The organism is Frigoribacterium sp. CFBP9030 (assembly GCF_034045195.1).
Classification (GTDB): Bacteria; Actinomycetota; Actinomycetes; order Actinomycetales; family Microbacteriaceae; genus Frigoribacterium.
The window spans coordinates 68,439-125,375 of sequence record NZ_JAXCWG010000007.1 but is presented as its reverse complement, the minus strand read 5'-3'; the positions used below and the strand labels follow the sequence as shown (position 1 = coordinate 125,375).

Below are 56,937 nucleotides of genomic sequence, written 5' to 3'. Positions count from 1 at the left end.
GCACCGTGACGCCAAGGAGGCGCGGGTCCCGTCGATCACGGCCACCCGCAGGTGGTTCCCGGCTTCCGCGTCCGCCACCAGCGCCTCCTCGGTGGCCGTGCACCCGGTCGGCGCCTCCGTGCCTGCCCCGTCCTCTTCCGGCCGGTCCTCCTCCGCGGCGACCCGTCGGGCCGTCCGCCGCCGCGAGCGTCGTCTCCGCCGACTGCGCGGTGCCGCCGGTGCGCTCGCCGTCGTGGGTGCGGCCTCGGGTCTCGCCCTCACCCTCGTGATCGGCGGCGGCGCCGGTGCCGCGTACTCGGCGCCCGTCGCGAACCCGACCTCGAGCTACACCGCGGGCAGCAGCTACGACTGCCTCAAGGAGTCGTACAGCAGCGAGACCTCGTACGGGTTCCCGTACAACGAGCTCTCGGGCACGACCACCACCGACGGCAGCGCCTTCGCCCGAGTCGGCACGCTGACCTCGGGTGCCTCGTTCGTGACCGGCTCGTGCGCGAGGAACGACAGCCCCTCGCTGCTGCTCGACGGATCGACCGGCCAGGTCACCACGGCCGTGAACCTCACCGGTCAGGCGTCGTTCACCGTCGAGACCTGGTTCAAGACGACCTCGACCCGTGGCGGTGCGCTCGTCTCGTTCACGCCCAACCAGACCGGCACGGCCACCAGCGCCGACCGCGCGCTGTTCGTGACGAACGCGGGCAGGATCGCCTTCGGCGTCCGCCCCACGACCTCGACGGTCAAGACGCTGACGACCCCCGCCGCGTACAACGACGGCGCCTGGCACCACGTCGTCGCCACCCTCTCGAGCAGCACGGGTGCGGTCGTGTACGTCGACGGCACCGCCGTCGCCAGCGACTCGACGTCGCGCACGGCGCAGAGCGCGACGGGTTTCTGGCGTGTCGGCTACGGCCCGCTCGGCAACTACACCGGAGCCCCGACCAGCGCGTTCTTCGCAGGGCAGGTCGACGGCACCACGATCTACAACAACTCGGCCCAGACGGCCGCGACCGTGCAGTCCCGGTTCGCCGCCGGGCACTGACGCGCCGCCTCGCCCCACCCTGCGAGACTCGACGCATGCCCCTTCAGATCAACGACGTCTACGTCGACGGCCGCCTGCACGTCTCGCCCGAGACGCTCGACGACACGTACGCCGCACTCGCCGACACCGGCGGCACGGCGTGGGTCGTGCTCTCGGAGCCGGACGCCGCCGAGCTCGACTCGCTGGCCCGCCAGTTCGACCTGCACGAGCTCGCCATCGAGGACGCCGGGTCAGGGCATCAGCGCGCCAAGCTCGAGCGGTACGGCGCGACGCTCTTCGTCGTCGTCCGCCCGGCGGTCTACCTCGACGACGAGGAGACCGTGGCGTTCGGCGAGATCCACGGCTTCGTCGGCGAGAACTTCTTCGTCGGCATCAACCACGTGTCGCACATCGACGCCCGCCACGTCAGCCGCGGGGTCGCCCGCCTGCGATCGAAGCCCGACCTGCTCGGCGCCGGGCCGCAGGCCATGCTGTGGGCACTGCTCGACGCCGTCGTCGACGCCTACAAGCCCGTCATCGACGGCCTCGAGAACGACATCGACGAGATCGAGCAGCAGCTGTTCGCCGGCGAGCCGGGCGTCTCGCGGCGCATCTACGAGCTGTTCGGCGAGGTCGCCGACTTCCAGAAGGCGTCGCGTCCGCTGATCGCGATGCTCGACGGTCTGCTGCGCGGCGGCGAGAAGTACCGGGTCGGCACCGAGCTCGAGCGCCGACTGCGCGACGTGCAGGACCACGTGATCCGCGTCGTCGACCGCGCCGACACGTTCCGCGCCGTGCTGCAGAACGCGCTGGCGCTGAACGCCACCCTCGTCGCCCAGGACTCGAACGAGGTCACGAAGCGCATCTCGGCCTGGGCCGCGATCCTGTTCGCCCCGACCCTGGTCGGCGCGATCTACGGCATGAACTTCGACGTCATGCCCGAGCTGCACTGGGCCTGGGGGTACCCGTTCGCGTTGGGTCTCATGGTCGCCATCGCGGGCGGGCTGTTCGGGGCGTTCCGCTGGAAGCGCTGGCTCTAGCGCTCTCGCGCCCCGTCGCGCGATCGAGTGGTCGGAAGATGCTCTTCGACGCGAGCGGAAGAGCATGTTCTGACCACTCGATCCCGTGGTGGGCGAGAGTGGACGGGCGAGCGCATCCGCTCTCTCAGCGGGCGGCGTCGAGCACCTCGTCGAGTCGGGGCCCGAGCACTCGCGCGAAGCCGTCGGTGAGGTGGTTCGTGTCGCGGAAGGCGAGCGAGTTCCAGACCACGGGCGAGCACGTCTCGGTGCACATCCAGTCGAGCGTCGGGACGTAGCGAACCCGCGACCGCTCGGCCGCACCCCGGTCCGCCGCCGTCGCCGGCGCGTCGACGAGCGCCTCCACCGGTGCCGAACAGGCGGCGACGTCGTCGAGATGGGACGAGAGGCAGAGCGGGGGGCGATCGGGCCACCGCGGGACGTCGCCCAGCACGACGACGCGCGTCGAGTCGGGGAGGGCGTCGACGAACCGTTCGAGCCCCGTCGCCCACTCGCGTTCGAAGTCGTCGGGCGACCGCGCGACCAGCCGGTACCCGCTGACGGCGTGCGAGACCACGACCGTGTCGACGGGCTCTTCGACGAGCGTCGCCACGACGTCGTCCCGCCAGCTCGCGCACTCGGTGTAGTCGCGGGCGGCGTGCGGATGCTCGAGCACGAGCTCGACCACCGGGCACGCCAGCTTCGTGTGCACGATCAGCTCTTCGCCCCGTCGCTCGACCCGGTCGCGCAGCGGCGTGAACCACTGCGCGGCGTGCGAGTCGCCGACCAGGGCCGTCGTCGGCCCGTCGGGGTCGCCGAACGAGCAGCCGAGCGCCGCGACGACCTGGTAGTCGGCGTGGCAGCCGTCGGCGTAGATCGTCGGGATCGATTCGTCGACGTCCGCGAGCCCGGGGGAGAGATCGGCGGGCACGACCGTCGCCGCGACCGGCCCGGCCCGGACGTCGTCGGCCGTCGGGGAGGCCAGCACGACGTCCGTGGACAGCACCGGGTCTGCCAGAGCCGCACCGGAGGTTCCGACGACCAGGGCGGCGGTGGTCAGGCCCGCGACGGCGATGGTCCGTGGGCGGCGGGTCGCCAGGCGGGGAGTCAGACGGTTCTCGAGGGTGACGTGGGTGAGCGCCGCCAGGACGACGGAGCAGACCGCGGCCGCGACGAACTCGCCCGGGCGGATGTCGCGTCCGAGCGCGAGAGTCGGGACGACGAGCAGCGGCCAGTGCCACAGATAGAGCGGATAGGAGATGTCGCCGACCCTGGTCAGCGGCCGCCACGAGAGCACGCTCGAGACCATCGGCAGACGATCCGCCCCGACCGAGTCCGCCGCGTCCGAGTCCGCGGCGGCGTCCGAGCCCGCCCCGACCGAGCCCGCGGCGATCACCGCGGCCGTGCCCAGCACCGGCAGCAGCGCCGCCGCCCCGGGGAACACCGTCGACTCGTCGAGCAGCACGACGGCCGAGGCGATCGCGGCGAGCCCGAGCCACCCCGTGACCGTCGCGAGCAACCGGGGCACCCCGCCCAACCGGGGTACCGCGCCCAGTCGGGGCACCCCGCCCAACCGGGGCACCCCGCCCAGCCGTCCGGCGCCGACGGCGAGCAGCGCCCCGGCCCCGAGCTCCCACGCGCGCGACGGCAGCGCGAAGAAGGCCCAGGGCTGCGACACCGTGACCAGCCAGAGGCAGAGCACGAAGGAGGCGGCGGTCGCCACCCCCAGGACGACGGCGAGCAGGCGCCGCCCCGCCACCGCGAGCACGGCGACGAGCGCCAGGGGCCAGACCAGGTAGAACTGCTCTTCGACGCCGAGCGACCAGAAGTGCTGGAAGACCGAGGGCTCGCTCGCGCTCAGGTACCGGGTGCCCGAGCGGGCGAAGTCGATGTTCGCGACCCCGACGGTCGCCAGGAGCGCCTCGCGGGCGGTCGACCGCCAGAGCAGCGGCGGCATCCAGACGACGCACGCGGCGACCGTGGCCGCGACCACCAGCAGAGCCGGCGGCGCGAGCCGGGCCACCCGCCGCGACCAGAACCGCGCGAGCGACACCCGGCCCGTCCGGGCGTGCTCGCGCAGCAGATTGCCGGTGATGAGGAACCCCGAGACGACGAAGAACACGTCGACCCCCGCGTACCCGCCCGAGAGTCCGGGCACCCCGAAGTGGTACAGGAGCACCGCGATGACGGCCACCGCCCGGAGCCCCTGGATGTCGGCGCGACGAGGGTGTGCGGCGGAGACGTGCATCCCGTCAGGCTATAACATCACGACCCCTATGCGTCGACCCGGGCGCCGCCCCCCACCTCACCGCGCCCCGCCTCCGCACCCGCCCCGCCTCACCGAGCGATCGGGTTCGCCAGCGTGCCCGCGTAGATCAGCGACGACGACTGCGCCGCCAGATCGACCATCTGCCGGGCGTCGCGCAGCTGCAGCCGGTTGAGGCACGAGTGGTCGAACCGGTCGACGCGCAGGTCGAGCGCGTCGGTCAGCGCCGGGTGCTCGTCGGCGTGCCGGTCGACGCACTCCGCGACGAGCCGCCAGAACTCGCGGGCCGGCAGCACCCCGTCGTCGTCGAGGGCCGCCGCGAGGTAGCGGAACACCCCGTCGAAGACGTCGGTGAACACGGCCAGCGCCTTCTCGCGGTCGTCGACGGGCTGCACGATGCGCTCTACCAGGGGCGGCACGTCGCGGGGAGCCAGCAGCACGACCTCCTCGCCGATGTCCTTCATGAACACCGCCGTCGGCACGTGCCCCTCGAGCACCAGGATGAGGTTCTCGCCGTGCGGCATGAACGCCAGCTCGTGGGCGCGGAGGCAGTGCACGACCGGTCGCAGGTAGGCGTGCAGGTACGAGCGCACCCAGTCCGCGGCGCGCATCCCCGACGCCCGGACGAGCGCCGACGCCAGCAGCCCGCCGGCCGCATCGCGGTGCAGCAGCCCCGCCATGGTCATGAGCCTCTCGCCCGGGGTGGTCAGGGGCACCGGGCTCTCCCGCCAGAGCGCCGCGATCATCTTGCGCTGCGGCGACGGGGTCGGGGTGCGGTGGTAGGCGTCGCCGGTGTAGCCGATGGAGGCGCGCTCCCTCAGGATCCGGAACCGCGCCTCCTGCAGGGTCGCATCGTCGGCGACGAGCCCGTGCACCCAGTCGTTGATCGCGGGCGTCGGCCGCATGTAGGCGGGCGACAGCCCCCGGAGGAACCCCATGTTCTGGATCGCCAGCGCCGTCTTCACGTAGGCCCGCTCGGGGTGCGACCGGTTCGCGAGCGTGCGGATCGACTGCTGCGCCTGGTAGTCGTCGTCGCCCTCGCCGAGCAGCACGAGGTCGCGCCGGGCGACGTCGGGCGCGAACGTGATCGCGACGCGGTGCTGCCACTGCCAGGGGTGCACGGGCAGGTAGTGGTAGTCGGCCGGGTCGAGGCCCTTGGCGGCCAGGGTCGCGGCGAACCGCGCGAGGGTCCGCTCGCCGAGCTCGGCGCCGAGCAGCGTCTGCTCGTCGAGTCCGTCGCCGAGCGCGAGATGCGTGCCCGACCGGCGGGCGGCCAGCCAGACGAGGCGGATGGCAGCCGCGGTCTCGGGTGCGTAGGCGCGGAACTCGTCGAGCCCGAAGCCGATCCGCCCGTTCGCGGCGACGAACGCCGGGTGGCCCTCCGTCATCGCCGCCTCGATGGTCTGGAAGTCGGCCGTGGTCAGCTGCTCCGCCGTCGGGCCGCCCTGCAGGCGCTTCGCGGCCGCGCTCGCGAGCGTCGACGAGAGCTCCTCGAGGTAGACGGCCATCAGCTCGTCGGGCAGCCCCAGCACGCTCTGCAGCTCGGCGATCAGCTCGAGCGCGTCGAGCTCGGCGGGTGCTCCGTCGATCTCGCGCGCGACGCTCGGCTCGTCGACCACCCAGTGCTCGAGCTCGTGAACCCGGGCGCGGAACCGGTAGACGACGACCGGGCGCGCCGACGCCGCCCCCACCGAGGAGGCGCGGGTCGGGTCGCCGGGGCCGCCCACCCCCTCGACGGTCAGCGACCACCACCCGCCGCCCTCGTCGTGCGGGGCGACGAGTCGCTCGTGCGAGAACTCGGACAGCGACTTGGCGACCAGGTGCCGGTGGGCCCAGCCCATCGGCCCGGGTGCGAGGTGGGCGGCCGCGGCGTCGTCACGGGTGAGCACCGACAGCCGTGCGCGCTTGTCGGGCAGGTCGACGTCGCCGACCGCGCGGAACCCGACCTCGTCGTTCTTCACGGCGATGCGGATGTTCTCGACGTCGGGCTCCACCACGATCCGCCGCGCGTCGAGCCGCTCGAACACGAAGCGCACCACCGTCGCCATGATCGCCGACGTGAGACCCGGCACCCGCTGCTCGGGCGGCGGCGCCGGCGCGACGAGCAGGTGCATCCCCACATCGCCCGGCTCGGCGTCGTGCACCTCGGTCAGCAGCACGTGGGCCGGATCGTAGGTCTCGACGAAGAACATCGGCTCGCCGTCGACGCGGCCGAGCCAGGCGTCCTGGTGCGGGTCGGCTGTCACCGCGGCGACGTACCGGCGCACCTCGTCGGTGCTGACCCCGACCATGCCCCACGACTCCGACGCCGGGTGCGACAGCCAGCGACGCAGCGGCACGGCGAACGGCTCGGGGTCGAACGGCTCGAGGGTGACCAGACCGCAGGAGGCGCGGTGCGGGAACGGCGCGACCCGCGCCTCCTCGGCGACGACGGGCGGGGCGGTGAGGACGCTCATCGGGCGACCTCCCCGGTGGGCAGGCCGAAGGTCTGGAAGACCGTGCGGCGTTCGACGGCGTAGACCTCGCGACCGGTGATCGCCGCGATGATGCTCGAGGCGCGCCAGGCCGCGAAGCCGAGGTCGGGGGCGGTGAGGCCGTGGGTGTGCTCCTCGGCGTTCATGACGAGGAGGCGGCCGGCGCCGGCGGCGTCGATCGAGTAGTCGCGGGCGACGGCGAGGCGGCCCCGCCCGTCGCGGGCCACCCGGTCGCCGAGCGGATCGAGGAACCCCGGGACACGCGGCGCGTACCCCGTCGCGAGCACGAGCGCGGCGGTCTCGCGCAGGGTCGTCGTGCCGAGCTGGGCGTGCCGCAGGGTCAGGGTGAAGACCTCGCGGTCGGCGTGCCACTCGGCGGCGACGAGCTCGGTCTCGGTCAGCAGGGTCGTGTCGAGCGGGCCCGCGAGGGTGAGCCGGTAGAGCGTCTCGTGGATGTCGTCGACCAGCTCGCCGCTGATGCCCTTGTAGAGGCTGCGCTGCTCGCGACCCAGCCGATCGCGCTCGTCGGGCGGCAGCGCGTGGAAGTGGTCGGTGTACTCGGGACTGGTCAGCTCGAGGGTGAGCTTCGTGTACTCCATCGGGAAGAACCGGGGCGAGCGGGTGACCCAGTCGAGGCGGTGACCGGTCTGCGGCGCGGACGCCGCGCCTCCTCGGGTCGTGTCGAGCAGGTCGCGGTAGATCTCGGCGGCGGACTGCCCGCTGCCGACGATCGTGACCGAGTCGGCGTCGCGCAGCCGATCGCGCTCGCCGAGGTAGTCGGCGCTGTGCACGACGGGGCCCTCCAGCCCGCGGACGGCGTCGGGGAGGCGCGGCTCGGTGCCGATGCCGAGCACGACGTGCCGGGTGCGCCACGCCTCGCGCTCTCCGGTCGCGGTGCGCTCGGCCTCGACCAGCAGGGTGCCGTCGTCGAGCTCGGTGACCGCGGTGACGCGCCGCCCCCAGCGCAGGGTGTCGAGCTGATCGGCGACCCAGCGGCAGTAGGCGTCGTACTCGGCACGCAGCGGGTAGAAGCTCTCGCGGATGTAGAACGCGTAGAGACGACCGGTCGCCTTGAGGAACGCCAGGAACGAGAAGCGCGAGGTCGGATCGGCCATCGTCACGAGATCGGCCAGGAACGGCACCTGGATCGTCGCGCCCTCGATCATCATCCCCGGATGCCAGCGGAACCCGTCGGCGGCGTCGACGAAGACGGCGTCGAGATCGTCGAGCGGATCGGTGAGCGCGGCGAGACCGAGACCGAAGGGGCCGATGCCGATGCCGACGAGGTCGTGGACGTGGTCGGGGATGCGTGCGGCGTCGGCCCGTGCTCGGTCGGCGGTGCGTGCGGCGGTCATCGGGCCGACCCCTCGGTGGTCGGCGCGGTGGCGGCGAGGTCGTCGCTCTCGAGCAGGGCGGCCGAGGAGGCGCGGATCAGGTCGAGCACGTCCGTCACGTCGGTGAGACGCGACTCGGGATCCAGCAGCGTCAGCTTGAGGCAGGGGCGCCCGTCGACGACGGTCTTGGCGACGACGGCCCGACCCGACTCGAACAGCACCCGACGGACGAGCGGCACGAGCCGGTCGGCGGTCTCGTCGTCGACGTGCGACGGCTGCCAGCGGAACAGCACCGTGCTGAGCTGGGTCTCGGCGAGCAGATCGAACTCGTCGTCGTCGCGGAGGACCCCGTGCACCTCGGCGGCCAGGTCGACGACGCGGTCGACCAGCGCGCCGACCTCGTCGGCGCCGAGGGCGCGGAGGGTCGCCCAGAGCTTCAGCGCGTCGAAGCGGCGGGTGGTCTGCAGAGACTTCGCGACCTGGTTCGGCTCGGGGTCGGCGAGCGGGTTGAGGTAGTCGGCGTGCCAGGCGACCGGGTCGAGGTCGCGGCCGTCTCGCACGACGATCGCGCTCGACGACACCGGCTGGAAGAACGTCTTGTGGAAGTCGACCGTCACCGAGCGGGCGCGCTCGATGCCGTCGAGCAGCCGCCGACGGGTGGGCGACACCAGCAGGCCCCCGCCGTAGGCGGCGTCGACGTGCAGCCAGACGCCGGTGCGGTCGCAGACGTCGGCGATGGCCGCGAGCGGGTCGATGCAGCCGCGGTCGGTGGTGCCGGCCGTCGCGACGACGGCGATCGGCAGATGCCCGGCCTGCACGAGCGCGTCGAGCGTGACGTCGAGGGCGTCGGGGCGCATCCGCCCGGCTCCATCGGTGGGGACGGTGACCACGGCGTCGTCGCCGAGACCGAGCAGACGCGTCGACTTCTGCACGCTGAAGTGGCTCTCGGCCGTGGCGATCACGACCATGCGGGCCAGCAGATCGTGCAGCGACGGGGAGCGCGGGGCGGAGCGGCGGCCGGGGGCCTCCTGCTGCTGGACCCGCGCCTCCTCGGCTCGGGTCTCGGCTCGGGCCGTGGCGGTGGCGCGCTCACGGGCGAGGAGGAGCGCGTGCAGGTTCGACTGCGTGCCTCCCGAGGTGAAGACGCCGTCTCGGGTCGCCGGGTCGAAGCCGATGCGGCCCGCGGTCCAGTCGACGAGTCGGCGCTCGATCAGGGTGCCGACGGCGGACTGGTCGTAGGTGTCGACCGACGGATTGATCGCGGCGAGCACCGCCTCGGCGGCGACCGCGGGGATCGCGACCGGGCAGTTGAGATGCGACTGGTAGGCCGGGTCGTGGAACCAGACGGCGTTCGCGGCGAAGAGCTCGTCGACCTCGCGGAGGGCGTCGGCCGTGCCGGTGCCGGGGGCGTCGAGGTCGACCGCGTCGACGCGGCGCTGCAGCTCGGCGCGGCTCTCGCCCGAGAAGGGCTGCCGGGTCGTGCGGAAGCGGTGCGCGAGACGGTCGACGACGGCGGTCGTCTCGGCGGCGTAGGCATCGGCGGTGGAGGCGTTCAGCAGATCGGACACGGTGCTCCCGGTGGTGCGTGGACGCCGCCAGGCTCTCTGACGGCGCCGCCCAGGTTAGGTAAGGCTCACCTAAGTGTCAAGCGCTGGGTGCGGCTGCTGCGGCGTGTCGCGGGATGATGAAACCGGCTCATGATCAGGGGTTCAGGTGATGTCCTCCGAAAGGGCGACGAAGGGGCGCGCACGGGGTCAGACGGCTGTGACCTCCAGCAGCACGAGGCTCTCGGGGAACAGCACCGGCGCCTGCACCCCGCCGAGGCGGAGGGCGCGCCCGGGCACGACCACGCCCTCGACGGCCCACGCCAGCGCCGACTGCCCGGGCCCGCCGAGGGCCCCGGTCGGCTCGGCCAGCGCGACGCGGTACATCCGCTCGTCGTCGAGGCCGGGCAGGGTCATCGGCCCGGGCGGGTAGCTGGCGCTCGCCGTCACCTGCGTGAACGTGTAGAGCGCATGCCGCCGGTCGGGCGACACGACGCCGCGCAGGTCCATCGACGCGTCGGGCAGGTCGGCGTGCACGGCGGTGCCGTGGTGCAGCAGCTCGCGGTGGCGCTTGTGGGTCGCCACCCAGCTCGTCAGCTCCGCCTCGACCTCGGGGTCGAGGCTCGAGATGTCCCACTCGATGCCGAAGTGCCCGGGCAGCGCGACGCCCGCGCGCAGCGACAGGTCGTGGCGGCGTCCGGTCGAGTGCGACCTGGGGCCGCTGACATGGGCGCCCATCAGCTCGTAGGGCACCAGCAGGTTCGTGTACTTCTGGATCGTCAGGCGCTCGATCGGGTCGATGCAGTCGCTCGCCCAGATCCGATCGGTCCGGGCGAGGATCCCGAGGTCGACCCGCGCTCCACCCGATGCGCAGCTCTCGATCTCGACCGCAGGGTGCCGGCGGCGCAGCTCGTCGAGCAGTGCGTACAGCGCGACGACGTTCTCGTGGACCGCGGGGTGCGCGGGCGACCCGGCCCCCGCCTCCATCAGGTCCCGGTTGTGATCCCACTTCAGGTAGGCGATGTCGTTCTCGCGCAGCAGCGAGTCGAGGCGCTCGAGCAGGTAGGCCGACATGTCGGCGTTCGACAGGTCGAGCACCTGCTGCTGGCGCCCGGACATCGGGAGGCGCGGGCCCGGCCCGAGGATCCACTCGGGGTGCGCACGGGCCAGGTCGGAGTCGGGGCTGACCATCTCGGGCTCGACCCACAGGCCGAACTGCAGACCGAGACCGGTGACGTGCTCGATGATCGGGGCGAGGCCGTCGGGCCAGACCTCGTCGTCGACGTACCAGTCGCCGAGCGCCGACGTGTCGTCGCGGCGACCGCGGAACCAGCCGTCGTCGAGCACGAAGCGCTCGGCGCCGACCCGCGCCCCGGCGTCGGCCAGGGCGCTCAGGCGGGCGAGGTCGTGGTCGAAGTAGACGGCCTCCCAGGTGTTGAGGGTGACGGGCCGCGTCGACGACGGATGCTGCGGACGGGAGCGCAGGAGGCGGTGGTACCGACCCGAGAGCTCGGTCAGCCCGTCGCCCCACGAGCCGAGCGCCTCGGGGGTCTCGTAGCTCTCGCCCGGGCCGAGTCGGACCTCGCCGGGGGCGAGCAGCTCGGACACCCGGGTGACGACCGCGCCGGCTATCGTCTTCTCGACGCCGACACGGTGGTTGCCGCTCCAGGCGAGGTGGACGGCGTGGACGAGACCGCGCTCGAAGCCGAAGCCGGGGGTGCCGGCGGCGAGCACGAGGGTGGCGTCGGCCCCGGGGCGACCGCGGCGGCTCTCGCGGTCGTAGCGCCCGACGGTCAGCGCGTGGCGCTGGGGGGTGCGCTCGCGCAGGTGCCGACCCGTGGTGTCGAGCACTTCGCTGGCGGTGTGCGGCAGCGGGAAGCTCGCGGCGAGCTCGTGCAGGTCGTAGACGTCGTCGCCGGTGTTCGTCAGGCGGAGGGTCTGGTGCAGCAGGCCGTGCTCGTCGAGCCGCAGATCGACGCCCAGACGGAGGCCCGCGTCGTCGTCGTCGGCGGTGATGGTGAGCGCGGTGACGGTGGGCGCCGCGCCGACGGAGGCGGCGTCGGCGTCGGTGTCGGTGGCGGTCTCGGTGACGGTGAAGGCCGGAGCGAACGCCGCACCCGCGCGACTGCCGATCAGGCCCGGAGTGCCCTGCCAGCCCTCGTGCTCGAGCGGCAGCACCGTCAGGCGCGCGGGGTGGTCGAGACCACCCGAGACGCGCTGGGGGCGGGCCGCTGCGACCAGGCCGACCAGCGCCTCCTCCGAGATGTCGCCGAGATCGGGGCCCCAGTAGACGAAGCCGGGCAAGGCGCCACGGGGGACGTCGAGCACGACGCTCGTGCCGCCGAGCCGGAGGTGCAGGGCAGGGGTCGAGTCGTCGTCGCGTCGTCGCATGGATTATTTCTATGGCGAAACGAATAGGCGTGTCAAGTCACGAGGGCGGGTTCGTCGCACGTCTCGTCCCCCATAAGGGGGACTCGATACTCGTGAGTATCGACTGCTATCTTCTGAACCGACGGCGGTGTAGCCACGCGGATATCCGGCCCGAACCGGATGTCCTCCCCCTGCGTGACGCCCGCCCGACGATCTGCACGACCCTCGAACCCCCGCGAGGTCGTGAGTTCGGATCGACGGGCACTCGCCGTCCGTGGCGGTCGCCGCCGAGAAGGGCCTTACCCACCCGCTCGGCGGCGCCGCACACCCTCGCTCGACGCCGCGAAATGCGAGCGCGCGAGCCCGCGAGACGCGGGCGTCAGTCGCGGGGGTGCAGCACCCGCTCGAGCAGCTCGAGGTCGATCTTGACGTGCTCGCGCGCGATGCCCGCCGCCTCCGTCGCCCGACCGCCGCAGATCGCGTCGACCAGCGCCTCGTGATCGCCGAGCGCCCGCAGCTCCATCTCGCGCATGCCGTCGGGGCCGCCCCAGAGGTGGGCCGGCGCCGCGATGCTGACCCGCGCCTCCAGGGCGAAGAGGACCTCGCGCAGCGTCGTGTTGTGCGCCGCCTCGGCGATCGCCACGTGCAGCAGGGCGTCGGCCCGCTGCGACGCCCGGCCCGACTCGGCTTCGCGGTAGCCCTCGAGGCGCTCGCGCAGCTCGGCGGCGTCGGCGGGCGTGTGGTTCTCGGCGGCGGCCTCGGCGATCGTCCCGTGCAGTCGCCCGATCGCCTCGCTCGTGTCGCTGAGGTCCGCCCAGCGCGCCCCGAGGGTCCGCTGCGCGATGGCGTCGGACGACGTCGTGTGCTGCTCGCGGACGAACGACCCGCCACCGCGCCCGCGCTGGGTCTCGATCATGCCCTGCTCGACGAGTCGGGCGAGCGCGGCCCGGACGGTCATGCGCCCGGCGCGCAGCGATGCGGCGAGGTCGCGCTCGGGAGGGAGGCGCTGGCCGGGCAGGTACTCGCCGGTCGCGATGGCGGTCACCAGCCGGTCGGTCACGTCGTCGACGCGGCTCGACGACTCGACGGGCGCGGCGAGGGCGCCGGCGGGGGCGGAGGGGGCGCTGTCGGACGCCCCGGACGCCCCGGGCGCCCCGGCGTCGGCGGCCTCGCGTGGCGTCATGCGTCGACCCTCCCGAGCGGCGTTTGTTACACCCACGTTAAGTCATCGGCAAAGGTCTAGGCGCGAGACCTTTACGTGACGCACACTGTCCCGCATGTCGACGAGCACCTCCTCCACCCTCCCGTTCCGCGACGGCGTCACCTGGTACCAGGTCACGACCCCCGACCGCCCGACGCCGGGCGCGCTGCCCCTGATCGTGCTGCACGGCGGCCCGGGCATGGCCCACGACTACCTCCGCAACCTCGCGGCGCTCGCCGACGAGACCGGTCGCACCGTCGTGCACTACGACCAGTTCGGCTGCGGCCGCAGCAGCCACCGCCCCGACGCCCCCGTCGAGACCTGGAGCCCCGCCCTGTTCGTCGCCGAGTTCGACGCGGTCGTCGCGCACCTCGGGTTCGAGCGGTTCCACGTGCTCGGCCAGTCGTGGGGAGGCATGCTCGGCGCCGAGATCGCCGTGCGCCAGCCCGCGGGTCTCGCGGGTCTCGCGATCTGCAACTCGCCCGCCTCGATGCAGCTCTGGGTCGAGGGCGCGGCCGAGCTGCGGGCGCTGCTGCCGGCCGACGTGCAGGAGGCGCTGCAGCGTCACGAGGATGCGGGCACCACCACGGACCCGGAGTACCTCGCCGCGACGCAGGTGTTCTACGAGCGGCACGTCTGCCGCGTCGTCCCCATGCCTCAGGACTTCGTCGACAGCGAGGCGCAGATGGAGGCCGAGCCCACCGTCTATCACACGATGAACGGGCCCAACGAGTTCCACGTCATCGGCACGATGCGCGACTGGAGCATCGTCGACCGGCTGCCCCGCGTCACCGCCCCCACCCTCGTGGTCGCCGGCGAGCACGACGAGGCGACCCCGGCCACCTGGCAGCCGTTCGTCGACGGCATCGCCGACGTCCGGTCGCACGTCTTCGCCGGCGCGAGCCACTGCTCGCACCTCGAGCAGCCCGAGGAGTTCCGAGCCGTCGTCGCCGAGTTCCTCGCGGCGCACGACTCGGCCTGACCCGCGCCTCCCGCGCCGCACTTCCCGCGCCGCGCCTCCCGACCCGCGCCTCCTGACCGACCCGACCCGCACCTCCCCGGCTCCACCCCCGCATCCCACCCGAGCGAGAGAGCACACCATGTCCACTGGAACGACGACCGGCGCCCCCGGCGGCGAGCTGAGCAACCAGCAGCAACTCGAGCAGTACGGCTACAAGCAGGAGCTGAAGCGGTCGGTCACGACCGTCGATCTGCTCATCTACGGCCTGATCTTCATGGTGCCGATCGCGCCCTGGGCCATCTTCGGCACCGTCTACAACGCGTCGTCGGGCATGGTGCCGCTGGTCTACCTGATCGGCCTCGTCGCGATGATCTTCACGGCGCTCGCCTACGCGCAGATGGCGAAGTCGATCCCGCTCGCCGGTTCGGTGTTCTCGTACGTCGGTCGCGGCATCCACCCCATCGCCGGGTTCTTCGCCGGCTGGGCGATCCTGCTCGACTACCTGCTCGTGCCGACGCTGCTCTACGTGTTCGCCGCCGAGTCGATGATCGGGATCTTCCCCGGGAGCGCCCGGTGGATGTGGGCGCTGATCTTCGTCGCGATCAACACCGCGATCAACCTGCTCGGCATCAGCTCGATCAAGCTGATGAACCGGGTGTTCCTGGCCATCGAGGTCGTCTTCGTCGTGATCTTCGTCATCATCGCGGTCATCGCGCTGAACGACGGCACGATCCCCGGCGCCGAGTTCACCGCCGACCCGATCTGGGACTCCAGCAAGGTCACCGCGCCGCTCCTCGCGTCGGCGCTGTCGATCGCGGTGCTGAGCTTCCTGGGCTTCGACGGCATCTCGACGCTGTCGGAGGAGAGCACCGGCAAGCGCGGCGGAGCGGGCAAGGCCATGATCATCGCCCTGGTGATCGTCGCCACGCTCTTCGTCGTGCAGACCTGGCTCGCCAGCGCCCTCGCCGCCGGTCGCGACTCCTTCGGGAAGGACGAGGTCGGCAACGCGTTCTTCTCGCTGGTCGAGGCGGCGTCGAGCAGCGGCTGGTCGACGGCGTTCCTGGTCGTCAACGTGCTCGCGATCGGCATCGCCAACGCGATGGCCGCGCAGGCCGCCACCTCGCGTCTGCTCTTCTCGATGAGCCGCGACCGTCAGCTGCCCGCGTTCCTGTCCACCATCAACAGCCGCCAGGTGCCGCAGGCCGCCATCCTGCTCGTCTCGGCGCTGTCGGCCGTGCTCGTGCTGTTCTTCGTCGGCCAGATCGACCTCATCGCGTCACTGGTGAACTTCGGCGCCCTGTTCGGCTTCATGCTGCTGCACGTCTCGGTCGTCGTGCACTACGTCGTCAAGAGGAAGTCGCGCAACTGGCTGCTGCACCTCGTCGTGCCCGTCATCGGGTTCCTCATCATCGGCTACGTGCTCGTGAACGCCGCCCCCGAGGCCAAGATCGGCGGACTCGTCTGGCTCGTGCTCGGCGCAGGCGTGTTCCTCTACTACCGGAGCCGAGGAGGCGCGGCGCCGGTCATCCCGTCCGGTGCCGACCACGGTGCGACGCCGGCCACGGCCGCACCCGCCGCCGACTCCGAACGGCACGACGCATGAGCGGGGTGGAGGCGACCGCCTCGGGGGCCGGCGGGGGCGCGGGCGACCCGACCCGCGCCTCCTCGGCGGCGCGTGTCGACGGCGTCGACCACTTCCTGGGCAAGGAGCACGGGCGCCCCGGCTTCACCGCCGACGTCGAGCCCGCCCTGCGGATCACCCCCGGCACGGGCGAGCGCATCGGCTTCGAGACCAGCGACGCCGTCTACGCCGAGCTGCACGAGCACCGCGACCTCGCGAAGCTGTCGGTGCCGATCAACCCCGTCACCGGCCCCGTCTACGTCGAAGGTGCGATGCCCGGCGACGCGCTCGCCGTGACCGTGCACGAGATCCGGCTCGTGGCGCACGGCTGGTCGGTGGCGCTGCCCGGGTCGGGCGCACTGCAGCACGTGATGGGCGATGAGATGTTCACGCGCCGCGTGCCCATCGACGACGAGGGGGTGCACGTGACCGACCGGCACGTGTTCGCACCCCGGCCGATGATCGGCTGCATGGGCACCGCCCCGGCGACCGGCGAGAACTCGACGATCATGCCGGCGTACGCCCAGGGCGGCAACATGGACGTCACCGAGAACCGCGTCGGCTCGACCGTGTACCTGCCCGTCATGGTCGAGGGCGCGTACCTGTCGATCGGCGACGTGCACGCGATCATGGCCGAGGGCGAGTCGTCGTTCGTCGCCATCGAGGCGGAGGGCACGGCGGTCGTGTCGATCGACGTCGTGAAGGGGCTCTCGCTGCGGGCCCCTCGGATCGAGACGGCCGACGACTGGATCTTCGTCGGGCTGGGCGAGCCGGTGCAGGAGAGCATCCGGCGCGGGTACGAGGACGCGTTCTCGTTCCTGGTCGACGACCACGGCTGGACCCGCGGCGACGCCTACGCGGTGCTCAGCGCCGTCGGGCACTCACGGCTCGGCGGGCCGACGGGGTCGGGCGCCCCGGACCCGCTGCACCCGTTCGACGCGGTCGGCGCCGTGACGCTGCACCGGGTGCCGAAGAGCGTGCTGTAGCGCGCGCTGCGGCTCGGTGCTCAACTCGCGGTGTGCGCCAGGATCGAGCCGAGCAGATCGTTCGTCGGGAAGTTCGACTGGAAGACGTGCACGAACAGGTCGCCGCGCACGAAGTACGTGTCCGTGATGTCGGTCTGGTACTGCTCCGCCGTCTCCGACTTCTGGCACAGCCGGCCGCCCTGGGCGTCGCTGCAGGTCGCACCGTCGGCTGCCGCCAGAGACAGCAGGGAGGCGCTGGTCGCCTGATCGAGGCGCCCCATGGTCACGCCGAGACCGGTGATGTCGGCTCGCGGGTCGCGCCACAGGCAGTCGAGCGCGGCGGCCGAGTCGACGATCTGCACGAGGGTCGCGTCGGCAGGCGGCACGGTCGGCGTCCGGGCTCCTAACGGGGTGCCGTCGCGCCGGAGGTAGCCCTCGGGGTTCAGCGGGGTCTCGCCCATCGTCGCCGCGTAGGTCGCCGAGTCGACGATCTGCGTGCAGTCGGTGGGGATGTTCACGGGAGACGCGGCCGGCGTCTCGGAGGTCGTCGGGGTCGGGGTCGCCGCGCCGGTCGGCGTCGGGCTCGACTCAGGCGGAGCGGTGGGCGTCGCCGTCTCGCCGTCGTCGGGAGTCGCGCCGGCGCTGGTGCTCATGCTCGGGGTCGGGCTCGGCGTCGTGCCCCCGGACGGGCCGCCGGCGCATCCGGCCAGAGACAGCACGACGAGCGCCGAGGCTCCGAGGGTGTGCAGAGTGCGTGCGCGTGTCATGACGGATCCGTTCCCCAGGGGCCCGTGAGATCGGGCTCGCACCACCGTATTGACGAACGCGCAGCTGGCTCGTCAGTCGCGGGGATGAGTTCGCCTGCGCCGAGTCACGATCGCATCACGCCGCTGTGCGCCCTCGCGTGACGTCGGGTCGGGTCAGGCGAGGTCGGCGAAGAGGGCGGAGACGAACTCGGTGCGCTCGACCATTCCGGCCAGGCTGATCCACTCGTGGCGGGCGTGCGCCCCGCCGCCGACGCCGCCCACCCCGTCGAGCACGGCGCAGCCGAGGGCCGCGGCGAAGTTGCCGTCGCTCGCCCCGCCGACCGAGACCTCGCGCAGCTCGAACCCGAGCGTCGCGGACACCCGGGCGGCCCGCTCGTACAGGGCCGCCGTGACCGGGGTGCGCTCCATCGGAGGGCGGTTCCAGCCGCCGGTGACCTGCACCCGGGCGTTCGGGTCGTGGGGGGCGAGGTCGGCCAGCACCTGCTCGATGCGGGTCACCTCGGACGCCGACGTGACGCGCACGTCGACCGAGGCCCGGGCGTGGCCGGCCTTCACGTTGGTGCGGGTGCCGCCCTGCACGATGCCCACGTTGAGCGAGGTGCCGGCGTCGATGTCGGCCGCGGCGTGCAGCTGGAGGATGATCCGCGCCATCTCGTCGATCGCGCTCGCACCCGACCGCGGGTGCAGCCCCGCGTGCACCTCGACGCCGAACGTCTCGACCTCGAAGATGCCGACGCCCTTGCGGGCCGTCTTGACCGCTCCTTCGGCGGCGGACTCGAAGACCAGCACCGCGCCTCCTCGGCCGACCTCGGCCTCGATGACCGGCCGCGAGGCGATGCTGCCGACCTCCTCGTCGCCGTTCAGCACGATGCGGACGCCCGGCCGCGGCAGACCGAGCCGATCGGAGACCGCGATGGCGTGACCGAGCTGGATCAGCCCGGACTTCATGTCGAAGACGCCGGGCCCGGTCATGACGTCGCCGTCGATCGTCACCGGCCAGTCGGCGAGAGTGCCCTCCGACCACACCGTGTCGTAGTGGCAGAGCGCGCTGACCCACTCGGCGGAGCCCGTGGGCGAGGGGTACTCGAGCGTGACCGAGTCGCCGTAGCCCTCGACGACGCGCACCCGTCGGGCGGCGGCCGGGCCGGCGGTCGCCGTCAACCAGGACTCGATCCAGGCGAGGCCGACCGCGAGCAGGTCGACGTCGTCGGACGGCGTCTCGAGGGAGGCGTACGCCACGAGGTCCGCGATCATCCGATCGTGACGCGCCTCGACCTCGGATCGGAGGGCGGACGGGTCGATGGTGTCGTCGTTCACGGTGCGGTTCTCCTCCGGCGCTGCAGTGTCGGACCTCGACGCTACAGTGACGACGACCCACCGGCACCGCTGAGAAGGAGACCCGTGCTGATCCTGCACACGAGCGACTGGCATCTCGGTCGCACGCTGCACGGCGTCGATCTGCACGAGCACCAGTCCGCGTTCGTCGACCACCTCGTCGAGCTCGTCCGCGATCGCGGCGTCCGGGTCGTCGTCGTGGCGGGCGACGTGTACGACCGGGCGGTGCCCGCGGTACCCAGCGTGCGCCTCCTCGGCTCGGCCCTGCAGCGGCTCAGCGAGCTGGCGACCGTCGTGCTGACGCCCGGCAATCACGACTCGGCGGTCAGGCTGGGCTTCGCGGCCGAGCTGATGCGGCCCGGGCTGCACCTGCGCGCCCGGGTCGACGAGCTGGCGACACCGGTGGTCGTCGACGACGCCGACGGGCCGGTCGCGTTCTACGGGGTGCCGTACCTCGACCCCGACACCGTGCGCCACGCGCTCGCCGACGGTGCCGGCGCTGGTGCCGGTGCTGGCGACGACGGCCCGCTCGCCCGGTCGCACGAGGCGGTCGTCGCCGCCGCCATGCGACGGGTGCGCGCCGATCTCGCCGGGCGGCCAGGCACGCGGTCGGTCGTGATCGCCCACGCCTTCGTATCAGGAGGCGCGGCGAGCGAGAGCGAGAGAGACATCCGTGTCGGCGGGGTCGACTCCGTGCCCGCGGGGGTCTTCGACGGCGTCGACTACGTCGCGCTCGGGCACCTGCACGGGGCTCAGCGCGTCGGGGCGGTCGACGCCCGACCGGTCGTCCGCTACTCGGGGTCGCCGCTGGCGTTCTCGTTCGGTGAGCGGGGGCACGTCAAGTCGTCGACGCTCGTCACCCTGGCGGCCGACGGCGGTGCCACGATCGAGACCGTGCCCGCACCCGTGCCGCGGCCCCTCGTCGAGTTCGCCGACACGATCGAACGTCTGCTCGACGGCCGGTACGACCAGCACCGCGAGGCCTGGTCGCGCATCACGGCCACCGATCCGGTGCACCCCGACCGTCTCTACGCGCGGGTCCGCGAGAGGTTCCCGAACGCCCTCGCGATCCACCACGTGCCGGTGGGCGCCGTCGACGCGCCCGCCCTGAGAGCGGTGACGGTCGAGACCGACCCGGTCGAGGTCGCCGCCGACTTCGTCGCCTTCGCCTCGGGCGCCCGGGCCGACGAGCTCGAGCTCGAGATCGTCCGATCCGCGTACGAGGCGGCCAGGGCGACGGAGGGCGGCGAGTGATCCTCCATCGACTCACGCTGCGCGCCATCGGGCCGTACGCGGGCGAGCACAGCATCGACTTCGCGGCGCTCGGGGCCTCGGGCGTGTTCCTGCTCGAGGGGCCGACCGGGTCGGGCAAGTCCACGATCATCGACGCGCTCGTCTTCGCCCTCTACGGCGGTCTGGCCGGTTCGACCTCCAGCCCCGACCGGTTGCGCAGCCATCACGCCGCCCCCACGGTCGAGCCGTTCGTCGAGGTCGTCTTCGAGACCGCGGCGGGCATCCACCGGGTCAGACGGACCCCGGCCTACCGCCGGCCGAAGGCCCGTGGCACGGGCACGACCCCGCAGAACCAGACCGTGACCCTCGTGCTGCTGACCTCGCCCGATGCGGTCGAGGGCACCGTCGTGTCGACCAGCGCGCAAGAGACCGGGGCCGAGATCGCGCGCATCCTGGGGCTCACCCGGCAGCAGTTCGTGCAGACCGTCGTGCTGCCGCAGAACGAGTTCGCGGCTTTTCTGCGCTCGACCGGCGAGAAGCGCAAAGAGGTGCTGCAGTCGCTGTTCGGCACCGAGATCTACGAGAAGACGACGGCACAGCTCGTCGAGCGCCGGGTCGCCGCGCGCGCCTCGATAGCCGCCGCCGAGCGCGAGGTCGAGCTCGCGCTCGGGCGACTGCGCGAGGCGACCGGGGTCGACGACGAGGCCTTCGCCGCAGCCGCGGCGGACTTCGGGGTGCCGGGCGGGCCGGAGGGCTCAGATGGATCGGTGGGCTCAGATGGGCCGGAGGGCTCAGGCCGGCCGGAGGGGCGCGACGGGTTGGGCGGTCTGGTCGCCGGGCTGGCCGCGACCGCCGTCGAGCTCGAGGGTCGGCGGGCCGCGGCGGTCGGCGATCGCGACGCGGCCCGGTCACACCTCGACGAGCAACGGCGTCTGCAGCGGGCGCTCGAGCGACGCGCGGCGCTGCTCCGTCGCGAGGCGGCGGCCCGCGAGGTAGAAGCCGATGTGCAGGAGGCACGCGGCCGGGTCGACGACGCGCGCCGCGCCTCCTCGGTGACCGTCGCGGTCGAGGGGCTCCGCCGGGCCGACGAGCGGCTCTCGACCGCCGTCGAGCAGGTCGGTATGGCGCGCGAGTCCGGCGACCTCGACGCCGATCTGACCGAGACGACCGACCGCGACTCGGCGGCGGCTCGACGCGACGCCCTGACGGCGGAGGCCGGGTCGTCCGCCGAGAGCGCCCGGCTCGAAGCGACCCTCGTCGACCGCCGGGCCGCTCTCGACGTGCTCGAGGCGCAGGTCGCGGCCGAGGTGGCGCGCGTCGACGAGCTCGAGCGTGCCCAGGCCGAGCTGCCCGCGGTCCGCCGAGAGCTCGAGGCGGCGCTCGGTGCGTTGACCGAGGCCGTCGTCGCCGTGGGGCCCGCCGAGGCTGCGGTGGCGGAGGGGCGCAGGCGACGTGACCTCAGCGACGGGCTCGACCGCTTCGAGGCCGAGCTCGACCGCGCGACCGCCGATCTGCACGAGGCGGCCCGGGTGGCTCTCGACGCCGCCGGGGTCGAGAACGACCTGCGCCGCCGCAAGATCGCCGGGATGGCGGGCGAGCTCGCGGGCGACCTCCTCGTCGGCGAGCCCTGCCCGGTCTGCGGATCCGAGCACCACCCGGCTCCGGCCGTGACCACCGCCAACCACCCCGACGACGACGCCGTCGACCGGGCGACCGACGAGCGCGTGCGCTGCGAGTCGGCCCTCGCTGCTGCCGCCGCACGTCGTTCGGTCGCCGTCGCCCGGCGAGACGAGCGGGCGACCGAACTGGGCGGCGTCACCCGTGCCGAGGTCGAGGCGGAGCTCGACGCGGCGCTGGCCCGGGTCGAGGCCGCGCGCCGCGTGGCGGGCGATCGCGACGCGGCCGCCCTCGCGCTCGACGCCCACGACGCCGAGACCGAGCGCCGACGCACCGAGCTCGAGGAGGCGCGGGTCGGCACCGCCACGGCCGTCGCGCAGGCGGCGGCCGACCGGCGACGACTCGACGACGACACCGCGGCCGTCGGACGGCACCTCGGGGGGCGGGCCGACAGCGTGGCGGAGCTCGTCGCGGTCATCGGGCGCCGGCACGGCGCCGTGGCGCGCCTCGTCGAGGCTCTCGACGCCCAGGCGATCGCGGTCGACGAGGTCGCGAGGCGACGCGCCGACCTCGACGCGTCGCTCGCCGACGCGGGCTTCGCCGACGTCGAGGCCGTGGCCGCAGCCGTGCTGGATCGTGCCGAGGTCGGCCGGCTCGATGCCGTGATCGCGGCGCACGACCGCGAGCTCGCCGTCGTCGCCGCCGGGCTCGGCGAGCCGGAGATCGCGGGGCTCGACGACGCATCGGGCGAGGGCCTGGGCGACGATGCACGTGTCGGGGTCGAGGCCGCGGTCGAGCAGCGGGTCGCCCTGGCGACCGAGCGTGCGGCGGAGACCGAGGCCGCGGCGACGTCGATCGCCGCCGAGACCGCCCGGGCGCGCGACCGGGCCGAGCGGTCGTCGGCAGCCCTCGTCGCGCTGCGGCAGGCCGCGGCCGTCGGGGACGACGCGGCGGAGCGTGCCCGGGCGATCGTGCGGATGGCCGACCTGGCCAGCGCCTCCTCGGCGGTCAACGTGAAGGGCGTGACGCTCGGCACGTACGTGCTGCTGCGGCGGTTCGACGATGTCGTCGCGGCGGCCAACGTGCGGCTGTCGGTCATGTCGAGCGGTCGGTATCAGCTCGAGTCGTCCGACGAGCGCGAGGCGACGTCGAGGTCGCGCAAGACCGGGCTGTCGCTGGCGATCCGCGACCACGCGACCGACACGACCCGCGACCCCGGCAGCTTCTCGGGCGGCGAGACGTTCTACGCGTCGCTCAGCCTCGCTCTCGGACTCGCGGACGTCGTGCAGGCCGAGGCCGGTGGGCTGCAGCTGGGCACCCTCTTCGTCGACGAGGGCTTCGGATCGCTGGACCCCACCACGCTCGACGCGGTGATGACCGAGCTGGGCAGGCTCTCGGCCGCGGGTCGGGTCGTCGGCATCGTCAGCCACGTCGACGAGCTCAAGCAGCGGATCGCCGACCGCATCGAGGTGCGCCGCCTGCCCGACGGGTCGTCGACCCTCCGCTCGACCGTCGGGGGCTGACGACCCGCCCGCCGCGGTCGCTCCGTCGTGTGCCGTGAGATCCGGTGTCGGCGGACGCTTCCGTGCTCTGCGAGCGGGCGAGTGGCGGAGCGCCAGAGCGCCCGCCTCGGAGGACGCGGATGGGGCGCTAACGTATTGATGACTCTCCCGTCTGGGACGCAGGGGATTCGAAAGCCAGCACCCGCATGACGGGCTGCGTGTTAGCCGAACGAAGAAGGTGCCGTGGGAAAGCTCATCTACGACCAGACGCTGACGGTCGACTTCGATGACCGGACCTTGGCTCACCTGCAGGTCGTGATCGGCGTGAAGCTCCGCCGCGGGGAACCGTTCTACTTCTCCTGGAAGGACGATCAGCAGATCGGCGACGGACGCACCTCGATCTGGCTGCACCCCACGATCCCTCTGGTGTTCAAGTTCTACGGAAGTCGTGTGCCCCAGATCAACCCGCGCTGGATCCGTGCCCTGGAGCTGACTGCGAACACCCACACGGGCTTGCACATCATCGACGAGGACACCGCCAACGGCACCGATACGGGGGCACCATGAAGCGCGTCGACGTCCACTACGGCGGCTTCGCCTACACGATCCCGGACACCACCCTCGACGCGGTCCAGGCGCAGATCATGTCCGCGCTCCGGGACGGGGAGGCGCTGTGGCTGAGGGTCAACTACGGTTCGGGGTCCGTCCTCGCGACGGACCTGCTCATCACCTCGGGGACCCCTGTGGCCCTGGCTGAGATCGACGACGCCGAGTAGCGCCACCGTCGACCTGGACTCCGAGGTGTCCGCTCCGCTGCGACCGGGGCATCCCTCGGTGCAGGGGGCTGCGCTCGCGCCTCAGTCGTGGACCAGCGGGTCGTAGTCCACGACGGGTGGGGTGTGGTTCCACTCATCGATCTCCTCCTGGCTGCGCTCGAGGACCTCGAACCGAGCACCCATCTGGGGTGTCATGAGGACGGACACCTCGCCGTGGCCGATCGCGGTGAAATCGATGAACCGGGGCCCTGCGGAGGCGGCGGCGATGATCTCCCGCTTCAGGGTCGCGGTGTCCTGATCTTCGTCGAGGTGGAAGAACTGGCCGTCGATGCGCAATCTGGTGATTCTCATGGCGCCCTCAATGACTGCCTGGTTCGAGGTTCCTCGATCCACCGGGGTCCGGGTGAACGTGAGTCATCTGGACAGCCATCGACAGTGTCCGCTTCGTTGCTTGGCGCCAGATGGTGGTGGAAGCATCGACGACCGTGACGACCGCCTCCCGGGATCCCTGCCTGATGGGGTGTCGGTCTGCCGATGTCTGATAAGACAAGGGGCGATGCCACACGACGACCTGCCCCCTCCCCGCCCACCCGCTGCAGCTGCCCCTGGACTGTTCGCCGAGGACACCTCCTTGGAGTCCACCCGCCTCGGGGAGATCCTCCGCAAGGAGACCGTGGGCGGCATCGTCCTGGTCATCGCGGCGGTCGTCGCCGTCGTGTGGGCGAATTCGCCCCTGTCCGGCGCGTACTTCGCGCTTCGCGACTTCGAGTTCGGCCCCGCGGCTCTGGGTCTGCACCTGAGCGTGGGGGAGTGGGCCGCCGACGGGCTGCTGGCGATCTTCTTCTTCCTCGTCGGCCTGGAGCTCAAGCGGGAGTTCGTCGCCGGAGAGCTGCGGAGGATCAGCAAGGCCATCGTGCCGGTGGCCGCCGCGTTCGGCGGAGTCATCGTCCCCGCCCTGATCTTCACCGCCATCAACGCCGCCGACCCGGAGGCGGTGCGCGGGTGGGCGATCCCCACGGCGACCGACATCGCCTTCGCCGTCGCGGTCCTCGCGATCGTCGGCTCGAGACTTCCTGCTGCGCTGCGGATCTTCCTCCTGACCCTCGCGGTCGTGGACGACCTCATCGCCATCGGGATCATCGCCTTCGTCTACACCAGCGCCATCGAGGTCCTCCCCCTGGTGCTCGCGATCGTCCCGCTCGCCGCGTACGTGTTCCTGACGCAGAGGTTCCGCCGGTTCTTCGGCCTGCATCCCGCAGCGAACTGGTTCATCCTGCTGCCGGTGGCCGTCTCGGTGTGGGGTCTCATCCACGCCTCAGGCGTCCACGCCACCGTCGCCGGGGTCCTCCTCGGCTTCGCCGTCCCCGTCATCCGCAGCCAGGCCAGCGGCGGACCGGGCACCGGCCCCGGGCTCTCCGAGGTCTTCGAGCACCGCTTCCGGCCCCTCTCCACCGGCTTCGCCGTCCCCGTCTTCGCGTTCTTCTCCGCCGGCGTCGCCTTCGGCGGCCTCGACGGGCTGAGGACGGCGCTGTCGAGTCCGGTCACGATCGGCATCATCGCCGCTCTCGTCCTCGGCAAACCCATCGGCATCCTCGCCACGACGTGGATCACGACCCGCATCACCCGGGCCGAACTCGACCGGACGATCACCTGGATCGACCTCACCGGTGTCGCCCTCCTCGGGGGTATCGGCTTCACCGTATCCCTGCTCGTCGCGGAGCTGAGCTACGGGCTGGGCAGCGCTCACGACGACGACGCCAAAGTCGCCATCCTCATCGCGTCGGTCGTCGCCGCGGGCCTTGCGACGGCCGTTCTGAGGCCGCGCAACCGGCGCTACAAGCACCAGGACGCCTGACCTCCCGAGGCCGGGATCACCTCCGTATTCGGCCTCGGCCTCGCTGAACCGGCACCATGGACACATGGCTACGACAACACCTCCCTCTTCGGGGCCCACCGCCGACCATCCCGCGTCCCTCACGGAGACCGTCTCGACGACTCCGCAGCTGCGCCGCTGGGTCTTCTGGCCTGCGGCCGTCGTCGTGCTCGGCTTCGTCGCCTTCACCCTGATCGCGCCCGCATCGGCCGAGGCGCTGTTCCTCGGTCTGCAGAGCGGCATCGTCAAGAACTTCAGCTGGTACTACGTCCTGATCGCGGCGTTCTTCGTCGGCTTCAGCCTGTTCATCGGCTTCAGCCGGTTCGGCGGCATCAAGCTCGGCAAGGACAAAGACGAACCCGAGTTCTCCACCGGGTCGTGGTTCGCGCTCCTCTTCGCCGCGGGGATGGGCATCGGCCTCGTCTTCTACGGCGTCTCCGAGCCCCTCAGCCACTTCGCCTCCCCCCGCCCCGGTGTCACGGGCACGGAGGACCAGCTCGCACAGCAGGCCCTGACCCAGACGTTCCTGCACTGGGGGCTGCACGCCTGGGCCATCTACGTCGTCCTCGGCCTCGCCCTCGCCTACGCGATCCACCGCAGGGGCCGGCCGGTCTCCATCCGGTGGGCACTCGAGCCCCTCCTCGGCAACCGCGTCCGCGGCGGCTGGGGCAACCTGATCGACGTGATCGCCCTCGTCGGCACCCTCTTCGGGGTCGCGACCTCGCTCGGTCTCGGCGTCATCCAGATCGGCGCCGGCCTGGAGGCCGCCGGCATCGCCGAGAGCAGCATCGTGAGCCAGATCTCGATCATCGCGGTCATCACCGCGGTCACCATCGTGTCGCTCGTCACCGGCGTCACCAAGGGCATGAAGATCCTCTCGAACTTCAACCTGATCCTCGCCGCAGCCCTTCTGCTCTTCGTCCTGATCGTCGGTCCGACCCAGTTCCTGCTGCGCGACTTCGTGCAGTCGATCGGCGCCTACCTGCAGAACGTCGTCGGTCTGTCGTTCAACGTGACCGCCCAGCAGGGTGCCGCCGGCGAGGAGTGGCAGGGCGCCTGGACCACCTTCTACTGGGGTTGGTGGATGTCGTGGGCGCCGTTCGTCGGCATCTTCATCGCCCGCATCTCCAAGGGCCGCACGGTCCGCCAGTTCGTGTTCGGCGTGCTGCTCGTCCCGACGGCGCTGACGTTCCTCTGGTTCGCCGTCCTCGGCGGCGCCGCGATCCACCAGCAGACCGACGGCGCCGGCGGCCTCGTCGGCGCCGACGGCTCGGTCGATGTCGAGGGGTCGCTGTTCGCCCTGCTCGGCGGCCTGCCCGCCGGGACGGTCCTGACCTTCGGTGCGATCCTGCTCATCGGGGTGTTCTTCGTCACGTCGTCGGACTCCGGCTCGCTCGTCATGGCGATGATCGCGTCCGGCGGCGACATCGAGCCGAAGAACTGGCTGCGCGTGTTCTTCGCTCTGGTCGCCGCCCTGCTGGCTGTCGCGCTCCTCCTGACGGGTGGGCTCGACGCCCTGAAGACCGCGGCGATCACGACGGCGTTGCCGTTCAGCATCGTGCTGCTGCTGACGTGCTGGTCGACGATCATCGCCTTCAACCGCGAACGCCGCGCGTACGACAAGGCCGAACGCGACGTCCTCCTCGAGCACGTGGGCGCCTACTACGGCCTCGAGGTCGACGCGCCCACCCAGGCGAGCAGCAAGGGTCTGGCCCGACCCTGGGAGGCTGTCAAGCGCCGTGTCCGGGGCACCCGTGCGGGCTCCGTCTCGGGCCCGGAGGCGTCGGCCTCCGCGGTCGTCGCCGATCCGCCGTTGCGGGTCGACGTCGTGTCGCCCGACCCGGCCATCGACGGCCGCCTCGACGAGGGCGCACCCGGCACGACGGACCAGGACGACTCGACAGGGCGCTGACCCGTCCGTGTCGGCCCGACGGGCGTCGTCTCTCGGGAGACGGCGCCCGTCGGTCGTTCCCGGCCCACGCGGCGTCGATGCGCTCTGCTGACTACGCTTCGGGGTGTCTTCTCCAGCCTCGGAGACCTGACAGGAAGCAGTCGCTCATGCGCACCGTCACGCTCCGGCTCCGTGAGTCGTTCTGGTTCTTCCCCGCCGTCCTCGGGGTCTTCGCGATCGTCGTCGCACAGCTGCTCGTCGTCGTCGACCAGGGGATCGTCGATCGGGGCGCCTCGATCCCCATCCTCGACGCTCTCAGCGCCAGCGGGGGTCGAGCCATCCTGACGACGGTCGGGACGGCGATGCTCACCGTGGCGGGCACGTCGTTCTCCATCACCATCTCGGTCCTGGCGACGACGTCCTCGACGTACGGTCCACGCCTGGTCCGCAACTTCATGGCCGACCGGGCCAACCAGTTCGTCCTGGCGGCTTTCACCTCCACCTTCCTCTACTCGATCGTCGTCCTCCGCTCCGTCCACACGGCCATCGACGACGGCACGGCCTTCGTCCCCGTCATCGCCATACACGTCGCCGTCGCCCTCGGGGTCGTCGATGTCGCCGTGCTCGTGTTCTTCATCCACCACATCGCGTCGAGCGTGCAGATCACCTCGCTGCAGAAGCAGGTGCAGGAGGACCTCGAGACCGCCGTGAGCCATGCGTATCGGTTCGACGGTGACAGCGACCGTGACGGTGACGGCGACGGGGTGAGCGTGCAGCCACAGCCCGACGGTGGCGTGGCGTGGTCCATCGTCGAGTCGCAGAGCGACGGGTACGTCCAATCCGTCGGATGGGAGCGGCTCGTGTCGTGGGCCCACGACCACGATCAGGTCGTCGATATGACGGCCATGCCGGGAGACCATCTCATCGAGGGCGACTGCCTGCTCCGCATGGCCCCGCGTGACGGAGTGCATGGCCGTCCTGTGCCGGAGACCGACGTCGACCGGCTCCGCAGGATGGTGACCCTCGGTGCGGCACGGACGCCGTTCCAGGACGTCGGCTTCGCGCTCCAGCAACTCGTCGAGATCGGCGTCCGCGGTCTCGCGAGCGGGACCAACGATCCGTACACGGCTGTCAGCGCACTCGACCTGTCGGCGACGGCCCTCGTGCCCCTGTGGGCCGGGCGGCAGGCCATCACCGCCTACCTCGACGAGGATGCCGTCGCCCGTGTCCTGCCGCACTGGCCGGCGCCGGAACAGCTCGTCGACACGGTCTTCGACGGTGTCCTCACCTACGGGGTCGAGCACCCCATCGTCCTCGACGCGGCCCGTCGCCTCCTGGCCCGCCTCGGCGACGTCGCGTCAGGGCCCCGGGCCGTGCATCTCGGCGGCATCAGAACCAGGCTCGACCGGGTCTGAGCGGCGACCCGGGTGGGCAGCCGACTGAAGACCGTCGGACGCATCGTGACAGCCGCCCCTGAGCATGTTCCCCCCGCGGCGTGCCAGTGTGGAGTGCATGCGTTTTCGTTCCAAGCCCCTCACCGTGACCGTGTCCGCTGCAGCGCTGGTCGTCATGCTGGCCGGCTGCACGCCCGACGCCTCGGAACCGTCTCCCGGCACGGAGACCGTGACCGCGACGGTGACGCCGACGCCGACGTCCACGCCGACGCCTTCCGCAGCTCCCGCGCCACCGGCGACGTCGACACCCGGCCCGGACGGTGAGTCCGGGGGAGGGGGCGATCTCGGCGACGGGACGATCGGGGCCGCCGCGGACCGGTGCACCGTCGACGAGCTGCAGGGCGCGATCGACGACGGAGGTGGCGGAGCTGCGGGCAGCTACGGTGTCGCTCTGATCCTCACGAACACCGGCGACCGCACCTGCGAGTTGCAGGGCTGGCCGGGTGTGTCGTTCGTCGGAGGCGGTGACGGCACCCAGCTCGGGGCCTCGGCGACTCTGGATCGGGCGTCGGAGCACCCGACCGTGCAGATCGCTCCCGGTGGGTACGCCCAGGCGATCCTGACCATGGTGCAGGCCGCGAACTACGATGCCGCCGAGTGCCAGCCGCAGCAGAGCGAGGGGTTCCGGGTCTACCCGCCCGGGTCGACGGCGTCTCTGTACATCGGAGCCGGCGGAGATCTCTTCACCGCCTGCACGTCCTCCAGCGTCCAGCAGCTCTCGGTGGGGGCGATCCAACCCGGCCCGTGAGCGCCAGACTTGAGTCTGCCTCGAAGCTGATGGTTGACTGAACCCCGAACGAGGGGATCATCATGAGAGACATGGCTGCACGATCAGGGTGGACGCGGTTCTGGGAACAGGGCCGGTGGTGGAAGGCGCTGATCCTCGCCGTCGGCTACCTCGCCATCTACGAACCCGCATCGCTCCTGATGGCACCGTTCGTGCCGTTCATCGGCGACGCCGGCTCCGCCAGCTACGTCCTCGTGCTCATCGTCGTCCCGGTCCTGATCGGCAGTCTCATCCTGATCGGCTTCGGTGCCAGCCTGGGCTGGCTGAGAGGTCTCTTCGCACGCCGGGGAGCTCCAGGTCGAGGCTGGATGTGGATCGCCGTCGCCGTCGTGCTGCTCTTCAACGTGCTGCGCTTCGCGAGCATCGACTACGAAGCCGCGGGCTTCGACTGGGTCGCCGCCTGGCTCCTGGCAGGACTGGTCATCGGCTTCTCCGAAGAATTGCTGACTCGTGGATACGTGGTCCGCATCATGCGTTCGGCCGGCCGTTCGGAGGTCGCCGTCGGGCTCGTCTCGGCGGCGTTGTTCTCGCTGTTGCATGCGACCAACCTCTTCACCGGTCAAGCGCTGATCCCCACGATGCTGCAGATGCTCTACACGTTCTTCTTCGGCCTCTGCATGTACCTCGCCTTGCGGGTGACCGGAACGATCATCGCTCCGATCCTGCTTCACGCGAGCACGGACCCGAGCATCTTCATGCAGGCCACGTACCCCCTGCAGGGCGGCCTCGGGTCCTTGGCTCAGCTCGGCAACATCGTCGTCGTCCTCGTCGGCGTCGTGCTGCTCGTCGTCTTCCTCGTGACGGAGCGCCGCGCGGCACGTCACGAGCAGCAGGTCGCCTAGCTCTCCACCTCGATCGACTGGTCCTCCGGGGCATCACGCGATCGCGCCCTGGAATCGGTTTCCGTCCTCCTCGTGATCGATCCGCAGGGCGGAGTCCTTCGGGAGCCGATCGCCGCGTGGTCAGGTACCGCCCGCAGGGTCAGGGGCGCCAGCCTCGCGACCGGGCTCGAACGGCCAGCGCGATGCCCTCGAGGGGGAAGACGAGGTAGCCGACCAGGACGACGACGTGGGCGCCGCCGAGGTCGGCCGAGGCCATCAGCGCCACGGCCGCCAGCGCGAGGAGGGCGACGCCCACGGGTGCGAGCCAGGCTGCGGTCTTCTCTCGGCGGGTCCAGGCTCTGGACTGGCTGACGAAGACGAGCCCCGCCAGAGCGCCCACGACGGGCACGAGCAGCGAGCCGGCGATGAGGACGACGACTGCGACGATCGAGAAGGTCCGGCCGGGAACCGGCGGATCCGCAGCGACGCCCGGGGCGTCGACCTGGACCTCGCTGCGGGCCTCGGCGGCGATGAACGCAGGGTCGCCGAGCTGATGGATGCGAGCGGCGGCGGCCACGGTGTCGAGACCCTCGAGCTCCTCCCTGATCCCCGCGAGGATGTCGTGGTGCAGTTGCGGGGGGAGCTGAGCGAGTTCGGTGTCGAGCTGCGCCAGGTAGGCCGTGGTGATCTCGGGCCTGGTGTCAGTCATGAGTGTCCTCTCCGATGAGTCGATGCACCGAGGCGGTGAAGGAGCCCCACTGGAGGCGGAACGCAGTCAGCTGACTGCGCCCCAGCGGAGTGAGGCGGTAGTACTTCCGGACTGGTCCCGTCGCCGACGGCTGATCGAACGCCGTGACGAGGCCCTGCGTCCGGAGGCGGCCGAGGAGGGGGTACAGCGTGCCTATGCTGGCGGCCAGGCCCGCTTGGACGAGCTGCTCGGAGAGCTGCCAGCCGTACATCGGCTCGCGATCCAGGAGCCCGAGGATGCAGTACTCGACGACGCCCTTCCGCAGTTGCGCACCGATGTCCACTGGCATGCGTCACAAGGTACCTTGCGGTGCAAGGTACATCAAGGCGGTGATGCCGGCTCACCCCAGCCGACCGATGCGTGCCACTGAGCCATCGGCCGCCGGTGCGGTCGGACCGGGGCTCCGCGGGGCTATCGGAGTCCGATGACGTCCATCACGTCGACGCTGTTCGCCCGAGCGACGTCGGCGCGGCATCGGTCGATGTCGTCTGCGAAGCGGAGCTGCTGGTAGCCGTTCACGGAGAAGTGGATGCTGTCCGCGGTGGGGTCGAGACCGTCGGACGGGGCCAGCCACACGTTCCAACCTGCGGTGTCGAGGCACGACGACACGGCCGAGATGTACGGTGCGGCCCCGTCGACTTCGCCTTTGGTCTGCGGAGGGAGCAGCGCCGATGCGGCCGCGACTCCCGTCACTCCGAGCACCGCGACGCCCGCGGCCATCGCCCCGCGGTGGAGTCGCCTCCGACCTCGTAGCTTCCGTGAGAGGGCGTGCTCGATCCGACCTGCGGCGGCATCGAGGTCGGTGTCGGACCAGTTCGTGTTCGTCATGTTCGCCCTGCTCTCAGTTCTCGTACTGCGTGCCGGTGGTGGCTGTGCGGAAGGAGCGCAGCCGGCCGCGGATGCGCTGGATGCGTTTGCGTGTCGCCGGTGGCGTCAGGCCGAGCGCGGCCGAGGCTTCGTCGTAGGAGAGTCCTTCGATGAAGCAGAGACGGACGAGCTCGCGGTCGTCCGGTGGGAGACCGTCGAGGGCCTCCTGCAGATATGCGAGCTCCTCCGCTGCCGCGCGTCGGTCTCGACCACGTTCCCATTGGTGGAGGTGGTCCACCGTGTCGAGATCGCCGGCCTCCTGTCGGACGGCCCGACGGTTGGTCGCGACTGCGATGTGGCGCGTCGTCACGAGCAGCCACGGCAGCAGAGAACGTTCCGGGTCGAGATCCGCTCGACGGCGCCACGCCACGAGCAGGACCTCCTGGGCGACGTCCTCGACACTGCCGCGATCGGTCACCACCGAGGCTGCGTATCGGAGCACGCTCCTGACGTGCAGACGGGTCAGCGCCTCGAACGCATCGATGTCCCCGCCGCGCGCACGAGCCACCAGATCGTTCTCGGTCTCGCCCGGTGTCGATCGTCGTCTCATCGGTCGTCCTCACTTCCGCTCTCAGTAGTGAAGTGCCGGGTGGGGCAGTTCTGTGACCAGGCAGAACGGTTCTCCTCCGCTTCGGGCGGCCCGCTTGTCCATCACGCTCGATGCGCACGATACTGAAGTGCTCGCCGTCCGCGCCGGCAGGAGATCCCGGATCAGGGGTGCTCCAGCGGAACACCCCTGAGCGCGCTCTCCGTGTCGTACGGTCGATCCCATGGACAACAGGAGCGAGGTACGCGACTTCCTGACCACGAGGCGGGCCCGCGTGACCCCTGCGCAGGTCGAGCTGCCCGGTGGTCCGGGGCGGCGCGTGCCCGGTCTGCGGCGGGCCGAGGTGGCCATGCTCGCCGGCGTCAGCGTCGAGTACTACTCGCGCCTCGAACGCGGCGACCTCGGGGGAGCGTCCGAGGCGGTGCTCGAGGCGATCGGCGGCGCGCTGCTGCTCGACGAGGCCGAGCGATCGCACCTGGCCGACCTCGCGCGCGCTGCGAACGAGTCGCCCGTCCGGGCTCGGTCGAGGTCGCGTGCGCGTCCCGCCGGCGTCTCGCGCGCCCTTCAGCTGGCCCTCGACTCCGTGGCCTCGGGGCCCGCGTTCGTCCGGAACGGACGGATGGACGTGCTGGGCGAGAACGCTCTCTTCCGGGCGCTCTACTCCGACCTCTACGCCCTCTCCGACCGGCCCGTCAACCTCGCCCGCTTCGTGTTCCTGCACCGCGAGCTGGCCGAGGCCTTCTACCCGTCGTGGTCGATCGCCGCCGACATCAACGTCGCGATCCTCCGCACCGAGGCCGGCCGCGACCCTCATGACAGGGCCCTGCACGACCTCGTCGGCGAGCTGTCGACCCGCAGCGACGAGTTCCGCACCCGGTGGGGCGCTCACGAGGTGCGGCATCACGCCTCGGGGAGCAAATCGTTCCGGCATCCCGTCGTCGGCGATCTCGACCTGGTCTACGCGGCCATGGAGCCGATGGGCGAGCCGGGGCTGAACTTCCTCATCTACAGCGCCGAGCCGGGCACGCCGACCGAGGAGCGCCTCCTTCTCCTCGCCAGCTGGGGCGCCGGCCCGGTCGATCCGCAGTCTCGAGAACCAGCAGGCCCCACCGACGGGCATCGCACGCGAGACGACGCACGACGAGAGGACAGCTCACGATGAGGTACGGACGACTCGGGACGACCGGCCTGCGGATCAGCCGCATCGGCCTCGGCTGCATGAGCTACGGCGATCCGACGCGGGGCCTGCACGCCTGGACCCTCGACGAGGAGGCCTCCGCGCCCCTCTTCCGCCAGGCCGTCGAGCTCGGCGTCACCTTCTGGGACACCGCCAACGTGTACCAGGAGGGCACCGGCGAGGAGTACGTCGGCCGCGCCATCCGCGAGTACTCGCGCCGCGAGGACATCGTGCTCGCGACGAAGGTCAGCGGCCGGATGCACGACGGGCCGGGCGGGTCGGGCCTCTCGCGCAAGGCCATCCTCGAGCAGGTCGACGCGTCGCTCTCACGCCTCGGCACCGACCACATCGACCTCTACCAGGTGCACCGCTACGACGACGAGACCCCGGTCGAGGAGACGATGGAGGCGCTCCACGACCTCGTCCGGGCCGGGAAGGTCCGCTACACGGGCGCGTCGAGCATGTACGCGTGGCAGTTCGCCAAGATGCAGACCGCGGCCGTCGTGAACGGGTGGACGCCCTTCGCGTCGATGCAGGATCAGTACAACCTCCTCAAACGGGAGGAGGAGCGCGAGATGATCCCGCTCTGCGCCGACCTCGGCGTCGGGCTCGTGCCGTATTCGCCGCAGGGCAAGGGGCGGCTCACGCGCCCCCGCGACGTGACCACCGGTCGCTCGGCCGTCGACGAGGTCGCCAAGGCGTTCGACACCGACGCCGACGGCCCGATCATCGATGCCGTCGAGCAGGTCGCGGCCGAGCACGAGGTGCCGATGGCGCAGATCGCGGTCGCCTGGGTGCTCCGCAACCCCGTGGTCTCGGCCCCGATCGTCGGGGCGACCAAGCCGCACCACCTCGCCGACGCGGTCGCCGCGCTCGAGGTCGAGCTCAGCGACGACGACGTCCGCCGCCTCGAGGAGCGATACGTGCCGCAGGCGCCCTTCTGGTGGTGACCGGTCGGTGACGGACGCTGGCCACGACGGCCGACGGGCGGACGCCGGACGGCCGGACGGCCCCGCACCCTGCCGGTCAGGCAGGGCACGGGGCCGTCGGGGGTTCGGGCGGGTGCCGGTCAGACGACCGGGCCGCCGCCGTCCTCGGTGGAGCGACGCGTGACGCGCTCACCGGTCACGGGGTCGACCGCCGAGCGCGAGGTCGAGGTGACCTGGCGCCGACGAGTCAGGAACACGATGCCGAGGAGGGTGATGACGACCCCCGCGGCGATCAGGATGTAGCCGACCAGCTGGATGTCGATACCGGCCACCTGCAGGTCGAGTGCGAACGCGAGGATCGCGCCGATCACGATCAAGGCGATTCCGCCGCCGATGCTCATGGGTTCTCCTTCGTCGCGCATCCTGCGAGTGCCGAACGGGCTCGTCCCGATCGACCGGATGCTGTCTGACGCCCACGCTACGCACGAGACGGCCGCCGTGTTCCGCTCGCCCCCGACTGGGGGTGCCCGCCCGCCGGCCGGTGTCGCCCCGTTCGCCGCCCGGTGTCGCCCCGTTCGCCGCCCGGTGTCGCCCCGCCCGGCGGCTCGACCGGGTGCCCTCCCTCGCGCTACTGTCGTCTCACTCCGAGGCGAGCCCGACCCGACGGCCCTCGTTGAGCGACGACCGTCGCTCGTTTCCCGGTGGTGGGGCCGCGGTCGGCTCCCTCGGAGGCCCGCACCTGACGGCCGCTCACCCACGACGCCAGAAGATGGATTTGACGCCAGCAAAAAACCTGGCGGCGTGTCCACATCCTGGCGCAGTGCCCGCGCCCCGCCGCTACCCGCGGTGGAGCAGCTCGAGCGTCGCGCGCAGCCCGGCGGCGTCCAGCTGCCCCGGCGCGCTCGACTCGCCCACCGTGCCGAAGGTCAGGCACGAGCCGAAGGCCTCGCCCGCCACGCGCGACACCGCGCCGAGCGGCCCCATCGACATGGTCACGGCCGGCACCAGCCCCGCCCCCGCCCTGAACTCGAGGGTCGCCGCGAGCAGCGTCAGCACGTCGTCCGCCGACCGCGGCATGGCGGCGAGCTTCACGACGTCGGCGCCGAGCTCCTGCTGCAGAAGCAGTCGCGAGACGATCTCGTCGCGCGTGGGCGTCGCGGCGAAGTCGTGCGACGACATGACGACCACCACCCCCGCCGCGTGCGCGGAGTCGACGACGGACTCGAGCACGTCGGGCTGCGTGAACATCTCGACGTCGACGGCGTCCGCCGCGCCCGTCCCGATCAGGGCGCCGAGCAGCAGGCCGTAGTCGTCGGGGGTGATGTCGCGCTCGCCGCCCTCCTGCTTCGTGCGGAAGGTCGCGATCACCGGCACGTCGTCGGGCAGGGTCGCCCGGACGGCGACGAGGGCCGACATGGCCTGGGCGATGTCGTCGACCGCGGTGAGCCAGTCGACGCGCAGCTCGACGACGTCGTACGCCTCGCGGGGGAGTGCGGCGGCCGTGGCGACCAGCGCCTCCTCGGTGCGACCGGTCAGCGGCACGCAGACGGCGGGTCGGCCGTCGCCGAGCACGACCGACCGCAGGGTCACGGGGCGGGGGGTCGGAATCATGTCAGCGCCTTCCGTCGTCGGAGGTCGGGGCGGATTCCGAGGATGCCGAGGAGGCGCGGGTCGCCCCCGCGAGCGACCCCACCGCCCGACGCATCGCCTCGCGCACCCGCGCCGCCTCGTGCGGTTCGTCGACCGCGGTCGTGGCACCCCCGCCGTCATGCCCGGCCCGCGCCTCGCCCTCGCCGCCGTCGGCGAAGAGCGCGACCTGCGAGATCGCCTGCTCGACGAGCATGTCGAGCCCGTTCAGCACGAGCCCGCCGGCGTCGGACCAGCGGGAGGAGGCGCGGGTCGGCCAGGGCTCGTAGGCGACGTCGAACAGCAGGGAGGCCCCGTCGACCGGTGCGAGCGGGAGGTCGTCCGCCGCGCCTCCCGGGAGGGTGCTGATGACGAAGTCGAGAGGGCCGAGACCGGCGAGCGCCGTCAGCGGGTGGATCTCGAGGTCGACCCCGAGATCGGAGGCGAGCGGCGCGAGCTCGCCGGCGCGACGGGGGTCGCGGACGAGCACGGCGACCGAGCGCACCCCCAGGCGCCAGGCGGCGGACAGCGCCGAGGCGGCCGTGGCGCCCCCGCCGAGCACGACCGCGGAGGTCGGCCGGGCGTCGTGCCGCAGGGCGACCGAGCGGACGATGCCGTCGACGTCGGTGTTGTGACCGTGCCGTCGCCCGTCGGCGTCGAGGACGACCGTGTTCGCGACGCCCAGCCGCCGGGCGAGCGGCGAGACGGTGTCGAGCAGCGGCAGCACCTCGCGCTTCAGCGGCATGGTGAGACTGAGGCCGCGCCAGCTCCGATCGAGGGAGGCGACGAAGCCGCCGAGCGCCCCCGAGGCGACCTCGACGCGGTCGTACCCGTAGGGCAGACCGAGCGCGTCGTAGGCGGCCCGGTGCAGCACGGGCGAGAGCGAGTGGGCGATGGGCGAACCGAGCACGGCGAGGCGGGTGCGGGGGGTGGTCACGCGGGCACCTCCGGGCTCGATCGGCGGACGCCTCAGCCTAGCGATCCCTCCCCAGACGCCCCTGCGTGAACAACACGTGACGTTCCTCGGCGGATCCTTGCCCGATTCCCAGCCGAAACCTAGGCTCTCGATGTCGACCCTCGTTCAGGGGAGTCGTCGGCCCCGACCGCCACGTACCAGGAGCACAGACGCCCATGCGCACAAGCCCCCCGTCCTCAGAGAACCGAAGCCAGGGAGGCGGTCGTCGCGTCCGCGGAGTCGCTCTCGTCGGCGTCACCGTCGCGGCGCTCGGTCTCGGCACGCTCGTCGCCGTCCCGGCCCAGGCGGCCACGACCACGATCGACATCCTCGGCATCAACGACTTCCACGGGCGACTCGCCCAGGAGGCGAGCCCGACCGCCGGCGCCGCGGTCATGGCGGGCAAGGTCAACGAGTTCCGTGCCGCGAACCCGAACACGCTCTTCGTCTCGTCGGGCGACAACATCGGGGCCTCGACGTTCACGTCGTTCATCCAGGACGACGAGCCGACCCTCGACGCCCTCAACTCGATGGGGCTCGACGTCAGCACCCCGGGCAACCACGAGTTCGACAAGGGTCGCGCCGACTTCGACGACCGCGTCGTGCCGCGCAGCGACTTCCCGTACGTCAGCTCGAACATCCTCGACAGCGCGACCGGCGAGCCCGTGTACGACCCCTACTACGTCGAGGAGGTCGGCGGCGTGAAGGTCGGGTTCATCGGCGCCATCACCGAGCTGATGCCCGAGCTGGTCAGCCCGGCCGGCATCGAGGGGCTCGAGTTCGGCGACATCGTCGACTCGGTCAACCTGGCCGCCGCCGAGCTCACCGACGGGGTCGACGACGCCGACAACGGCGAGGCCGACGTGCTCGTGCTGCTCGTGCACGAGGGCAACGCGACCGCCATCGAGGCCGACGCGACCGGCGACTCCGACTTCGCGGACATCGCGAAGAACGTCTCGCCCGAGGTGGACGCCATCCTCTCGGCGCACACGCACGCGACCTACGACTTCGAGAACATCGTGCCGACGGGCGGCACGAAGCCCCGTCCGATCGTCCAGACCGGCAGCTACGGCGCGAACCTCAGCCACCTGACCGTCACCTACGACGCCGTCACCGACGAGGCGTCGGTCACCGGCGCGCTGGTGCCCCTCTACCAGTCGGCGACACCCGACCCGGCCGTGGCGAAGATCGTCTCCGACGCGGTCGCCGTGGCCGCCGTCGAGGGTCGCAAGCCCGTCGGCACGATCACGGCCGACGTCCTCCGGGCCAAGCAGCTCGACGGCAGCGAGAACCGCGGCGGCGAGTCCACCCTCGGCAACCTCGTCGCCGACGCCCAGCTCGCCGCGACCGTCGAGAACGGCGCGCAGATCGCGTTCATGAACCCGGGCGGTCTCCGCGCCGACCTCAAGTACGCCTCGAGCGGCGACGCGACGATCGACCCCGACGGCCGCGTGACCTTCCAGGAGGCCGCCGCCGTCCAGCCCTTCGCCAACACCCTCGTCGTCTCGACGCTGACCGGTGCGCAGATCCGTCGGACGCTCGAGCAGCAGTGGCAGCCCGCGGGCTCGTCGCGGCCGTTCCTGAAGCTCGGCGTCTCGAAGGGTCTCAGCTACACGTACGACCCGACGGCCGCCGCCGGCTCGCGCATCGGTCAGATCCTGTTCCAGGGTCAGCCGCTCGACGAGACCGCGAGCTACAAGGTGACCGTCAACTCGTTCCTCGCCTCGGGCGGCGACAACTTCACCGCCCTGAACGGCGCCTCGGCGAAGGCCGACAGCGGCAAGGTCGACCTGCAGAGCCAGGTCGACTACTTCGCGGCGAACCCCGTCGTCTCGCCCGACCTCGCGCAGCGCTCCGTCGGCGTCACCGTCCCCGCCGCGCCCGAGGGCGGATTCGCCCCCGGCGACACCGTGTCGCTCGGTCTCTCGTCGCTGCTGTTCAGCAACGGCGGCCCCAGCACGGGCACCGTCACGGCGGCGTTCGACGGAATGCGGGTCGGGTCGGCCCCCATCGACGGCACCGTGGTGACCGGCACCGACGAGCAGGGCCGCGCCACGCTCGAGGTGACCGTGCCCGAGGGGCTCGAGGCGGGCACCCGCCAGCTGACGATCTCGGTCGAGGGCACGAGCACGACCGCGACCGTCCCGCTCGAGATCGCCGCGCCTCCTGCCGCCCCGATCGAGTCGGTCACGGCGCCCCGCATCACGGGCGACGCGGTGGTCGGCCGCACGCTCCGCACCGACGGAGGCGCGTGGAGCGTCGACGGCGTGACCCGCGCCTACCAGTGGACCCGCGACGGCGCACCCATCGCCGGCGCCACCGGCGACCGGTACCGCCTCGTCGCGGCCGACGCCGGCCGCTCGATCGCGGTCACGGTCACCGCGACCGCCGAGGGCAGCACCGAGGCCTCGGCGAGCTCGTCGGCGGTCACGGTCGACAAGCTGTCGTCGCGGATCCGCGGCGGGGCATCGGCCCTGCTGACCACCTCGCGTTCGCCGGTGAGCTACACGGCCACGGTCACCGGCGCGGTCACCCCGACCGGCACCGTCGCCGTGCGCGACAACGGCCGCACGGTCGGCACCGCCACGGTCGGCCCCGATGGCAAGGCGACCGTCCAGGTCGGCAAGCTCGGCCGCGGCATCCACCTGCTGACCAGCGAGTACAGCGGCGACGCGGCGCTCGACGGCTCGGCAGGCGGGCTCGCGGTCGTGATCGTCCTGTTCTAGCAGCCCTCACCGCCCCGACGGCCCGTGTCGTGCGTCCATCGCGGGCGTCGGCGCGGGCCGTCTCGGCGTCCGGGCGGCGGGCCGCCGGGTCGCGCGGGGGACTGTCGGGGGCGCCCCTTACCCTCTAGTCGTGACCGTCGCCTACCACCGCATGTTCCGCGCACTGCCGACGTACCGCTGGTACCGGCCCGTGCTGGCCGCCGTGCTGGCGGTCGTCTTCTATCTCGTGCTCTCGAACGCCTTCGTGCTCGCCGTGACGGCCGTGCTGCGGGTCGTGGCTGGGGCCGACGCGGTGGGTCGCGTGTACCGGGCGCTGCAGGCCGATCCGCTCGACGCCTCCGAGCCCCTCGTCATGCTGCTGACGCTCGGGTCGATCGTCATGATGCTGCCGTCGGTGCTGCTCGCCACCCGCGCGGCGGGGCTCGGCGGGCCGGGGCGCCTCTCGAGCGTCGCGGGGCGCCTGCGCTGGGGCTGGTTGGCCCGCTGTCTCGTGCCGGCCGCCGTGTTCATGGGGCTGACGGTGCTGCTGAGCTCGTTCGCCGTGCCTCTGCTGACCGGCGCGTCGATCGGTCTCGGGCCCGTGACGACCCCGCCTGAGGCGCTCGTCTGGTCGCTGGTGGTCATCGTGCTGCTGGTGCCGCTGCAGGCGACGGCCGAAGAGTACGCGTTCCGCGGGTTCGCGATGCAGGCCCTCGGCTCGTGGATCGCCTGGCCCGCGGTCGCGATCGTGCTGCCGACCATCGCGTTCGCCGCCGCACACGCGTACAACCCGTGGGGGCTCGCCGACGTCGCCGTCTTCGGGGTGGCCGCGGCCTGGCTCACCTGGCGGACGGGCGGGCTCGAGGCCGCCATCGTCGCCCATGTGCTCAACAACGTCGTGCTGTTCGTGCTGCTGGCGCCGTTCGCGGGCACCCCGTCGAGCGACGGCAGCCCGCTGGGCCTCGCGGTCACCGTCGTCACGACGCCGCTGTACGTGTGGCTCGTCGTGCGGGCGTTCGACGCGGCGGGGCTCGATCGGTCCTCCCCAGACGGTCTCGTCGGGGTGGTTCCCACCAGGAGGCACGGGGCCGACGAGCCTGTCGGTCGCGCCTCTTAGACTCGCCTGGTGACCAACGCTCCCACCACCTCCGCCGTCGCCCGACCGGCCTCCGCCGCACCCCTCGACGTGCTGCAGCGGGTCTTCGGCTACGACGACTTCCGGGGGCAGCAGGCGGCGATCATCGAGCAGGTGGTCGGCGGCGGCGACGCTCTCGTGCTGATGCCGACCGGTGGCGGCAAGTCGCTCTGCTACCAGGTGCCCGCTCTCGTGCGAGAGGGCACGGGCATCGTCGTCTCGCCGCTGATCGCACTGATGCAAGATCAGGTCGACGCGCTCGAGGCGGTGGGCGTGCGTGCCGAGTTCCTGAACTCGACCCAAGACCCCGACACGCGGCGCGAGGTCGAGCGGGCCTTCGTCGCCGGCGAGCTCGACATGCTCTACCTGGCACCCGAGCGGCTGCGGCTCGACTCGACCAAAGACCTCCTCGACCGCGCGCGGCTGTCGCTCTTCGCCATCGACGAGGCGCACTGCGTCGCGCAATGGGGCCACGACTTCCGCCCCGACTACCTCGAGCTCTCTGTGCTGCACCAGCGCTGGCCCGACGTGCCGCGCATCGCCCTGACGGCGACGGCCACCGAGACGACGCACCGCGAGATCTCGGCCCGGCTCGAGCTCGACGACGCCGCGCACTTCGTCGCCGACTTCGACCGGCCCAACATCCAGTACCGCATCGAGTCGAAAGACGGCCCTCAGCAGCAGCTGCTGCGGTTCATCCGCGCCGAGCACGACGGCGACGCCGGCATCGTCTACTGCCTGTCGCGCAAGTCGGTCGAGGGCACGGCCGAGTTCCTGGTCAAGCAGGGCATCGCCGCGCTGCCGTACCACGCGGGTCTCGACGCGGGCGTGCGGGCCCGCAACCAGTCGAGGTTCCTCCGCGAAGACGGCATCGTGATGGTCGCGACGATCGCGTTCGGCATGGGCATCGACAAGCCCGACGTGCGCTTCGTGGCCCACCTCGATCTGCCGAAGTCGGTCGAGGGCTACTACCAAGAGACCGGTCGAGCGGGTCGCGACGGCCTGCCGTCGACCGCCTGGCTCGCCTACGGGCTGCAGGACGTCATGCAGCAGCGCCGCATGATCGACCAGTCGGAGGGCGACGCCGACCACCGGCGCAAGCTCAGCGCCCACCTCGACGCCATGCTCGCACTCTGCGAGACCGTCGAGTGCCGCCGCGTGCAGCTGCTCGGCTACTTCGGCCAGGCGAGCACCCCGTGCCACAACTGCGACACCTGTCTGACGCCGCCTCAGGCGATCGACGGTACCGTCGCCGCGCAGAAGCTGCTCTCGACGGTCGTGCGCCTCAAGCGCGAGCGCGACCAGCAGTTCGGCGCCGGTCAGATCATCGACATCCTGCTCGGCAAGACGACCCCGCGCATCACGCAGAACCGGCACGAGCAGATCGCGACGTTCGGCATCGGCTCCGAGCTGACCGAGATCGAATGGCGGGGCGTCGTCCGGCAGCTGCTCGCCCAGGGCATCCTCGCCGTGTCGCCCGACGGCTACGGCACGCTGCTGATCACCGATGCGGCGGGCGAGGTGCTCTCGGGGGGCAGGCCGGTGCGGCTCCGCAAGGAGCCCGAGCGGGCACCCCGTGCGGCTCGATCGCGTTCGGGGTCGGCCTCGGGTGCGCGGGGTTCGCGAGCGGGTGCCGGTGCGGCCGATCTCGACGCCGCCGATCAGCCTCTCTTCGAGACCCTGCGCCAGTGGCGGGCCGGCATCGCGAAGGCTCAGGGTGTGCCCGCGTACGTGGTCTTCGGCGACGCGACCCTGCGTGGCATCGCGTCCACCCGTCCGACCTCCTTCGACCAGCTCGCGACCATCAGCGGCGTCGGCCAGAAGAAGCTCGACACCTACGGCCAGCAGGTGCTCGACGTCGTCGGCGGCACGTCGCCCGAAGACGCGGCTGAGGCGGCGGCTTCGGCGGCCTCGGCCGGGTCGAGCCGCGCCGAGGCGCTCCGGGCCGAGCCGACTCGCACCGCGCCGAGCCCGGCGCGCGCCACTCGAGCCGAGCCCGCTCGCGCTCGGCCTGCGCCGGCGCGCCCGCCTCGCGACGAGCCGCCCCACGACGATGCGCCGCCGTACGACGAGCCGCCCTTCGATCCGTACGACGAGAGCGTCCCGCCCGACGACTGGCGCTGAGTCGTCAGCGCGCCGGGCCTCCGGCGCGCCGAGTCGACCGGCGTAGGCGCGGCCGGCGACGCGTGCGCGACTAGCCGCCCGTGCGCGGCGTCGGCGCGGCTAGCGTCGCGTGCGCGGCGTCGGCGCGGCTGGCCGCTCGTGCGCCGCGCCGGCGCGGCTAGGGGCGCGTGCGCGACCGCTGGGTCAGCAGCACGAGCGACAGAGTCGTCAGCAGCATCGCCCCCCAGCCGCCCGCGAACGGACCGCCGTTCAGCTGCGAGACGTACGCGGCGGCGAGCATCAGGCCGCCGGTCACCGGGCTCAACGCGTACACGAGCGGAACGCTCAGCGGTGGTCGGACCCCGCCCCGTCGCACATCGACGCGCACCGCCACGATCATCGTGGTCAGGAAGAACGACAGCAGCGCCGACGACACGTAGAGCATCCGCGCGACCATGCCCGCCACGGGGCCGAGGGCGTCCGGCGTCACCGACAGGGCGCCGGCGAACGCGAGCACCCCGAACAAGCCGTGGACGACCGGCGAGAGCAGGTAGATCGTCCGCCGTGCGAGACCCGCGGGCAGGGGGACGACCGCGTCGGCCGGCTCCGCGAGCGCGCCCGCGTCCGCGTCCGCCTCGGCGTCCGTCGCATCGAGCACGAGAGCGTCCGCCTCGACGGATCCGGACGCATCTCTCCGCAGTCGCATCCCCTGCGCTGCCCGTCGCTTCGTCGTCATCCCCACGGAGCCGAGCATAGGAGTCGCCCCGCACCTCGGCAATCCTCCATAACGGGGACACGACCGGTCTCGCCCCGATACCGCCCGGTGCACGCGCGCATCACCCGTCGCGGCCACCCCGGCGGTCGACCGGGTGGCCGCCACCGCGCCCCGCCCGCCGCTCCGCTCGCGAGCCCCGCCCGCAACCCCTGCCTGTGAAGCTGCTGCGGACTCGGAGACCGGGCCGTCCTCGGCGGAATGCCCGCGCCTCCTCGGTGGTTCCGCTCGGGGTGCGCTCCGGCGCACGTCGACATCCGTCTATGAAAGGACTCACTGTGAGCCTGTTCTCCACCGCCACGTTCGGCGACCTCGTGCTCTCGAACCGCGTCACCATGGCGCCGCTGACCCGCGTCCGCGCCAGCGAGGGCGACGTCCCCGGCGACCTGCCGGTCGAGCACTACTCGCAGCGCGCCACGATGGGTCTCATCGTGACGGAGGGCACCTGGCCGACGCAGGAGGGCAAGGCGTACCCGGGGCAGCCCGGCATCGTCACCGACGAGCAGGTCGCCGGCTGGAAGCGCGTCGCCGACGCCGTGCACGCGAAGGGCGGCACGATCGTCATGCAGGTGATGCACGGTGGTCGCGTCACGCACACCGAGGTCACCGGCACCGAGCGCATCGTGGGCCCGAGCGCGGTCGCCATCGACGGCGTCGTCCGCACCCCCGACGGCAAGCGCGACTACCCCGTGCCCCACGCCCTCACCACCGAGGAGGTGCACCAGGTGATCGCAGACATCGTCACCGCCTCGAAGCGCGCCGTCCTCGAGGCCGGCCTCGACGGCGTCGAGCTGCACAGCGCCAACGGCTACCTGCTGCACGAGTTCCTGTCGCCCGTCTCGAACGTGCGCACCGACGAGTTCGGCGGCACCCCGGAGAACCGCGCGCGGCTCAGCATCGACACCGCGGTCGCCGTCGCCGACGCCATCGGCGCCGGTCGTGTGGGCATCCGCATCTCGCCGATGCACAACATCCAGGACGTCGTCGAGACCGACGTCGACGACGTCACCGCCACGTACGACGCCCTCGTCGACGGCCTCGCGCCGCTCGGCCTGTCGTACCTGAGCATCCTGCACGCCGACCCGCGCGGCGAGCTCGTGCAGCGACTCCGTCGCCGTTTCGACGGCAACGTCATCCTGAACAGCGGATTCGGCACCGTCACCGACCTGGCCGAGGCCCGCGACCTGGTCGAGAGCGGCTTCGCCGACGCCATCGCGGTGGGTCGCCTCGCGATCGCGAACCCCGACCTCGTCGCCCGCTGGGAGCGCGGCACCGAGCTGAACGAGCCCGACCCGAGCACGTTCTACGGCCCGGGCGCCGAGGGGTACACCGACTACCCGACGCTCGCGAGCGTCTCGAGCTAGTCGGCTCGGGTCCGCCCGCCTGCGACCCGCGCTCCACCCGCCGCCGCACCCGTACGGTGGTCAGAACCTGCCCTTCGCGTCCCGCGCGAGGGCGTCTTCTGCCCACCGTGCGGGTGCGGCCCGGTCGGTGGTCAGAACCTGCCCTTCGCGTCCCGCGCGAGGGCGTCTTCTGCCCACCGTCCGGGATCCAGGCGTCTCGCCTTAGACGCCCGGGCGGCGGCGGATACGATCGACGAGCGGCACCGCACCGGCCGCGAGGAGAAGACCGTGACGAACTCGTATCTGCCGCCGCTGTTCGAGCAGCTGGCGGCCCGTCTGCGGCGGGCCCTGCCCGGCGTCGAGATCGACGGGCGTCCGTCCGACTACCTCGTCGGCGGTGCCGCCCTGCGCCTGCGTCTCGGCCACCGTCTCTACCTCGACCTCGCCGACGACGGCCGCGACTGGTTCGTCGCCGGTCTGTCGGCCGACTCCAGCGGTGTCACCCCGGTCGCCGACCGCTCGGTCGAGCGCCTCGGGCTGCCGCTGCACAGCGATCAGGCGGTCGTCGTCGATGCCGTCGTCGCCTCGGTCGGACGCTGGGCCGAGGCGGTGGGGGCCGACGAGGCGGATGCGCCGGCCGTCCTCGCGCGCCGACCCGCGCCTCCTGCGATCCCCGCGCCCGCCGCCTTCGGGGCGCCGACGCCCGCTCCCTACGTGCCCCGCGACCGGGCCCACGGCCCCGACGGGTACTGGCAGCCGACGCCCGAGGGGTCGCCCAGCCCGCTGCGGCGGCGGCGGCCGCTCATCGCCATCGTCGCGGTGGTCGTGATCGTGATGCTCGGGCTGTCGTCCGTCGGCCTCATCGGGGCCGTGCGCGGCTTCGTCGACGCGGCGTCGAGCAGCGGCTCGGGCACGGGCGCCGACGGCGGCTCGGGCGGCGGTGCGGACGGCAGCGGCTCGGGCACCCCTGTCGAGGACCTGCGCCTGGGCGACTGCTTCTCGTTCGGCCAGGGCACCACCGGCGGGGTCGTCGTCGAGGTCGAACGACAGGACTGCACGACACCGCACGACAACGAGGTGTTCTTCGAGGACGAGGCGCCCGACGTCGAGTTCCCGGGCGATCAGGCCCTCAGCGAGGCCGCCGACCAGCTCTGCTACGACGCGTTCCCCGGGTTCGTGGGCGTCGAGTTCGAGGAGTCCGTGATCGGCTACGACTTCCTCCAGCCCACCGAAGAGGGCTGGAGTGCGGGCGACCGCATCATCAGCTGCTACCTCTACGTCGACGGCCAGACGCTGACGAGCAGCCTGCGCGGCTACGGCGGCTGACCGCCAGGGCCCCGAGGAGGCGCGGGTCGGCCCCGAGGAGGCGCGGCTCGGCCCCGTAGAATCGACCCACCGAGCACGTCGTCACCCGAGTCGACGCCGCAGCGAGAGGACGACGCGTGACGCTGGTCGATCGACTGTTCCGCCAAGACGACTGGCGGACCGTGCCGAACGCGATCACCCTGGTGCGCCTCCTGCTGCTGCCGGTGTTCATCGTGCTGATCGTCGACCGGCACTACTGGTCGTCGATGGTGGTCATCGCCGTCGTCTTCCTGACGGACTTCGTCGACGGCTTCGTCGCCCGCAAGACGAACTCGATCTCCGAGCTCGGCAAGTGGCTCGACCCGGTCGCCGACCGGCTGACCGTCATCGCCGTCGTGGCCGCCTTCGCACTCGGCGGGCTGCTGCCCTGGCCGGTCTTCGTGCTGATCCTGCTGCCCGACGTGCTGCTCAGCATCGTGTCGCTCGTCGCGTTCGGCGGGGCGTCGTTCCCGGTCACGTGGGTCGGCAAGGTCCGCACCGCGTTCATCTTCACGGGTCTGCTGCTGCTGCTCGTCGGGGTCGCGCTGGTCGACCAGGGGCGGGTCGACGGGGCCGCGGGGCTCGAGTCGGTCGGGCAGACGGTCGAGACGGTCGCCTCCGTCCTCCTCGTGATCGGACTGATCGGGCACTACGTCGCCGCGGTGATCTACGGGGTCGCCCTCGGCCGGCGCATGCGCGACCGCTAGGCAGCGAGGCGGTCGGCGCGGCAGCTGGCTGCGGCGCGGCACCGGCGGCGTAGCGTTCAGAGCATGACTCGCATCACCACACCGTTCACCGCCCGCAGCACCGCGCGCGAGGTCGTCGAGGGGCTCGACCTCGCCGGCACCCGCATCGTCGTCACCGGTGGAGCGTCGGGCATCGGCGTCGAGACCGCCCGTGCGCTGGTCGCCGCCGGAGCCGACGTCACCATCGCCGCCCGCAAGATGGACCAGGCCGAGGAGGTGCTGGCCGACATCCGCCGGTCCACCGACTCGGGCACGGTGCAGGCCGCCTACCTCGACCTGCAGAAGCGCGACACCCTGCAGGCCTTCGCCGACGACTGGCAGGGCCCGCTCGACGTGCTGATCGACAACGCCGGCGTCATGGCGACGCCCGAGACCCGCACCCCCGAGGGCTGGGAGCTGCAGTTCAGCAACAACCACCTCGGCCACTTCGCACTCGCGAACGCCCTGCGGGGTGCGCTGGTCGAGGGCGCCCAGGCGTCGGGATCCCCGTCGCGGCTGGTGTCGCTCAGCTCGACCGGTCACCACAGGTCGCCGGTCGTGTTCGACGACGTGATGTTCGAGCGCCGCGAGTACGACCCGTGGGCGGCGTACGGCCAGTCGAAGACGGCCAACTCGCTCTTCGCCGTCGGCGTCACGAGCCGCTGGGCCGACGACGGCGTGCTCGCGAACGCGGTGCACCCGGGTGGCATCATCACGCCGCTGCAGCGTCACCTGCCGAAGCAGGAGATGATCGACCGCGGCTGGATCGACGCCGACGGCACCCCGAACCCGGCGTTCAAGTCGACCGAGCAGGGCGCCGCGACGTCGGTGTTCGTCGCAGTGCACCCGCTCGTCGAGGGCGTCGGCGCCCGCTACTTCGAAGACGTGAACGAGGCCGAGCCCTTCAGCGACGACGCCCCCGGCCGCGGGGTGAAGGGCTACGCCCTCGACACCGAGCAGGCCGACCGCCTCTGGGGTCTCAGCGAGCAGCTGCTCGGCTAGTCCGCGCCGCGCTGCGCCGCGCCGCGCCGCCCTGGCGATCGAGGTGACCCGAAAGGTGTCCTTGAAGGCACCGGACTACCCTTTCGGGTCACCTCGGTGCAGGTCGGTTTCGCACCTGGCGATCGAAGTGACCCGAAGGGTGTCCCAGCAGACACCGGACTACCCTTTCGGGTCACCTCGTCGCCGGTCAGTTTTGCACCTCGGCGTGCGGTCAGCTCTGCGCGAGCTGGGGGTAGACCGCCTCGAGCGGGGCCGAGAGGCCGGCCTTGAGCTGACGGGACGTGTCATCGGCGAGGACCTCGTGCTGGCCCGCCTCGGTCGCGTCGAAGACCTGCGCGACGAGGTCGGCCGGGTCGGTCTTGGCGTCGGTGACGCCGGCGGCCATCGCCGTGTCGACGTAACCGACGTGCACGCCGACGACCTGCACTCCGGCGGGCTGCAGCTCGAGCCGCAGCGAGTTGGTCGCCGACCAGAGCGCGGCCTTCGTCGCCGAGTAGATGCCGGCCACGGCGAACCACGAGAGCGCGGAGTGGATGTCGATGATCGCCGTGCCGCCGCCGCGGGCTGCGAGGAGCGGCGCGTAGGCCCGGGCGAGGAACAGCGGGCCGAAGAAGTTCGTCTCGACGTTGGCGCGGATCTCGTCGTCGGTGTGGCTCAGGATGCCCGGTGTGGGGGCGTTCGCGCCGGCGTTGTTGATCAGGACGGTGACGTCGGGGGCGGCTTCCACGACCGCGGCGATGGAGGCGGCGTCGGTGACGTCGAGCGTGAGCGGCACGACGCGCTCGTCGTCCCAGGTGCGCGGGGTGCGAGCGGTGGCGTAGACCTTGGCGGCCCCGCGGGCGAGTGCGGCCTCGACGAACCGGGTGCCGATGCCCCCGTTCGCTCCGGTGACGAGTACGACGGCGTTGGTGAGAGAGGTCATGAGGGTCTTCCTGTCGATGATGCGAAGATGAGGCGGCCCCGATCGGACCGCCTCGGACTGACTACTGTCATAATCGAGTGCAGTCAGTTTCTATTCCAGGAGAATCCATGTCGTCGACATCCGCGCCGTCCGGTCGGCGTGAGCGCAACAAGCAGGAGAAGCTCGAGCGCATCACCCGAGCCGCCTCCGACCTGTTCGCCCAGCACGGCGTCGACGACGTCACGACGCAGCAGATCGCCGAGGCGGCCGACATCGGCGCCGGCACGCTGTTCCTCTACGCGAAGACGAAGGGCGAGCTGCTGCTGCTCGCGCAGAACGACAACTACTCCCGCTCGCTCGAACGCGGTCGCATCGCCGCCGCGGAGGCCACGACCACGCTCGACGCCGTGCTGGCCGTCGTCACGCCGATCGTCGAGTGCAACCGGGCTCAGGTCGAGAACGGCCGCACGTATCTGCGCGAGATGGTGTTCGGCGACCCTGCCGAGCCGCACCATGCCGAGGCCCTCTCGATCGTCGAGCGGACGGAAGCGCTGATCACCGAGGTGATCGCCGACCGGTCGGGCGTCGAGGCCGCGCAGGCGGCGACGCTGGCCCACGTCGTGTCGGCCGTCCAGCTCGTCGCGATGGCCTCGGCGGTCGACGAGGCGACGACCGTCGCAGAGGTCGTGGAGACGATCAGGGCGCAGCTCGAGGTGGTGCTGCCGCGCTGACCTCGCCGGGCTCGGCAGCCGCACCTGCCACACACCTGCACCCGCAGTCGCTGTGGCATCCGCAACCCCGCTCACGCAACCGCCCCTGCACCCGCGCCGAGGGCGAAGCTGCCTCAGACAGCGCCGAGGTCAGGCCGACGTCGAAGGTGCCTCCGGCAGGGCGCGGGGCGCAGCTGGATCGGACCCGGTCACGCCCCGGTGACGACGGCCTTGCCGCGGATGCTGCTCGTGCCGAGCGCCGAGAGCGCCGCCGGTGTCTCGGCGAAGGCGAAGGTCGCCCCGACGACGGGTCGGATGGCGCCCGACTCGACCAGCGCGGCGATCTCGCGCAGCTGTCGTCCGTCGGCGCGCATGAAGAGGAACTCGTAGGTCACGCCGAGCTTGCGGGCCTTGCTGCGGACGCTGCGGCTGAGGCCGGCGATGACGAGTCGGAGCACGGGGTTCAGTCGGGCCTGCTTCGCGAACGCGGGGTCGGGCGGGCCGTTGATGCCGACCACCTTGCCGCCGGGTCGCAGAACGCGCAGCGACTTCTCGAGGTTCTCGCCGCCGAGGCTGTCGAGCACGAAGTCGTACCCCGACAGCTCGGTCGCGAAGTCCTGGCTGCGGTAGTCGACGACGACGTCGGCGCCCAGCTCTCGGACGAAGTCGGCGTTCGCCGAGGAGGCGGTGGTCGCCACGGTCGCGCCGAGGTGCTTCGCGAGCTGGATCGCGATGGACCCGACGCCACCCGACCCGGCGTGGATCAGCACCTTCTGCCCGGGGCCGACCCGTCCCTTCTCGACGAGGGCCTGCCACGCCGTCAGGGCGACCAGTGGCAGCGAGGCGGCCTCGACCGGGCTGATGGTCGACGGCGCGATGGCGACGTCGGCCTCGTCGACCGCGATGCGCTCGGCGAACGTGCCGATGCGGGGGTCGCGCGGGCGGGCGAAGACCTCGTCACCGGGCTTGACCGACCGCACCTTCGCCCCGACGCCGATCACCGTGCCGGCGACGTCGTGGCCGAGGGTGAAGGGGGTCTTGTACGGCAGGATCAGCTTGAACTCGCCCTTGCGGATCTTCTCGTCGAGCTGGTTCAAACCTGCGGCCACGACCTTGACCAGCACGTCGTGGTCGCCGACGACGGGTTCGGCGACATCCGCCTCGTGCAGAGGCTGCTTGTACTGGTCGACGATGAACGCTCGCATGGGGTGTCTCCTGACGTGAGGGTCGATATGACCACGCTCAATACTGAGTCAACTCAGTAGCATTGTCAAGACCGGCGGAGAGATCACACGACGAGAACGCGTCCGCAGACGGAGAAGACCCCGGTGCGAGCACCGGGGTCTTCTTCTCGTGAGGGCGGCGACCGAACCTCAGGGGCTCGGGTCGACCGACCTCAGCGGTTGAGCTTGGAGGCCTTCTTGACGGCCGCCTTGCGCGCCTTCGCGACGTCCTTCTTCGCGACGGCGCGTGCCTTCTTCACCTTGGGGTCGTTCCAGAACGAGTCGAGGTAGTTCGAGATCTGCTTGTAGCGACCCTTGCCGGCCTTGGCTCCGTAGGTGTACGCGATGAACGCGATGACGGCGATGACGAGGTAACGGAAACGCATGGGGTCCTCCCGGTGGGCGATCTGTGGTCGGTACGACGCTAGTCCTCCGGGCTGTGCGGATGTCCGCCGACGCCTCGGCGACCCTCTCCGGAGCCGGCCGCCGGGCCGCCGCCACACCGCGCCGCACCGCGCAACACCCCCGCCCTCGACCGGAAACACCCCCGCAACACCCCGTCGGTACCGTCGAGCGCATGGGCGACCTCTTCAGTGGTTACGGCGATACTCGGGGCGGCGCGCACAGCGGCTCGCACAGCGGCGCGCACAGCCGCGCGCACGACGGCGCCCGCGGCAGCGCACGCGGTGGCACCCGCACGACCGGCACCGCCGCCAGCACCCGCACCCCGCCCCGCGCGTGGGACGAGATGTTCGACACCGACGGCCAGGCCCGCCGCGCCTACGCCGACATCCACGCGACCCTCGAGGCCATGACGCAGGACGACCTGCGCGGTCGGACGGCGGCGCTCGCCGACTCGTACCTCGCCCAGGGCGTCACCTTCGACTTCGCGGGGGAGGAGCGCCCGTTCCCCCTCGACGCCGTGCCGCGGGTGGTCGAGCACGACGAGTGGTCGGGGGTCGAGGCCGGCATCGCGCAGCGGGTCAAGGCGCTCGAGGCGTTCCTGGCCGACGTCTACGGGCCGCAGCGCGCGGTGGCCGACGGGGTCATCCCCGCGAGCCTCCTGACCTCGTCGAGTCACTTCCACCGGCAGGCCGCAGGCATCGAACCCGCCAACGGCGTGCGGATCCAGGTGTCGGGCATCGACCTGATCCGCGACGAGGCGGGCGCCTGGTGCGTGCTCGAAGACAACGTGCGGGTGCCGAGCGGCGTCAGCTACGTCATCTCGAACCGTCGCGTCATGGCGCAGACCCTGCCCGAGCTGTTCGTCTCGATGCGCGTGCGGCCCGTCGGCGACTACCCCAACCGCCTCCTCTCGGCCCTGAAGAAGAGCGCGCCGTCTGGCGTCGACGAGCCCACCGTCGTCGTGCTGACCCCCGGCGTCTTCAACTCGGCCTACTACGAGCACACCCTGCTGGCCCGTCTGATGGGCGTCGAGCTGGTCGAGGGCCGCGACCTCTACTGCTCGGGCGGCCGGGTGTTCATGCGCACCACCGGCGGCCCCGAGCGCGTCGACGTCATCTACCGGCGGGTCGACGACGAGTTCCTCGACCCGCTGCAGTTCCGGGCCGACTCCGTGCTGGGTTCGCCGGGCCTCCTGATGGCCGCCCGCCTCGGCACCGTGACGATCGCCAACGCGGTGGGCAACGGCGTCGCCGACGACAAGCTCGTGTACACGTACCTGCCCGAGCTGATCCGCTACTACCTCGGCGAGGAGGCGCTGCTGCCGAACGTCCGCACCTGGCGTCTCGAAGACCCGGGCGCGCTCGACGAGGTGCTCGACCGGCTCGACGAGCTGGTCGTCAAGCCGGTGGACGGCTCGGGCGGCAAGGGGCTGGTCGTCGGCCCGGCCGCGAGCCGACGCGAGCTCGACGTGCTGCGCGCGCAGCTGCTGGCCGACCCGCGCGGCTGGATCGCGCAGCCGGTCGTGCAGCTGAGCACCATCCCCACCCTGGTCGACGAGGGGCTCCGCGCCCGGCACGCCGACCTGCGGCCCTTCGCGGTGCACGACGGCGACGACGTCTGGGTGCTGCCCGGCGGTCTGACCCGGGTCGCCCTGCCCGAAGGCGAGCTGGTCGTCAACAGCAGCCAGGGCGGCGGCTCGAAGGACACCTGGATCGTCGGCGGCGACGTCAACGCCTGGGCCGGCCACGACGTCAGCGCCCTGATCGCCGAGCAGACGACGCCGACGCAGTCCATCCCGATCATCGCCGACGCCTCGCCGCACGGCGACCACAGCCCCGATCACGCCCCTCAGGACGACCCGCGGAACGACCAGCAGGCCCAGCAGCAGCAGGAGCACGAGCAGCAGCAGCAGCAACAGCGACGAGCCGAGGAGGCGCGGGACGGTTCACGAGGCCGACCCGCGCCTCCTGCGGGCCCCCGCTCCGACCTCGGGGCACCCACTTCGGAAGGAACCCCATGCTGAGCCGCATCGCCGAGAGCCTGTTCTGGATCGGCCGGTACATCGAGCGCTCCGACGGCACCGCGCGGATCCTCGACGTGCACCTCCAGCTGCTGCTCGAGGATCCGTGGATCGAGGAGGACACCGCCTGCCGCAGCCTCCTCGCCGTCATGGGCAGCGAGGCGCCCGCCGACGTGTCGCTGACCCGGGGCGACGTGCTCTCGATGCTCGCCGTCGACCGGCACAACCCGGCGTCGATCGCGTACTCGCTCGGCGCCGCCCGCGAGAACGCCCGCCGGGCCCGCGAGATCGTCTCGACCGAGCTGTGGGAGTGCCTGAACACCACCCGCGCCCGCATGCCCCGCAAGGTCGCGGACGACAAGGTGCACGAGTTCTTCGCCTGGGTGCGCGAACGCAGCGCCCTCGCTGTGGGCATCATCGAGTCGGCCACGAGTCGCGACGAGGTGTGGCAGTTCTTCACCCTCGGGCGTTCCATCGAGCGCGCGGACATGACGGCCCGGCTGCTCGCCACCCGCACGCTGACCGAGGCGTCGGGGCCGTCGTGGACGACGATCCTCCGCTCGTGCGGCGCCTACGAGGCGTACCTCCGCACCTACAAGGGGGTGCCGAGCGCGCGCAACGCGGCGGAGTTCCTGCTGCTCGACCGGCTGTTCCCGCGCAGCGTCCTGTTCGCGATCAGCCGTGCCGAGGCCTGCCTCCGCGAGGTCGAGCCCGCGAACCATCGTGTGGCGGCGTCGGACAGCGGGGTGCGCATCCTCGGTCAGATGCGCAGCGAGCTCGAGTACAAGCCGATCGGGCGGATCCTCGACGACCTGCCCGGTCAGATGGACGTCGTGCAGGAGGCGACCAGCGCGGCGTCGGAGGCGATCCGTCAGCGGTACTTCCCGACCAGCGCCGCACCCACCTGGGTGGGTGGTCGGTCGTGAGCCGACTGCGCATCAGGCACCAGACCGGGTTCTCGTACCTCGGCGAGGCCGTCGCGAGCTACAACGAGGCGCGCATGCTGCCCGCGCACACCGAGGGGCAGTTCGTCATCTCGTCGCACCTGCGCATCGAACCGGTCGCCGCGACCCACGAGTACGTCGACTACTGGGGCACCCGGGTGTCGTCGTTCGAGGTGCTGCTGCCGCACCGCCAGCTCTCGCTGACGGCCACGTCGCTGGTCGAGGTGCGACCCGTCGTGCACCCCGACTCCGCGATGGACTGGCACGAACTGGCCGAGGTCGCCGGCGCCACCACCGAGTTCGTCGAGCACCTCGAGCAGACGCCGCTGACGACGCCGCCCGACGACCTCGTCGCCCTCGCGCGCGAGATCGCGGCGACCGCCTCGTCGCCCTGCGCCGCCGGGCTCGCGATCTGCGAACGCCTCGGCGACGCCGTGGCCTACCTGCCCGGGGTCACCAACGTGAAGACGACGGCCTCGGAGGCGTGGGAGGCGCGGGCCGGGGTCTGCCAGGACATCGCCCACATCACGGTGGGCGCGTTGCGAGCCGCCGGCATCCCCGCCCGATACGTCAGCGGGTACCTGCACCCGAAGCCGAACGCCGAGCTGCGCGAGACGGTGACGGGGGAGTCGCACGCCTGGGTCGAGTACTTCTGCGGCTCGTGGCACGGCTACGACCCGACCAACCTGATCGACATCGGGGAGCGGCACGTGATCGTCGGCCAGGGGCGCGACTACCGCGACGTGCCGCCGCTGCGCGGGGTGTACGCCGGGTCGTCGAACTCGAAGCTGTTCGTGACGGTGGAGATCACCCGCGAGGCGTGAGGGCCGGCGGGTCGGGGGGCTCGGGGAGGGTGGTGCCGGTGCTGTTGCTGTTGCTGTTGCTGGTGCTGGTGCCGGTGGCGGTGCTCGTGCTGCCCGGTCGGGTCGTGGTGGCGAGCTCGGCGTCGAGCGGACGCAGGCTCGGGTGGTTCGCGACCCCGTCGAGGCCGTGGGTGCCGAAGAGGGTCATGACGGCGGCGATCGGGGCGTCGACGCCCCGCAGACGCAGCGGCGAGGTGATGCCGTCGAACTCGCAGACGAGGGCCCAGTCGCCGACCTCGGGGTAGACGGCCGTCATCGCCGAGTAGTGGAAGCTGACCCACTGCCCGCCCGCCAGGCAGATCAGACGCTGGTTCGACACCACGAGACGGACGTCCTGGTGCTCGCGCCACTGGTCGCGGGCCTGCGCCTCGGCCGATCGCCGAGCCGAGGCGTTGCTCAGCGTCGAGACGGCGAGCCCGGCGAGCACGAACGCGGGGCTGCCGACGAAGAACCTGCTGCCCCCGCCCTGAGCGACGGTCTGACCGTAGTAGCGCTCGTACTCGACCCCCACGCTGTAGAAGAAGACCTCGCCCGGCTGCGGCACGACCTCCCAGACGGGGATGGTCTGCGGCACCTGCTGATCGAGCAGCGCCCGGCGGAGGCGTCGCGCCTCGGCCCAGGCGGCCTCGCTCGCGCTCGCGCGGTCGACCCTGACGAGCTCGGCGCTGCGCTCGGATCGCGTGTAGCGCCCGGTGCGGTGACGCCAGTCGCGGAAGGTGCGCATCGCGCCACGCACGGTCAGCACGACCGCGACGACCACGCACACCGGGATGGCGAGCACGACGGCCAGCGAGGCGATGCTCGACCCGAGGGTCGCGCCGATGGTCGAGGAGGAGGTGCCCGTGCCCGCGCTGGTGCTCGTGGTGATGGCGCCGGCGATCAGGGGCAGCACCACGACGGCCAGCACGCCGGCGGCGAGGGGGATGATCCAGCGAAGGTGGCGCCTCATGCCCGCGAGTCTAGGGCGGGCTGCCGGGCGGTCTCTCGGCGGTTCGGCGGGTTCCCGTCATCCGCGGCGGGCCTCGGCGTCGGCGAAGCGGGTGCTCTCGGGGGCGGTCAGCGTCATCGCC

48 protein-coding genes (1 of these 48 cut by a window edge) are annotated in these 56,937 nt (G+C 71.9%); 27 read left to right on the top strand and 21 right to left on the bottom strand.

What is annotated here, in order from left to right; all coding sequences use genetic code 11:
• Both SOM13_RS09795 and SOM13_RS09790 read left to right on the top strand, forming a co-directional pair.
• A protein-coding gene (locus SOM13_RS09795; RefSeq protein ID WP_320479579.1) for a signal peptidase I crosses the window boundary here: on the top strand, nucleotides 1-1,036 show its 3' portion. 569 nt of this gene lie to the left of the window's left edge; only the last 1,036 of its 1,605 coding nucleotides appear in the window; the start codon falls outside the window, past its left edge; the stop codon is at nucleotides 1,034-1,036.
• Nucleotides 1,037-1,071: 35 nt separating this feature from the next.
• On the top strand, nucleotides 1,072-2,055 hold the full coding sequence (locus SOM13_RS09790; protein WP_192060830.1) for a magnesium and cobalt transport protein CorA: 984 nt from the start codon (nucleotides 1,072-1,074) through the stop codon (nucleotides 2,053-2,055).
• Nucleotides 2,056-2,179: 124 nt separating this feature from the next.
• Here SOM13_RS09790 and SOM13_RS09785 read toward each other — a convergent pair whose 3' ends face one another.
• The 6 genes from SOM13_RS09785 to SOM13_RS09760 all read right to left on the bottom strand — a co-directional run bounded on the left by SOM13_RS09785 (nucleotide 2,180) and on the right by SOM13_RS09760 (nucleotide 13,202).
• Complete coding sequence (locus SOM13_RS09785) at nucleotides 2,180-4,279, bottom strand: acyltransferase family protein (protein ID WP_320479578.1); 2,100 nt, start codon at nucleotides 4,277-4,279, stop codon at nucleotides 2,180-2,182.
• An 89-nt stretch (nucleotides 4,280-4,368) separates the two neighbouring features.
• On the bottom strand, nucleotides 4,369-6,753 hold the full coding sequence (locus SOM13_RS09780) for a GNAT family N-acetyltransferase (protein ID WP_320479577.1): 2,385 nt from the start codon (nucleotides 6,751-6,753) through the stop codon (nucleotides 4,369-4,371).
• Nucleotides 6,750-8,126, bottom strand: coding sequence for a lysine N(6)-hydroxylase/L-ornithine N(5)-oxygenase family protein (locus SOM13_RS09775; protein WP_320479576.1), 1,377 nt, complete (start codon nucleotides 8,124-8,126; stop codon nucleotides 6,750-6,752). The genes SOM13_RS09780 and SOM13_RS09775 overlap by 4 nt, the downstream gene beginning before the upstream one ends.
• Complete coding sequence (locus tag SOM13_RS09770) at nucleotides 8,123-9,673, bottom strand: pyridoxal phosphate-dependent decarboxylase family protein (RefSeq protein ID WP_320479575.1); 1,551 nt, start codon at nucleotides 9,671-9,673, stop codon at nucleotides 8,123-8,125. The genes SOM13_RS09775 and SOM13_RS09770 overlap by 4 nt, the downstream gene beginning before the upstream one ends.
• 186 nt (nucleotides 9,674-9,859) lie before the next feature.
• A complete protein-coding gene (locus SOM13_RS09765; protein WP_320479574.1) occupies nucleotides 9,860-12,040 on the bottom strand; it encodes an alpha-galactosidase in 2,181 nt (726 codons plus the stop codon).
• A 358-nt stretch (nucleotides 12,041-12,398) separates the two neighbouring features.
• Complete coding sequence (locus SOM13_RS09760; protein ID WP_320479573.1) at nucleotides 12,399-13,202, bottom strand: FadR/GntR family transcriptional regulator; 804 nt, start codon at nucleotides 13,200-13,202, stop codon at nucleotides 12,399-12,401.
• Between the two features lie 94 nt (nucleotides 13,203-13,296).
• On the opposite strand from SOM13_RS09760, the gene SOM13_RS09755 reads away from it, so the two are divergent.
• The 3 genes from SOM13_RS09755 (at nucleotide 13,297) to SOM13_RS09745 (ending at nucleotide 16,788) form a co-directional block, all read left to right on the top strand.
• Nucleotides 13,297-14,202, top strand: a complete 906-nt coding sequence (locus SOM13_RS09755; protein WP_320479572.1) for a proline iminopeptidase-family hydrolase — start codon at nucleotides 13,297-13,299, stop codon at nucleotides 14,200-14,202.
• 118 nt (nucleotides 14,203-14,320) lie between these two features.
• Nucleotides 14,321-15,784: an APC family permease gene (locus SOM13_RS09750; protein WP_320479571.1), complete on the top strand. Its 1,464-nt coding sequence runs from the start codon at nucleotides 14,321-14,323 to the stop codon at nucleotides 15,782-15,784.
• Nucleotides 15,781-16,788: an acetamidase/formamidase family protein gene (locus SOM13_RS09745; protein ID WP_320479570.1), complete on the top strand. Its 1,008-nt coding sequence runs from the start codon at nucleotides 15,781-15,783 to the stop codon at nucleotides 16,786-16,788. The genes SOM13_RS09750 and SOM13_RS09745 overlap by 4 nt, the downstream gene beginning before the upstream one ends.
• Nucleotides 16,789-16,808: 20 nt before the next feature.
• Here SOM13_RS09745 and SOM13_RS09740 read toward each other — a convergent pair whose 3' ends face one another.
• Together SOM13_RS09740 and SOM13_RS09735 are read right to left on the bottom strand one after the other, a co-directional pair.
• On the bottom strand, nucleotides 16,809-17,534 hold the full coding sequence (locus SOM13_RS09740) for a hypothetical protein (protein ID WP_192060820.1): 726 nt from the start codon (nucleotides 17,532-17,534) through the stop codon (nucleotides 16,809-16,811).
• 153 nt (nucleotides 17,535-17,687) lie between these two features.
• A complete protein-coding gene (locus SOM13_RS09735; RefSeq protein ID WP_197981945.1) occupies nucleotides 17,688-18,851 on the bottom strand; it encodes a M20/M25/M40 family metallo-hydrolase in 1,164 nt (387 codons plus the stop codon).
• A gap of 84 nt (nucleotides 18,852-18,935) precedes the next feature.
• Here SOM13_RS09735 and SOM13_RS09730 point away from each other — a divergent pair, with 84 nt between their 5' ends.
• From SOM13_RS09730 to SOM13_RS09715, 4 genes are all read left to right on the top strand, one after another.
• Nucleotides 18,936-20,123 (top strand): exonuclease subunit SbcD, encoded by a 1,188-nt coding sequence (locus SOM13_RS09730; protein ID WP_320479569.1) that lies wholly within the window; start codon nucleotides 18,936-18,938, stop codon nucleotides 20,121-20,123.
• A complete protein-coding gene (locus SOM13_RS09725) occupies nucleotides 20,120-23,242 on the top strand; it encodes an SMC family ATPase (protein WP_320479568.1) in 3,123 nt (1,040 codons plus the stop codon). The genes SOM13_RS09730 and SOM13_RS09725 overlap by 4 nt, the downstream gene beginning before the upstream one ends.
• Before the next feature lie 222 nt (nucleotides 23,243-23,464).
• Entirely contained in the window at nucleotides 23,465-23,788 is a 324-nt protein-coding gene (locus SOM13_RS09720; protein ID WP_320479567.1) for an ATP-dependent DNA ligase, read from the top strand.
• Nucleotides 23,785-23,997: a hypothetical protein gene (locus tag SOM13_RS09715; protein WP_320479566.1), complete on the top strand. Its 213-nt coding sequence runs from the start codon at nucleotides 23,785-23,787 to the stop codon at nucleotides 23,995-23,997. Before SOM13_RS09720 ends, SOM13_RS09715 begins: the two co-directional genes overlap by 4 nt.
• Before the next feature lie 81 nt (nucleotides 23,998-24,078).
• On the opposite strand, the gene SOM13_RS09710 is transcribed toward SOM13_RS09715, so the two are convergent.
• Nucleotides 24,079-24,348: a hypothetical protein gene (locus SOM13_RS09710; RefSeq protein WP_320479565.1), complete on the bottom strand. Its 270-nt coding sequence runs from the start codon at nucleotides 24,346-24,348 to the stop codon at nucleotides 24,079-24,081.
• A 205-nt stretch (nucleotides 24,349-24,553) separates the two neighbouring features.
• Between SOM13_RS09710 and nhaA the strand changes: the two genes are divergently transcribed.
• The 5 genes from nhaA (at nucleotide 24,554) to SOM13_RS09685 (ending at nucleotide 30,844) form a co-directional block, all read left to right on the top strand.
• Complete coding sequence (gene nhaA / locus SOM13_RS09705; RefSeq protein ID WP_414655520.1) at nucleotides 24,554-25,852, top strand: Na+/H+ antiporter NhaA; 1,299 nt, start codon at nucleotides 24,554-24,556, stop codon at nucleotides 25,850-25,852.
• Nucleotides 25,853-25,916: 64 nt separating this feature from the next.
• Nucleotides 25,917-27,782: a BCCT family transporter gene (locus SOM13_RS09700; RefSeq protein ID WP_320479563.1), complete on the top strand. Its 1,866-nt coding sequence runs from the start codon at nucleotides 25,917-25,919 to the stop codon at nucleotides 27,780-27,782.
• Nucleotides 27,783-27,928: 146 nt separating this feature from the next.
• On the top strand, nucleotides 27,929-29,176 hold the full coding sequence (locus tag SOM13_RS09695; RefSeq protein WP_320479562.1) for a DUF2254 domain-containing protein: 1,248 nt from the start codon (nucleotides 27,929-27,931) through the stop codon (nucleotides 29,174-29,176).
• A 97-nt stretch (nucleotides 29,177-29,273) separates the two neighbouring features.
• Entirely contained in the window at nucleotides 29,274-29,963 is a 690-nt protein-coding gene (locus tag SOM13_RS09690; protein WP_192060811.1) for a DUF4232 domain-containing protein, read from the top strand.
• Between the two features lie 71 nt (nucleotides 29,964-30,034).
• On the top strand, nucleotides 30,035-30,844 hold the full coding sequence (locus SOM13_RS09685) for a CPBP family intramembrane glutamic endopeptidase (RefSeq protein WP_244637111.1): 810 nt from the start codon (nucleotides 30,035-30,037) through the stop codon (nucleotides 30,842-30,844).
• 139 nt (nucleotides 30,845-30,983) lie between these two features.
• On the opposite strand, the gene SOM13_RS09680 is transcribed toward SOM13_RS09685, so the two are convergent.
• The 4 genes from SOM13_RS09680 to SOM13_RS09665 all read right to left on the bottom strand — a co-directional run bounded on the left by SOM13_RS09680 (nucleotide 30,984) and on the right by SOM13_RS09665 (nucleotide 32,988).
• Nucleotides 30,984-31,532, bottom strand: a complete 549-nt coding sequence (locus SOM13_RS09680) for an HAAS signaling domain-containing protein (RefSeq protein WP_192060809.1) — start codon at nucleotides 31,530-31,532, stop codon at nucleotides 30,984-30,986.
• Nucleotides 31,525-31,860, bottom strand: a complete 336-nt coding sequence (locus SOM13_RS09675) for a PadR family transcriptional regulator (protein ID WP_320478350.1) — start codon at nucleotides 31,858-31,860, stop codon at nucleotides 31,525-31,527. The genes SOM13_RS09680 and SOM13_RS09675 overlap by 8 nt, the downstream gene beginning before the upstream one ends.
• Nucleotides 31,861-31,982: 122 nt before the next feature.
• Nucleotides 31,983-32,399, bottom strand: coding sequence for a hypothetical protein (locus SOM13_RS09670; protein ID WP_192060808.1), 417 nt, complete (start codon nucleotides 32,397-32,399; stop codon nucleotides 31,983-31,985).
• A 13-nt stretch (nucleotides 32,400-32,412) separates the two neighbouring features.
• Nucleotides 32,413-32,988, bottom strand: coding sequence for an RNA polymerase sigma factor (locus SOM13_RS09665; protein ID WP_192060807.1), 576 nt, complete (start codon nucleotides 32,986-32,988; stop codon nucleotides 32,413-32,415).
• A gap of 220 nt (nucleotides 32,989-33,208) precedes the next feature.
• On the opposite strand from SOM13_RS09665, the gene SOM13_RS09660 reads away from it, so the two are divergent.
• Together SOM13_RS09660 and SOM13_RS09655 are read left to right on the top strand one after the other, a co-directional pair.
• Nucleotides 33,209-34,147 (top strand): helix-turn-helix transcriptional regulator, encoded by a 939-nt coding sequence (locus tag SOM13_RS09660; RefSeq protein WP_243215284.1) that lies wholly within the window; start codon nucleotides 33,209-33,211, stop codon nucleotides 34,145-34,147.
• The gene (locus SOM13_RS09655) at nucleotides 34,144-35,112 is read left to right on the top strand and encodes an aldo/keto reductase (protein ID WP_320479561.1); all 969 of its coding nucleotides are present in this window, start codon (nucleotides 34,144-34,146) and stop codon (nucleotides 35,110-35,112) included. The genes SOM13_RS09660 and SOM13_RS09655 overlap by 4 nt, the downstream gene beginning before the upstream one ends.
• Nucleotides 35,113-35,231: 119 nt before the next feature.
• Here the strand turns inward: SOM13_RS09655 and SOM13_RS09650 are convergent, their stop codons facing one another.
• The 3 genes from SOM13_RS09650 to SOM13_RS09640 form a co-directional block, all read right to left on the bottom strand.
• Nucleotides 35,232-35,492, bottom strand: a complete 261-nt coding sequence (locus SOM13_RS09650; RefSeq protein WP_192060804.1) for a DUF6458 family protein — start codon at nucleotides 35,490-35,492, stop codon at nucleotides 35,232-35,234.
• Between the two features lie 436 nt (nucleotides 35,493-35,928).
• A complete protein-coding gene (gene aroD / locus SOM13_RS09645) occupies nucleotides 35,929-36,702 on the bottom strand; it encodes a type I 3-dehydroquinate dehydratase (protein ID WP_320479560.1) in 774 nt (257 codons plus the stop codon).
• Nucleotide 36,703: 1 nt separating this feature from the next.
• Nucleotides 36,704-37,654 (bottom strand): shikimate dehydrogenase, encoded by a 951-nt coding sequence (locus SOM13_RS09640; RefSeq protein ID WP_320479559.1) that lies wholly within the window; start codon nucleotides 37,652-37,654, stop codon nucleotides 36,704-36,706.
• A gap of 194 nt (nucleotides 37,655-37,848) precedes the next feature.
• Here SOM13_RS09640 and SOM13_RS09635 point away from each other — a divergent pair, with 194 nt between their 5' ends.
• From SOM13_RS09635 to recQ, 3 genes are all read left to right on the top strand, one after another.
• A complete protein-coding gene (locus SOM13_RS09635; protein ID WP_320479558.1) occupies nucleotides 37,849-40,398 on the top strand; it encodes a 5'-nucleotidase C-terminal domain-containing protein in 2,550 nt (849 codons plus the stop codon).
• Nucleotides 40,399-40,528: 130 nt separating this feature from the next.
• Nucleotides 40,529-41,494, top strand: a complete 966-nt coding sequence (locus tag SOM13_RS09630) for a type II CAAX endopeptidase family protein (RefSeq protein ID WP_243215279.1) — start codon at nucleotides 40,529-40,531, stop codon at nucleotides 41,492-41,494.
• A 9-nt stretch (nucleotides 41,495-41,503) separates the two neighbouring features.
• Nucleotides 41,504-43,636, top strand: a complete 2,133-nt coding sequence (gene recQ, locus SOM13_RS09625) for a DNA helicase RecQ (RefSeq protein ID WP_320479557.1) — start codon at nucleotides 41,504-41,506, stop codon at nucleotides 43,634-43,636.
• Between the two features lie 157 nt (nucleotides 43,637-43,793).
• Here the strand turns inward: recQ and SOM13_RS09620 are convergent, their stop codons facing one another.
• Entirely contained in the window at nucleotides 43,794-44,351 is a 558-nt protein-coding gene (locus SOM13_RS09620; protein WP_320479556.1) for a hypothetical protein, read from the bottom strand.
• Between the two features lie 314 nt (nucleotides 44,352-44,665).
• On the opposite strand from SOM13_RS09620, the gene SOM13_RS09615 reads away from it, so the two are divergent.
• The 4 genes from SOM13_RS09615 to SOM13_RS09600 all read left to right on the top strand — a co-directional run bounded on the left by SOM13_RS09615 (nucleotide 44,666) and on the right by SOM13_RS09600 (nucleotide 48,801).
• Nucleotides 44,666-45,751, top strand: coding sequence for an alkene reductase (locus SOM13_RS09615; RefSeq protein ID WP_374231586.1), 1,086 nt, complete (start codon nucleotides 44,666-44,668; stop codon nucleotides 45,749-45,751).
• Nucleotides 45,752-46,018: 267 nt separating this feature from the next.
• A complete protein-coding gene (locus SOM13_RS09610; RefSeq protein WP_320479555.1) occupies nucleotides 46,019-47,056 on the top strand; it encodes a septum formation family protein in 1,038 nt (345 codons plus the stop codon).
• 116 nt (nucleotides 47,057-47,172) lie between these two features.
• Nucleotides 47,173-47,781 carry a CDP-alcohol phosphatidyltransferase family protein gene (locus SOM13_RS09605; RefSeq protein WP_192060795.1) on the top strand — a complete coding sequence of 203 codons (609 nt, stop codon included), beginning with the start codon at nucleotides 47,173-47,175 and terminating at the stop codon, nucleotides 47,779-47,781.
• A 63-nt stretch (nucleotides 47,782-47,844) separates the two neighbouring features.
• Nucleotides 47,845-48,801 carry an SDR family NAD(P)-dependent oxidoreductase gene (locus tag SOM13_RS09600; protein ID WP_320479554.1) on the top strand — a complete coding sequence of 319 codons (957 nt, stop codon included), beginning with the start codon at nucleotides 47,845-47,847 and terminating at the stop codon, nucleotides 48,799-48,801.
• Between the two features lie 211 nt (nucleotides 48,802-49,012).
• Here the strand turns inward: SOM13_RS09600 and SOM13_RS09595 are convergent, their stop codons facing one another.
• Entirely contained in the window at nucleotides 49,013-49,723 is a 711-nt protein-coding gene (locus SOM13_RS09595; protein ID WP_320479553.1) for an SDR family oxidoreductase, read from the bottom strand.
• A gap of 107 nt (nucleotides 49,724-49,830) precedes the next feature.
• Between SOM13_RS09595 and SOM13_RS09590 the strand changes: the two genes are divergently transcribed.
• On the top strand, nucleotides 49,831-50,433 hold the full coding sequence (locus SOM13_RS09590) for a TetR/AcrR family transcriptional regulator (RefSeq protein WP_320479552.1): 603 nt from the start codon (nucleotides 49,831-49,833) through the stop codon (nucleotides 50,431-50,433).
• 188 nt (nucleotides 50,434-50,621) lie between these two features.
• Here SOM13_RS09590 and SOM13_RS09585 read toward each other — a convergent pair whose 3' ends face one another.
• Nucleotides 50,622-51,617 carry an NADP-dependent oxidoreductase gene (locus SOM13_RS09585; RefSeq protein ID WP_192060791.1) on the bottom strand — a complete coding sequence of 332 codons (996 nt, stop codon included), beginning with the start codon at nucleotides 51,615-51,617 and terminating at the stop codon, nucleotides 50,622-50,624.
• Nucleotides 51,618-51,808: 191 nt separating this feature from the next.
• Nucleotides 51,809-52,021, bottom strand: coding sequence for a hypothetical protein (locus SOM13_RS09580; protein WP_192060790.1), 213 nt, complete (start codon nucleotides 52,019-52,021; stop codon nucleotides 51,809-51,811).
• Between the two features lie 191 nt (nucleotides 52,022-52,212).
• Between SOM13_RS09580 and SOM13_RS09575 the strand changes: the two genes are divergently transcribed.
• Genes SOM13_RS09575 through SOM13_RS09565 form a run of 3 tightly spaced genes read left to right on the top strand, consistent with a single transcriptional unit; the run spans nucleotide 52,213 to nucleotide 55,828 of the window.
• Entirely contained in the window at nucleotides 52,213-54,063 is a 1,851-nt protein-coding gene (locus tag SOM13_RS09575; RefSeq protein ID WP_320479551.1) for a circularly permuted type 2 ATP-grasp protein, read from the top strand.
• Nucleotides 54,057-54,986, top strand: coding sequence for an alpha-E domain-containing protein (locus tag SOM13_RS09570; RefSeq protein WP_192060789.1), 930 nt, complete (start codon nucleotides 54,057-54,059; stop codon nucleotides 54,984-54,986). Before SOM13_RS09575 ends, SOM13_RS09570 begins: the two co-directional genes overlap by 7 nt.
• Entirely contained in the window at nucleotides 54,983-55,828 is an 846-nt protein-coding gene (locus SOM13_RS09565; protein ID WP_192060788.1) for a transglutaminase family protein, read from the top strand. Before SOM13_RS09570 ends, SOM13_RS09565 begins: the two co-directional genes overlap by 4 nt.
• Here SOM13_RS09565 and SOM13_RS09560 read toward each other — a convergent pair.
• The gene (locus SOM13_RS09560; RefSeq protein WP_320479550.1) at nucleotides 55,812-56,816 is read right to left on the bottom strand and encodes a hypothetical protein; all 1,005 of its coding nucleotides are present in this window, start codon (nucleotides 56,814-56,816) and stop codon (nucleotides 55,812-55,814) included. The two genes, SOM13_RS09565 and SOM13_RS09560, sit on opposite strands and share 17 nt — an antisense overlap.
• Between the last annotated feature and the right edge of the window lie 121 nt (nucleotides 56,817-56,937).

Excerpts from the sequence above, each read along its gene's own strand:
- SOM13_RS09690 (WP_192060811.1), top strand. The coding sequence starts at position 29,274 with ATGCGTTTTCGTTCCAAGCCCCTCACCGTGACCGTGTCCGCTGCAGCG.
- SOM13_RS09775 (WP_320479576.1), bottom strand. The coding sequence starts at position 8,126 with ATGACCGCCGCACGCACCGCCGACCGAGCACGGGCCGACGCCGCACGC.
- SOM13_RS09570 (WP_192060789.1), top strand. The coding sequence starts at position 54,057 with ATGCTGAGCCGCATCGCCGAGAGCCTGTTCTGGATCGGCCGGTACATC.
- SOM13_RS09785 (WP_320479578.1), bottom strand. The coding sequence starts at position 4,279 with ATGCACGTCTCCGCCGCACACCCTCGTCGCGCCGACATCCAGGGGCTC.
- SOM13_RS09655 (WP_320479561.1), top strand. The coding sequence starts at position 34,144 with ATGAGGTACGGACGACTCGGGACGACCGGCCTGCGGATCAGCCGCATC.
- SOM13_RS09700 (WP_320479563.1), top strand. The coding sequence starts at position 25,917 with ATGGCTACGACAACACCTCCCTCTTCGGGGCCCACCGCCGACCATCCC.
- SOM13_RS09595 (WP_320479553.1), bottom strand. The coding sequence starts at position 49,723 with ATGACCTCTCTCACCAACGCCGTCGTACTCGTCACCGGAGCGAACGGG.
- SOM13_RS09650 (WP_192060804.1), bottom strand. The coding sequence starts at position 35,492 with ATGAGCATCGGCGGCGGAATCGCCTTGATCGTGATCGGCGCGATCCTC.
- SOM13_RS09790 (WP_192060830.1), top strand. The coding sequence starts at position 1,072 with ATGCCCCTTCAGATCAACGACGTCTACGTCGACGGCCGCCTGCACGTC.
- SOM13_RS09685 (WP_244637111.1), top strand. The coding sequence starts at position 30,035 with ATGGCTGCACGATCAGGGTGGACGCGGTTCTGGGAACAGGGCCGGTGG.
- SOM13_RS09765 (WP_320479574.1), bottom strand. The coding sequence starts at position 12,040 with ATGCGACGACGCGACGACGACTCGACCCCTGCCCTGCACCTCCGGCTC.
- SOM13_RS09680 (WP_192060809.1), bottom strand. The coding sequence starts at position 31,532 with ATGACTGACACCAGGCCCGAGATCACCACGGCCTACCTGGCGCAGCTC.
- SOM13_RS09560 (WP_320479550.1), bottom strand. The coding sequence starts at position 56,816 with ATGAGGCGCCACCTTCGCTGGATCATCCCCCTCGCCGCCGGCGTGCTG.
- SOM13_RS09670 (WP_192060808.1), bottom strand. The coding sequence starts at position 32,399 with ATGACGAACACGAACTGGTCCGACACCGACCTCGATGCCGCCGCAGGT.
- SOM13_RS09665 (WP_192060807.1), bottom strand. The coding sequence starts at position 32,988 with ATGAGACGACGATCGACACCGGGCGAGACCGAGAACGATCTGGTGGCT.
- nhaA (WP_414655520.1), top strand. The coding sequence starts at position 24,554 with ATGCCACACGACGACCTGCCCCCTCCCCGCCCACCCGCTGCAGCTGCC.
- SOM13_RS09590 (WP_320479552.1), top strand. The coding sequence starts at position 49,831 with ATGTCGTCGACATCCGCGCCGTCCGGTCGGCGTGAGCGCAACAAGCAG.
- SOM13_RS09620 (WP_320479556.1), bottom strand. The coding sequence starts at position 44,351 with ATGACGACGAAGCGACGGGCAGCGCAGGGGATGCGACTGCGGAGAGAT.
- SOM13_RS09580 (WP_192060790.1), bottom strand. The coding sequence starts at position 52,021 with ATGCGTTTCCGTTACCTCGTCATCGCCGTCATCGCGTTCATCGCGTAC.
- SOM13_RS09600 (WP_320479554.1), top strand. The coding sequence starts at position 47,845 with ATGACTCGCATCACCACACCGTTCACCGCCCGCAGCACCGCGCGCGAG.
- SOM13_RS09695 (WP_320479562.1), top strand. The coding sequence starts at position 27,929 with ATGCGCACCGTCACGCTCCGGCTCCGTGAGTCGTTCTGGTTCTTCCCC.
- SOM13_RS09760 (WP_320479573.1), bottom strand. The coding sequence starts at position 13,202 with ATGACGCCACGCGAGGCCGCCGACGCCGGGGCGCCCGGGGCGTCCGGG.
- SOM13_RS09745 (WP_320479570.1), top strand. The coding sequence starts at position 15,781 with ATGAGCGGGGTGGAGGCGACCGCCTCGGGGGCCGGCGGGGGCGCGGGC.
- SOM13_RS09675 (WP_320478350.1), bottom strand. The coding sequence starts at position 31,860 with ATGCCAGTGGACATCGGTGCGCAACTGCGGAAGGGCGTCGTCGAGTAC.
- SOM13_RS09755 (WP_320479572.1), top strand. The coding sequence starts at position 13,297 with ATGTCGACGAGCACCTCCTCCACCCTCCCGTTCCGCGACGGCGTCACC.
- SOM13_RS09635 (WP_320479558.1), top strand. The coding sequence starts at position 37,849 with ATGCGCACAAGCCCCCCGTCCTCAGAGAACCGAAGCCAGGGAGGCGGT.
- SOM13_RS09710 (WP_320479565.1), bottom strand. The coding sequence starts at position 24,348 with ATGAGAATCACCAGATTGCGCATCGACGGCCAGTTCTTCCACCTCGAC.
- SOM13_RS09750 (WP_320479571.1), top strand. The coding sequence starts at position 14,321 with ATGTCCACTGGAACGACGACCGGCGCCCCCGGCGGCGAGCTGAGCAAC.
- SOM13_RS09575 (WP_320479551.1), top strand. The coding sequence starts at position 52,213 with ATGGGCGACCTCTTCAGTGGTTACGGCGATACTCGGGGCGGCGCGCAC.
- SOM13_RS09715 (WP_320479566.1), top strand. The coding sequence starts at position 23,785 with ATGAAGCGCGTCGACGTCCACTACGGCGGCTTCGCCTACACGATCCCG.
- SOM13_RS09660 (WP_243215284.1), top strand. The coding sequence starts at position 33,209 with ATGGACAACAGGAGCGAGGTACGCGACTTCCTGACCACGAGGCGGGCC.
- aroD (WP_320479560.1), bottom strand. The coding sequence starts at position 36,702 with ATGATTCCGACCCCCCGCCCCGTGACCCTGCGGTCGGTCGTGCTCGGC.
- SOM13_RS09585 (WP_192060791.1), bottom strand. The coding sequence starts at position 51,617 with ATGCGAGCGTTCATCGTCGACCAGTACAAGCAGCCTCTGCACGAGGCG.
- SOM13_RS09740 (WP_192060820.1), bottom strand. The coding sequence starts at position 17,534 with ATGACACGCGCACGCACTCTGCACACCCTCGGAGCCTCGGCGCTCGTC.
- SOM13_RS09780 (WP_320479577.1), bottom strand. The coding sequence starts at position 6,753 with ATGAGCGTCCTCACCGCCCCGCCCGTCGTCGCCGAGGAGGCGCGGGTC.